The following is a 56373-nucleotide window of genomic DNA, read 5'->3' as shown; positions in this document are numbered from 1 at the left end:
TGCGCCTGCGAGTGCTCCAGGTTGCGGACCAGCAGCGGGATGCAGTCCAGCAACTCGTTGACGCCCGCGCGCACCGCGGCGTACTGCGCCGCCAGCGACGGCGAGCCGGACAGCTCCGCCAGCGTCAGGTGCAGCAGCGTGTCCCGCCGCCGGTAGTCCGCCAGCGGCGCGTCGTGGGTCGCCGCCAGCGCCTCGCGCAGCCGCCGCGCCTGCGCGTCGTCCAGCCCGTGCGCGGCACACAGCCCGGCGGCGCCCGCCTCCAGCACCTCGCGGAACCGCAGCGTGTCCTCGACGTCCACCTTCTCGACGCGGCGCCGCAGTTCCTCCTCGCCCGCGGTCTCCGGGCGCGGTCGTACGAACGTGCCGCCGTACCGGCCGCGCCGGCTCTCCACCAGGCCCTCGTCCTGGAGGACCTTGAGCACCTCGCGCAGCGTCACCCGGCTGATCTGCAGCCGCTCCGCCAACTCGCGCTCCGCGGGCAGCCGTTCGCCGCCCGGCACCAGGCCCAGCCGGACGATCTGGAGTATCTGCTCCAGCGCCTCCTCGAAGCCGTTGCCCGCCCGCACCGGCCGCAGCACGGGCGCCAGCCGGTCGGCGCCGCCCGCCCCCCGGCCGTCCGTCACGCCATCCCTCGTACCGTCCACCGAGCCCCCTTCCCAACCAATGGTTCGCGGCCCTACCTTATGACCTCCGGATGCAGCGACAGGAGGCACCACCGTGGCAGACCGCACGCCCCCGCTCTCCGTCGAGGAGCTGAGACGGCTCGTCGACGCCGGGAAGATCGACACTGTCGTCCTGGCCTTCACCGACATGCAAGGCCGGCTCACCGGCAAGCGGTTCGCCGCCCGGCACTTCCTCGACGAGGTGCTGGAGCACGGGACCGAGGGCTGCAACTACCTCCTGGCCGTGGACGTCGACGTCAACACCGTGCAGGGCTACGCGATGTCCTCCTGGGAGCGCGGCTACGGCGACTTCGCCCTGCACGGCGACACCGCCACCCTCCGCCGCACTCCGTGGAACCCCGGAACCGCCCTGCTCACCGCCGACCTCGCCTGGCACGACGGCTCGCCGGTCGCCGCCTCCCCGCGCCAGATCCTGCGCCGCCAGCTCGACCGGCTCGCCGAGCGGGGCTGGAGCGCGTACGCGGGCACCGAGCTGGAGTTCATCGTCTTCCGCGACACCTACGAGGACGCCTGGAACCGCGGCTACCGCGGCATGACCCCCGCCAACCAGTACAACACCGACTACTCCGTCCTCGGCACCGGACGCGTCGAGCCGCTGCTGCGCCGCATCCGCAACGAGATGGGCGCCGCCGGGATGACCGTGGAGTCCGCCAAGGGCGAGTGCAATCTCGGCCAGCACGAGATCGCCTTCCGCTACGACGAGGCGCTGACCACCTGCGACCAGCACTCCGTCTACAAGACCGGCGCCAAGGAGATCGCCGCCCAGGAGGGCATGGCGCTGACCTTCATGGCCAAGTACGACGAGCGCGAGGGCAACTCCTGCCACATCCACCTCTCGCTGCGCGACGAGGCCGGGCAGCCCGTGCTGGCCGACGACTCGGGCCCGTACGGCATGTCGCAGGTCATGCGCCACTTCCTGGCCGGACAGCTCGCCGCGCTGCGCGACTTCACGCTCTTCTACGCCCCCAACATCAACTCCTACAAGCGCTTCCGGGCCGGCTCCTTCGCCCCCACCGCCGTCGCCTGGGGGCCGGACAACCGCACCTGCGCGCTCCGCGTCATCGGCCACGGCCCCGGCCACCGCCTGGAGAACCGCCTGCCCGGCGGCGACGTCAACCCGTACCTCGCGGTCGCCGCCATGGTCGCCGCGGGCCTGTACGGCATCGAACACGAACTCGAACTCCCCGAGGCGTGTACGGGCAACGCCTACACCGGCGACGCCACCCACGTACCCGCCACCCTGCGCGAGGCCGCCGCCGCCTGGGAGGCGAGCCCCATCGCCCGCGAGGCGTTCGGCGACGAGGTCGTCGAGCACTACCTCCACATGGCCCGCGTCGAACAGGACGCGTACGACGCCGCCGTCACGGACTGGGAGCGCTTCCGCTCCTTCGAGCGCATGTAAGGAAAGCTGCGACGTGTTGCAAGAGCTGCGCATCATCAACCCGGCGACCGAGGAACTGGAAGCCGTCGTCCCCGTCACCACCCCCGCCGAGGTGGACGCCGCGGTCCGGCGGGCCGCCGCGGCGCAGGAGAAGTGGGCCGCGCTGCCGCCCGGCGACCGGGCGCGCGTACTGCGGCGGTTCGCCGAGGCCGTACGGGACAACGTCCCCGCGCTCGCCCGGCTCGAACTGGCCGAGGCCGGGCACCCCCTGGGCAACGCCGAGTGGGAGGCGAACAACGTCGCCGACCTGCTGCACTACGCCGCCGGGGGAGTGGAACGGCTGACCGGCCGGCAGATCCCCGTAGCCGGAGGCCTGAACATCACCCTTCAGGAGCCGCTGGGCGTCGTCGCCGTCATCGCGCCCTGGAACTTCCCGATGCCGATCGCCGCCTGGGGCACCGCCCCCGCGCTCGCCGCCGGCAACGCCGTCCTCCTCAAACCCGCCGAGACCACCCCGCTCACCGCCCTGCGCCTCGCCGGATACGCGCTGGAGGCGGGCCTGCCCGAGGGCCTGTTCCAGGTACTGCCCGGCGAGGGCGCGGTCACCGGCAACGCCCTGGTCGAGCACCCCGGCGTCGCCAAGGTCGTCTTCACCGGCTCCACCGCCACCGGCCGCGGCATCGCCGCCAAGTGCGCCGCGCAGACCAAGCGGCTCACCCTCGAACTCGGCGGCAAGAGCCCCAACATCGTCTTCGCCGACGCCGACATCGAACGCGCGGCGGCCGCGGCCCCCGGCTCCTTCCTCGACAACACCGGCCAGGACTGCTGCGCCCGCAGCCGCATCCTCGTCCAGCGCCCGGTCTACGACCGCTTCATGGAGCTGCTGGAGCCCGCCGTGAAGGCGTTCGTCGCGGGCGACCCGGCCGACCCGGCGACGCGGATGGGCCCGCTGATCTCCGCGGCCCAGCGCGAGCGCGTACGGTCCTACGTCTCCGAAGACGCGCCCGCCGCCATCCGCGGCGAGGCTCCCAAGGGCAAGGGCTTCTGGTACCCGGCCACCGTCCTGGAAGGCCGCCCGGACGACCGCACCGCCGTCGAGGAGATCTTCGGCCCGGTCGCCGTCGCGATCCCCTTCGAGGACGAGGCCGACGCGGTCCGCCTCGCCAACGCCACCGACTACGGCCTGTCCGGCTCCCTCTGGACCCGCGACGTGGGCCGCGCGCTGCGCGTGTCCGGCGCGGTCGCGGCAGGCAACCTCTCCGTCAACTCCCACAGCAGCGTCCGCTACTGGACCCCGTTCGGCGGCTACAAGCAGTCCGGCCTCGGCCGGGAGCTGGGCCCGGACGCGCTGGCCGCCTTCACCGAGACCAAGAACGTCTTCATCAGCACCGAGGAGAGCTAAGTGACCGACCAGACCCCCGCGGCCACCGGCGCCGGCGCGTCCCCCGTGTGCCGCCGCCTCGTCGGCCGCACCGCCGTCATCACCGGCGCCGGCAGCGGCATCGGCCTGGCCACCGCCCGCCGCCTGGCCTCCGAGGGCGCCGACGTGGTCTGCGCCGACATCGACGAGACGTCGGGCAAGGCCGCCGCCGAAGAGGTCGGCGGCACCTTCGTCCAGGTGGACGTGACCGACTCCGACCAGGTCGCGGCGCTGTTCAAGACCGCGTACGACACGTACGGATCGGTCGACGTGGCCTTCAACAACGCCGGTATCTCGCCCGCCGACGACGACTCGATCCTCACCACGGGGCTGGACGCCTGGAAGCGCGTCCAGGAGGTCAACCTCACCTCCGTCTACCTGTGCTGCAAGCACGCGCTGCCCTACATGCGGCGCCAGGGCAAGGGCTCGATCATCAACACGGCGTCCTTCGTGGCCGTGCTGGGTGCCGCCACCTCGCAGATCAGTTACACCGCGTCCAAGGGCGGCGTGCTGTCGATGTCCCGCGAGCTGGGCGTGCAGTTCGCCCGCGAGGGCATCCGGGTGAACGCGCTGTGCCCGGGTCCGGTGAACACCCCCCTGTTGAAGGAACTGTTCGCCAAGGACCCGGAGCGGGCCGCGCGCCGCCTGGTGCACGTTCCGGTCGGCCGGTTCGCCGAGCCGGAGGAGATCGCGGCCGCGGTCGCCTTCCTCGCCAGCGACGACTCCTCCTTCGTGAACGCTGCCGAGTTCCTGGTGGACGGAGGGATCGCAGGGGCGTACGTCACACCCGTGTAGGCCGCAGCCTTCTTCGCGGATACAGTCCGAAGATCACCCCGGGACCGGTGCCCCGGCGCGCCGGTCCCGGGGTTTTTCTGCCCGCAGGAACGTCACTGCCGACATTCCGCCCCAATCACCGGAGAACCATGCGCACCAGACACGCCCTCGCCCTGGGACTCGCCACCGCCGCGACCGTCACCACCCTCGCGGCCACCGGCCCCGCGGTCGCCGCGCCCGCGCACCCCGCGAAGGCCCCGGAGCGTACGAGCTGTCCGCAGCTCTCCAAGAACATCAAGTGGTACGGAGACAACCGCGCCAAGATCCAGCGCATGATCGACGAGCGCGGCAGCTGCTCACACCCGAAGCCGGGCCCCGAGGGCCGCCCCGTCGCCGCCTTCGACTGGGACAACACCGTCGTCAAGAACGACATCTCCGACGCCACCCTCGCCTGGTCGCTCCGGCACGACAAGATCCTGCGGCCCAAGAGCTGGAAGTCCACCAGCCCCTGGATGACCACCGCCGCCGACCGCGCCCTGACCAAGGCGTGCGGCACCTCCGTACCCGCCGGCCGACCGCTGCGCACCTCGAAGAACGCCGCCTGCGCCGACGAGATCATGGAGATCCGCGGCAAGGCCCGCACCATGGACGGCCAGGCCGCCTTCGCGGGCGAGTGGAACCACCGCCGCACCAAGCCCGAGTACGCCTGGATCCCGCAGCTGTTCGCCGGCCTGACCCCGGCCCAGGTCTCCTCGTACGCCCAGCAGGCCCGCACCGAGAACCTCGCCGCGCCCATCGGCGCGAAGCAGACCGTCGGCACCCACCAGCTGGCCGGCTACATCCGCTACTACGACCAGCAGAAGGACCTGATCCGCACCCTCAAGGCGGCCGGCTTCCAGGTCTACATCGTCTCCGCGTCCTCGGAGACCATCGCCGAGGCCTGGTCCGGCGGCGTCGGCGTCGACCGCGCGCACACCATCGGCGTCCGCAGCCTGGTGAAGAACGGCCGGTTCACCACCGGCATCCGCGGCTGCGGCGACGTCAAGGACGGCCACGGCGAGGTGCTGCCGTACATGGACGGCAAGCGCTGCCTGATCAACCAGGAGATCTTCAAGATCAAGGGCGCCGAGGCGTGGCGCTTCCAGGACCCCGCGCACCGCATCGCGCTCGGCGGCGGCGACGCCAACACCGACGTCACCTTCGTCAACGACGCGACCGGCGTGCACCTGGCCGTCAACCGCAACCAGCCGGAACTGATGTGCCGCGGCTACGACAACGCCGACGGCCGCTGGGTGGTCAACCCGATGTTCATCGAGCCGCTGCCGCAGAAGTCCGGTACGTACCCCTGCGCCACCACCGGCTACACCAACACCGACGGCGGCACCGGCCCGGTCCGCCGCCCCGACGGCACGGTCGTCCCCGACCAGCGGGACCGCGTCCACGCCTGACCGGCACGCGGGGAGGGCGGCCTACAGGAAGGTGCGGCCCTCCCCGCGGTACGTCGGCACCGTCGCCACCACCCGGTCGCCCTCGACCAGCTGCAGCTCCGCGAACCGCTCGCACATCTCACCGGCCTTCGCGTGCCGGAACCACACCTTGTCGCCCAGCCGCAGCCCGTCAGCGGCCGCCCCCAGCAGCGGCGTCTGCACCTCGCCCGCCTCCTCCTGCGGGTCGTACCGCAGCCCCTCGGGCAGATACGGCACCGGCGACCGATCCCGTCCCGCCACGCCCGATGCCGGATAGCCACCGCCCAGCACCGTCACCACTCCACCCCCCGGCCGCCGCACCGCCGGCTGCGCGAACACCGCCGCCGGGCGGCCCGTGAACGACCGGTAGTTGTCGAACAGCCGCGGCACGTACAGCCCCGACCCGGCCGCCACCTCCGTCACCGCCGCCTCCGCGACCGTGTACTGCACGCTGCCCGTGCCGCCGCCGTTGACGAACTCCAGGTCCGGCGCCTCGGCCCGCACGGCCCGCACCACTTCCCACCGCCGCCGCGCCAGCTCCCGGCGCGCCGCGGCCTGTACCGCCCGTACGGCCCGCGACCGCAGCGGATGCCCGGCGACCGCGTCGCCCACACCCGCCACATGCCCCTCGTACGCCATCAGGCCCACCACCCGGAACCCCGGACGGCGCGTCACCGCGCGGGCCAGCGCGGCCACCTGCTCCGGCCGGCTCAGCGGCGACCGCCGCGCGCCGACCCGCACCCGCCCGCCCAGCGGCCGGAAGGCGGTGTCCCACTCCAGGCACACCCGCACCTCCTCGCCGCCCCCCGCCGGACGTGCCGCGTCGATCAGCTCCAACTGCGCCACGTCGTCGACCACGACGGCCACCGCCGCCGCCAGCTTCGGATCGGCGGCCAGCTCCGCGAAGCCCGCCCGGTCCGCCGACGGATAGGCCAGCAGCACGTCCTCGAACCCCGACCGGGCCAGCCACAGCGACTCGGCCAGCGTGTAGCTCATCACCCCGGCGAAGCCGTCCCGCGCCAGCGCCCGCTCCAGCAAGGCCCGGCACCTGACCGACTTGCTCGCCACCCGCACCGGCTTGCCCTGCGCCCGCCGCACCAGATCGGCGGCGTTGGCGTCGAACGCCCCGAGGTCCACGACGGCCAGCGGCGCGTCGAGATGGGCGGTGGCCCGGTCGAAACGGGCCCGGTCACCGGCTGCGTCGCACGAGTACGGGGACATGGCCGCAGCCTGCCAGAAGGCCCTACAGGTGGGTAGGGGGTGAGAACGCGACAGACCGGACGCGGGGCGGCCCCGGTACGGCGGCGAGTTGGAGCACCGGCGGCGGCAGCCCGTAGAGTGGCGGACGCCGCAACCAGCAGGTCAGCGGCGTGATGTCCGGATACGAACCACCCTGCCCCGATTGCTGGTCGGGCCGGGGAACACAGGCGCGAGGGGGAGCGCGGGTGAGCACCGAAGCCGATTACGCCGACGCGCATCGCCTTCCTCCCGTCCCGCCCCAGCCGCCCGTGCCGGCGCCCCCCGCCGAGGACCCGCACACCGCCGTCCTGCGCCCCGTGCCGCCGGAACGCCCCGCGAAGCCGGGCCTCGGACCGTTGCCGCCCGCGACACCGCCCGCCCCGCGCGCGGCAGGCAACCCGTCCCCGGCGAACATCCCGCCCCGCCCCGCCCACACACCGGGCACCATCCCGGCAGCGCCCCCCGCCGCCCCGCCGCGTACGGACCAGGCGCCCACGCCCCCGTCCGTCCCGCCCCGGGCCCCGGCGGACCGTTCCGCCACGCCCCGCGACACCGCGGCCTTCCACCTCGCCAACAGCGAAGCGCTCTGGAACGGCCCCGGCGACGCGCGTACGGGCAGTGCCGCCGCCGCGCCACCGCGCCCCACCCGGCCGCCGGCGGCGCCGCCCGCCGACACCCTCCGGCCGCTCACCGGCCCGCCCGTACCGCCGGCCGCTGCTTCGCACCGCCCCGTGCGGCGCGGCGTGCTCGCCGCCGCCGGGCTGGTGCTCGGCCTCGGCCTCGTCGTGGGCGCCGCCGCCGGCAGCTGGCTCGCCGGCGACGCCGACGGCAGCCCCGCCGCCGAGGCCGTCTTCGCCCAGGGCCGCGAGGTGTGGCACAGCACCCCCGTCGACACCCTCTTCCCCCGTACCCTCAACGGCCTCGGCACCGGCCCCGGCGGCGCGGACCGCACCTGGACCCGCATCGCCGTCGCGCCCGACAGCGGCTGCGCCGGCGCGTTCGACCCCCTGCTGGCCAAGGCACTCGCCCCGGTGGGCTGTGAACGCCTCGTACGCGCCACCTACGTCGACGCCACCCGCACCAACGTCGTCACCGCCGGCGCCGTCACCACCAAGGCCGACCACTCCGCGATGCAGGACCTCCGCCGCCGCTTCGCCGCCGAGCACCTCGACACCCGTACGGACCTGATGCCCCGCCCGCACGCCGCCAAGGACACCCCCGCCGCGAAGTTCGGCCCCGCGCAACGCGCCAGCTGGAGCATCAAGGTCCTCGGTGACCTGCCCGTCGTCGTCTACGCGGTCTCCGGCTTCGCCGACGGCCGCCCCGTCACCGACCCGCAGCCCGCCGCCGAGGCCACCCGCGGCGGCGCCACCACCGCCCCCGCCGAATCCGGGCTCGGCCACGACGCCAAGGCCGTCACCGACCGGACCGAGCAGGCCTTCCGCAAGCAGGCCGCCAAGGCCACCACGGAGCCGAAATGACCAGGCCCCTGCTGCGCGCCGCGGGCGTCGCGCTGTCCGCAGCCGCGCTGACCGTGCTGCCCGCCCTGCCCGCCCACGCCGACGGCATACGTGCCCAGGAATGGGCGCTGAAGGCCCTGCACGCCCAGGACGCCTGGGAGACGACCAAGGGCGACGGCATCACCGTCGCCGTCCTGGACACCGGCGTCGACGCCGACCACCCCGACCTCCAGGGCCAGGTACTGCCCGACAACGACCTGGTCGGTTTCGGAGCGAGCCCGGGCGACAGCGCGTGGGCGGAGCACGGCACCGCCATGTCCGGCATCATCGCGGGCCACGGCCACGGCGCCGACCGGGCCGACGGCGTCGTCGGCGTGGCCCCCGAAGCCAAGATCCTCCCGGTCCGCGTCATCCTCGAAGACAGCGACCCGCAGCGCCGGCGCGCCCGTACGGAACGCGCCGGTGCCCTCGCGGACGGCATCCGCTGGGCCGCCGACCACGGCGCCGACGTGATCAACCTGTCCCTCGGCGACGACAGCAGCTCCGCGCACCCCGAGCCGCGCGAGGACGCCGCCATCCAGTACGCCCTGGGCAAGGGCATTCCCGTCATAGCCTCGGCCGGCAACGGCGGCAAGGACGGCGACCACGTCTCCTACCCCGCCGCCTACCCCGGCGTGATCGCCGTGACCGCCGTCGACCAGTGGGGCTCCCGCGCCAACTTCTCCACCCGCCGCTGGTACGCCACGGTCTGCGCGCCCGGCGTCGGCGTCGTCATCGCCAACCCGGACCGCAAGTACTACGAGGGCTGGGGCACCAGCGCCGCGTCCGCCTTCGTCTCCGGCGCGGTGGCACTCGTCCGCTCCGCCCACCCGGACCTCAGCCCCGCCCAGATCAAGAAGCTCCTCACCGACACCGCGCAGGACGCCCCGGAAGGCGGCCGCAACGACGAGCTGGGCGCCGGCATGGTCGACCCGGCCGCCGCGATCAAAGAGGGCGGCGCCCTGAAACCGACCCCCCAGAAGCCCGAAGCGGCCGCCTACGCAAAGCCCTACTTCGGCCAGGGCCCGACCGCCGCCACATCCGACGGCGACGACACCTGGCTCCCCTGGACGGCCACGGCAGCGGGCCTGGCCCTGATAGCCGCATCAGCAGCCTTCTGGCGCACCCGCCACCACTGACCACCAGCAAAGCGGCCCGGCACTCACCCTCGCACCCAGACCACCCATCCACCCGCCCTCCCCCCACCCGCGGAAGGTGGCGGGCCGGAGCGGCTTGCCGCGCAGGCCCGTCCCCGAACCCGACAGCCCCGCGCAGCGGCCACCGCCCGCCGCAGGCGCAACGGCGTCCGGCCCTACTCCGGGGCCCAAAGGGCCCTGCCGCTAGGCTCGAACCGTGCAGCCCAAGAACATCCCCACCTCCGATTTCTCCGACGACGACGGCTCCGCCGATCCCGAACTGGCGGCTGCCCTGGCGGCGTACGCCCAGGACCGCTCGGCGGAAGCCGAGACCCGGCTCCTGCCTCTGCTGAGCCGGGCCCGGCTCCTCGTCCCGGTCGTCGCCGTCCTCGGCGAGGTGGAGACCGGGCCGGACGGCCTGAAGCGGGAGAAGACCAGCGATATGGCGGTGCCGACGCTGCAGGCCCCCGACGGCCGCCGCGCGCTGCCCGCGTTCACGTCGATGGAGACGCTGCACCGCTGGCGCCCGGACGCCCGCCCGGTGGCCGTACCGCTCCGGCAGGCGCTGCTGGCCGCCGCGCACGAGAAGGCGGACACGGTCGTCATCGACCTGGCGGGCCCGGCCACGTACCAGCTCACCGGCGCCGCGCTGCGCGCCCTCGCCGAGGGCCGGGAGAGCGCCGACCCGCGCGACGACCGGACCGTCACCGACGCGCTGCGCGCCCTGCTGGCCGCCGAGCCGGCCGTGCTGACCGCCCGCCTGGACCCCTCGGCCGAGGCCGACGCGACCTTGGCCCTCGGGCTCGCCCCGGATGCCACGGCTGCCGCCGTCGCGCAGCGCCTCGCCCCGGCCCTGGCGGCCGACGAGACGCTGCGTTCCCGGCTCGTACGCGGCCTCGACCTGGCTCTGCTGCCGCCCGGCGCCGAATCCGGGGGAGAACCCTTCTACAAGCGCTGACCCCGGCGCCGGCCGCAAGCGGGCCCCCGCCGACAGGCGGAACCCCGTGACGGGGCTCACAATGCGAGGAGAGAGCAAGATCCGCGCGAGGAGGCCCCATGGAGACGACAACGGAGACCCGCACGGTCGTATCCGAATTCCTCGGCACGCTGCTCCTGGTGTTCTTCGCCGTCGGCTCCGCTGTGCTGGCCGGCGAGTACATCGGAACGTTCGGCATCGCCCTGGCATTCGGCTTCACCCTGTTGGCCCTGGCATACGCGCTCGGCCCGATCTCGGGCAGTCATCTCAACCCGGCGGTGACGCTCGGCATGCTGCTGGCCCGCCGCATCACCCCGCGGGCGGCGGCCGAGTACTGGATCGCCCAGTTGCTGGGCGGCATCGTCGGCGCCGCGCTGCTGTTCCTGGTCGCCAAGCAGGTGCCGGGCCTGAAGACGAGCGAGGCCTTCGGGTCGAACGGGTGGGGTGACCGGTCCGCCGTGCACATCAACCTGGGCGGCGCGTTCGTGGCCGAGATCGTGCTGACGTTCCTGCTGGTGTTCGTGGTGCTCGCCGTCACGCACAAGGTGGCGGTGGTCGGCTTCGACGGCCTGCCGATCGGCATGGCGCTGGCGGTCGTGCACCTCGTGGGCATTCCGCTCACGGGCACGTCGGTGAACCCGGCCCGCAGCATCGGCCCGGCCCTGTTCGCGGGCGGCGGCGCGCTGTCGCAGCTGTGGCTGTTCATCGTGGCGCCGCTGATCGGCGGCGCGCTGGCCGCGGTGGTGCACCAGATCACCCACCCGCCGCAGGAGCCCAAGCTGGTCGCGGACGAACGCGCCGCGACGTAGCCCCCGGGCCCGGCGGTGTACGGAAGGCCGTACGCCGCCGGGCCCGGCACGGGCTATCCGTACACCGGCCCCGTGAACTTCTCGCCCGGCCCCTGCCCCGGCTCGTCGGGGACGAGCGAGGCCTCGCGGAAGGCGAGCTGGAGGGACTTCAGCCCGTCCCGCAGCGGTGCCGCGTGGTAGGAGCCGATCTCGGTGGCGCTCGCCGTGACCAGCCCGGCCAGCGCCTGGATGAGCTTGCGCGCCTCGTCCAGGTCCTTGTGCTGGGCGCCCTCCTCGGCGAGCCCGAGGTTGACCGCCGCCGAGCTCATCAGGTGCACCGCGACCGTCGTGATCACCTCGACCGCCGGCACGTCCGCGATGTCGCGGGTCATGGCGTCGAAGTCGGGGCCGGCGGGGTTCGCGGGGCCTGCCGGGGACGCCGGTCCGGGCTGCTGCGGGGTCTGGTCACTCATCGTTGCGTACTTCACTTCCTGCTCAGGGGGACGGCTCAACCTTATGGCCGGGCCGCCGACGAGTGGGGCCCGCCCCTTGACTCGTGTATTCTGGGTATCCGACCGGCTGAGCATTCCTGTGCCCAGCCCACAAGTGGAGGCTCCGATCTCCCACCCGAACCGACCTCGCGGTCGGCGGGTCAACGGTCAGGCTGCGCCCCGCGATGACATCGCGGCGGTGCTCCCGATCCATTGAGGAGCCCCGCCTGTGTCCCGTCCGGGGCGTTTTTTGTGTTCCGGCGCGGTTGGTCACATCGAAACAGACGTTACGCGGCAGTCCGCCAGGCCGTCGCGTGGTGCTACCGAGGAGGATCCATCAGCGCCGAGCCCCGCATCAACGACCGGATTCGCGTCCCTGAGGTGCGACTCGTCGGTCCCAGTGGCGAGCAGGTCGGCATTGTGCCGCTTGCCAAAGCCCTGGAGCTTGCGCAGGAGTACGACCTCGACCTGGTCGAGGTGGCGGCGAACGCCCGTCCGCCGGTCTGCAAGCTCATGGACTACGGAAAGTTCAAGTACGAGTCGGCCATGAAGGCCCGTGAGGCGCGCAAGAACCAGGCGCACACGGTCATCAAGGAGATGAAGCTCCGGCCGAAGATCGACCCGCACGACTACGACACCAAAAAGGGTCACGTCGTCCGGTTCCTCAAGCAGGGTGACAAGGTCAAGATCACGATCATGTTCCGTGGTCGCGAGCAGTCCCGCCCCGAGCTGGGCTTCCGACTGCTGCAGCGCCTCGCGGAGGATGTCCAGGACCTGGGGTTCATCGAGTCGAACCCCAAGCAGGACGGCCGCAACATGATCATGGTCCTCGGTCCGCACAAGAAGAAGACCGAGGCGATGGCCGAGGCCCGCGAGGCGCAGGCCGCCCGCAAGGCGGAGCGCCAGGGTTCTGCTCCCGAGCAGGACGTCGAGGAGCCCGCCGAGGCGTGATCCAGGGCGCGAGCCCCGGAGCACGCCGGGGTGATCGCCCCGGATTCCAACCGATACATCTGACGCCCCCGGGCGCCGGCCCCCGGGCCGGTGGGGGCGCCATCCAAGAGGAGAGAACGGCGCATGCCGAAGAACAAGACGCACAGCGGTGCCAGCAAGCGCTTCAAGGTCACCGGCTCCGGCAAGGTGATGCGCGAGCGCGCCGGCAAGCGCCACCTGCTCGAGCACAAGTCGTCCCGCGTGACGCGTCGCCTCACCGGCAACGCCGAGATGGCCCCGGGCGACGCCGCGAAGATCAAGAAGCTTCTCGGCAAGTAAGTCCTGGCCGCCGCGCCCCGCGGCGCGGCACAGGACCTGGACCGGGACCCAATCGATTCGGGCCGTGTGACGACAACCACGGCCCCGCTACAAGGAGTTAACAAGTGGCACGCGTCAAGCGGGCAGTCAACGCCCACAAGAAGCGCCGGGCGATCCTCGAGCAGGCCAGCGGCTACCGCGGCCAGCGTTCTCGCCTCTACCGCAAGGCGAAGGAGCAGGTCACCCACTCCCTCGTCTACAACTACAACGACCGCAAGAAGCGCAAGGGCGACTTCCGTCAGCTGTGGATCCAGCGCATCAACGCCGCTGCCCGCGCCAACGGCATGACGTACAACCGCCTCATCCAGGGTCTGAAGGCCGCCAACATCGAGGTGGACCGCAAGATGCTGGCCGAGCTGGCGGTCAACGACTCCAACGCGTTCGCCGCGCTGGTCGAGGTGGCCCAGAAGGCGCTGCCGAGCGACGTCAACGCCCCGAAGGCCGCCTGAAGCACGGCCTGAGGCACGTTTGTCACGGACCCGCAGGCCCCGGCCTGCGGGTCCGCCGCTGTTTGCACGACCGTCGAGACCCGAAGAAGCGAGCCGCCGCCCATGGGCACCCCCGAGTTGATCTCCCCGCGTTCCGCGCGCGTCGCCGCCGCCCGGCGGCTGGCCCGCCGCAACTTCCGCGGCAAGGAACGCCGGTTCATCGCCGAGGGCCCGCAGGCCGTACGCGAAGCCGTCGAGCACCGCCGCGGCGGCGAGCGCACCCTCGTCGAGCTGTTCGCCACTCCCGAGGCCGCCGAGCGGCACGCCCAGATCGTCGACGCGGTACGGGCGGCCGGCGTGCCGGTCCACCTCGCCGCCGACACGACCATCGCCGACCTCTCCCAGACCGTCACCCCGCAGGGCCTGGTCGGCGTCTGCCGGTTCCTGGACTCGCCCTTCGAGGAGATCCTGGCCGCCCGACCGAAGCTGGTCGCGGTGCTCGCCAACGTCCGCGACCCCGGCAACGCCGGTACGGTGCTGCGCTGCGCGGACGCCGCGGGCGCCGACGCGGTCGTGCTCACCGACGCCTCCGTGGACCTCTACAACCCCAAGTCGGTACGCGCCTCGGTCGGCTCGCTCTTCCACCTCCCGGTCGCCGTCGGCGTACCGGTCGAGCAGGTGGTCGGCGGGCTGCGCGGCGCCGGGGTGCGCATCCTGGCGGCGGACGGCGCGGGCGCCGACGACCTGGACGCGGAGCTGGACGCGGGCAGCATGAGCGGCCCGACGGCCTGGGTGTTCGGCAACGAGGCATGGGGACTCCCCGAGGAGACCCGCGCGCTGGCCGACGCGGTGGTGCGCGTCCCCATCCACGGCAAGGCCGAGAGCCTCAACCTGGCCACCGCGGCGGCCGTCTGCCTGTACGCCTCGGCCCGCGCCCAGCGCACCGCCGGAGGGTGCCGCTCCGCCTGCCGCGACTAGTAGGGTTGCGTGCCCGGGGGCCGGAAGGGGGTAGCGGGGATGGGTACGAGGACGTCCGGTACGGCGGTCGCCGCCGAGACCTGCCCGGACGGAGGTTCCACGCCCCCCGGAGCCGGCTTCGCGGGCGCCGGGCTCGACCCGGACGACCTGCCCGACGGCCTGGTCGTGGCCGACGAGAACGGCCGGGTCGTCTGCTTCAACGCCGCCGCCGCCCGCATCACCGCCATCGACCCGCGCGACGCGCTGGGCCGCCCGCTGGAGAAGGCGCTGCCGCTCCAGGACATCGAGGGCCGCCGCTGGTGGCAGCTGACCGACCCGTACGGCGGGCTGGCGATCCGCAACGGCCAGCCGGAGCGCAACCTGCTGCTCGGCGGCCGCGAGGTGCTGGTCTCCGCGCGCTACGTCCGCACCTGCCCCACCGGCCCCGTACGGCGCCTGGTCGTCGCGCTGCGCGGCACCGAGGCGCGCCGCCGCACCGAGCTGAGCCACGCCGAGCTGATCGCCACCGTCGCCCACGAGCTGCGCTCGCCGCTCACGTCGGTGAAGGGCTTCACCGCCACCCTGCTGCAGAAGTGGGAGCGCTTCACCGACGACCAGAAGCGGCTGATGCTGGAGACCGTGGACGCGGACGCCAACCGCGTCACCCGGCTCATCGCCGAACTGCTGGACATCTCCCGGATCGACTCGGGGCGCCTGGAGGTGCGCCGGCAGCGGGTGGACATGGTCTCCGCCGTACGCCGGCACGTACAGGCGCAGACGACGGCGGGGCAGCAGCCCGACCGCTTCCTGATCCGGATGGTGGAGCCGCTGCCCGACCTGTGGGCCGATCCGGACAAGGTCGACCAGGTTCTGGGCAACCTCCTGGAAAATGCGGTGCGGCACGGTGAGGGAACCGTCACCATCGAAGTGGGGCCGGCATCGGTCTCCGCAGCGGAAGGGACGAGCGTCACCGTGAGCGACGAGGGCCCCGGCATCCCGGAGGAGTCGATGAGCCGCGTCTTCACCCGCTTCTGGCGGGGCAGCAAGCGCGGCGGCACCGGCCTGGGCCTGTACATCGTCAAGGGCATCGTCGAGGCCCACGGCGGCACCATCACGGTCGGCCGCGCGCCCGCCGGCGGCGCCCGTTTCCGATTTAGCCTGCCCGTCGGGACGCCGGCCTTCATGGCCTGAGCGGCGCCCGGCGGGCTCCTCCCTCCCGGGGCTCGGATGAGGCGCGGCCGCCGTGCCCCGTAGACTGCGTCTTTGGCACCTTTGGCACTTTCAGACGTCGGGGGCACGCCGCGCGCCAAGCCCATCGGAAGCACGGGAAGAGATGTCCGCACCCAATAAGTCGTACGACCCGGTCGAGGTCGAGGCCCTGAAACCGGAAGAGATCGCCCGCATGCGGGACGAGGCGCTCGCCGCCATCGCCGCCGCCGGCGATCTCCAGGCGCTCCACGAGGTGAAGGTCGCGCAGACCGGCGGCACGTCGCCGCTGGCGCTGGCCAACCGCGAGATCGGCGCGCTGCCGCCGCAGGCCAAGGCCGAGGCGGGCAAGCGCGTCGGCCAGGCCCGCGGCCAGGTGAGCCAGGCGCTCAAGGCCCGCCAGGAAGAGCTGGAGGCGGAGCGGGACGCCCGGGTGCTGGTCGAGGAGGCGGTGGACGTCACGCTGCCGCACGACCGCGCCCTGGCCGGTGCCCGGCACCCGCTCACCACCCTGTCCGAGCGGATCGAGGACGTCTTCGTGGCCATGGGCTACGAGGTGGCCGAGGGCCCCGAGGTCGAGTCGGAGTGGCTGAACTTCGACGCCCTGAACCTCTCGCCCGACCACCCGGCCCGCACCACGCACGACACGTTCTTCGTCGAGAACGCCGCGACGGAGTCGGACCAGTCCGGCGTGGTGCTGCGCACCCACACCTCGCCCGTGCAGATCCGCTCCATGCTCGACCGCGAGCCGCCGCTGTACGTGATCTGCCCCGGCCGCGTCTACCGCACCGACGAGCTGGACGCCACCCACACCCCGGTGTTCACGCAGGTCGAGCTGCTGGCCATCGACGAGGGCCTGACCATGGCGGACCTCAAGGGCACCCTGGACCACATGGTCAAGGCGCTCTTCGGCGAGGGCATGCAGACCCGGCTGCGGCCGAACTACTTCCCGTTCACCGAGCCGTCCGCCGAGATGGACATGGTCTGCTACGTCTGCCGCGGCGCCTCCGTCGGCGACCCGGACCGCCCGTGCCGCACCTGCTCCAGCGAGGGCTGGATCGAGCTGGGCGGCTGCGGCATGGTCAACCCGCGGGTGCTGACGGCCTGCGGCGTCGACCCGGAGAAGTACAGCGGCTTCGCCTTCGGGTTCGGCATCGAGCGGATGCTGATGTTCCGCCACAACGTCGAGGACATGCGAGACATGGTCGAGGGTGACGTCCGGTTCACCCGGCCTTTCGGGATGGAGATCTGATGCGGGTCCCGCTTTCTTGGCTGCGGGAATACGTCGACCTGCCGGACGGCGAGTCCGGCCGGGACGTACAGGCCAAACTCGTCGCCACCGGTCTGGAGGTCGAGACCGTCGAGCAGCTGGGCGCCGGTCTCAAGGGCCCCCTGGTCGTCGGCAAGGTCCTGACCATCGAGGAGTTGGAGGGCTTCAAGAAGCCGATCCGCTTCTGCACGGTCGACGTCGGCCAGGCCAACGGCACCGGCGAGCCGCAGGAGATCGTCTGCGGCGCGCACAACTTCGCGGTCGGCGACAAGGTGGTCGTGGTGCTCCCGGGCGCCACCCTGCCCGGCGACTTCAAGATCGCCGCGCGGAAGACGTACGGCAAGGTCTCGCACGGCATGATCTGCTCGGGCGACGAGCTGGGCATGGGCGACGACGGGAGCGGCGGCATCATCGTGCTGCCGCCGGAGTACGAGCCCGGCACCGACGCCATCGAGCTGCTCCAGCTCGTCGACGAGGTCCTGGACATCGCCGTCACCGCCAACCGCGGCGACTGCCTGTCCCTGCGCGGCATCGCCCGCGAGGCCGCCATCGCCTACGGCCTGCCGCTGCGCGACCCCGCGCTGCTGGACGTGCCGCCGCCGAACTCCTTCGGCTACCCGGTCAAGGTCGCCGACCCGATGGGCTGCGACCGCTTCACGGCCCGTACGGTCGTCGGTCTCGACCCGGAGGCGCGCTCCCCGATCTGGCTCCAGCGCCGCCTGCAGAAGGCCGGGATGCGCCCGATCTCGCTCGCCGTGGACGTCACCAACTACGTGATGCTGGAGCTCGGCCAGCCGCTGCACGCCTACGACCGCACCCGCGTGGACGGCACGATCGGCGTGCGCCGCGCGGAGCCCGGCGAGAAGCTGACGACCCTGGACGGCACCCAGCGCGTCCTGGACGCCGGCGACCTGGTCATCACCGACAACCGCGGCCCCATCGGCCTCGCGGGTGTGATGGGCGGCGCCAACACCGAGATCGCGGACGCGGTGGCGGACCCGGAGACCGGCGTGGTCAACGGCACCACCGAGGTCGTGATCGAGGCCGCGCACTTCGACGCGGTGGCCATCGCCCGCACCGCCCGCCGCCACCGGCTGACCTCCGAGGCGTCCAAGCGCTTCGAGCGCGGCGTGGACCCGCAGGCCGCGTCCGCCGCGGCGCAGCGCACCGTCGACCTGCTGGTGCTGCTCGCGGGCGGCACCGCCGAGGCGGGCGTCACCGAGGTCGTCTCGCCCAGCGGGCCGCGCACGATCACCGTGCGCGCGGACCACCCGGACCGCGTCGCGGGCGTCACGTACGGCCGCGAGACCGTCGTACGCCGCCTCCAGCAGGTGGGCTGCGATGTGTACGGGCAGGACGAACTGGTCGTCACCGTGCCGTCCTGGCGGCCCGACCTGACCGACCCGAACGACCTCGCCGAAGAGGTCATCCGCCTGGAGGGCTACGAGAACCTGCCCTCCACGCTGCCCAAGCCGCCCGCCGGGCGGGGCCTGACGGAGCGCCAGCGGCTGCACCGCAGGGCGGGCCGCGCGCTGGCCGGCGCGGGCTACGTCGAGGCGCTGAACTACCCGTTCATCGGCGAGGCGGTGCTCGACCAGCTCGGCATCGAGGACGACGACCCCCGCCGGCGGACCGTGCGGCTGGTCAACCCGCTCTCGGACGAGGAGCCGCTGCTCCGTACGACGCTGATCCCGGGCCTGCTCACCGCGCTGCGCCGCAACGACGGCCGCGGCTCGCACGACCTCGCGCTCTTCGAGACCGGCCTGGTCTTCCGGCCGACCGGCGACGAGCGGCCGGCCCCCCGGCTGCCCGTCGACCGCCGGCCGACGGACGAGGAGATCGCCGCGCTGAACGCGGCGCTGCCCGAGCAGCCGCGGCGCGCCGCCGTGGTGCTCGCCGGCGCCCGCGAGCAGGCCGGCTGGTGGGGCAAGGGCCGCCCGGCCACCTGGGCGGACGCCATCGAGGCGGGCCGCGTCGTGGCGCGCGAGGCCGGTGTCGAGCTGATCGTGCGCCAGGACCAGCACGCGCCCTTCCACCCGGGCCGCTGCGCGGCGCTGCTCGCGCTGACCGACGGCGAGGAGGTGCTCGTCGGCAACGCCGGTGAGCTGCACCCGCGCGTCACCAAGGCGCTGGGCCTGCCGGAGCGCACCTGCGCGATGGAGATCGACCTGGACCGCGTCGAGCGGGCCGGTCAGGGCGTGGTCCAGGCGCCGCGCATCTCCGCCTTCCCGGTCGCCACCCAGGACGTCGCGCTGATCGTGGACGCGTCGGTCCCGGCGGCGGACGTGGTGGCGGCGCTGCGCTGCGGCGCGGGCGACCTGCTCGAATCGCTGCGGCTGTTCGACGTGTTCACCGGCGAGCAGGTGGGCGAGGGCAAGAAGTCCCTGGCCTACGCGCTGCGCTTCCGCGCGCCCGACCGCACGCTGACCGCCGACGAGGCGTCCGCGGCCCGCGACGCGGCGGTCGCCGCGGCGATGGAGCGCACGGGCGCGGTACTGCGCGGCGCGTAGCCGCACGCGGCGTTCCCGTACCGCGGGAGCACCACCGGCGGGGCCCGGTCACGGATCCACGGATCCATGACCGGGCCCCGTCCGTGTTGCGCCCACCGCGCCCTCGGCTGTCACTCGATCGGGTGAGATCGGAGCGCAAAGTGTTCGCTTGACCACGCGCGGTCGCAAGAATCGTCCCGGTCGACGCGGCCCACCCGGACAGGCTCCTGGCCGCGGGAAGGGCCGGACCGGCCGCCGCGATGGTTGCTGGGGGGAACATCGGCATGATCCGAACCTGGGCGCGACGTGGCGGGGCGCGCAGGCATGCCGCGCGGGCCCGGCGGGCGTTCGTCCTCGTGCTGCCCGGCCTGTGGGTGCTCGGCGTGCTGCTCTGGGACCTGCGCTCCGCCGCCGAGGGGCAGTTCCTCCAGCTTCTCGCCGCGGCGCCGGCCATCGCCTGCGCCGGCACGGGGCGGCGTCAGTGCGTCGTGCTCGGCGGCCTGTGCGCGCTGCTCGCGCTCGTCCCCCTGGGGCCGGTGGACCGCGACGCCCACGTCCTGACCCGCGTCGGCACGTGCTGTGCCGTGCTGGTCGTCGTCGGCGCCAGCTACCTCACCGCCGGCCGGCGGCTGCGCCTGCTGCGGGAGCTGGAGCGTACGAAGGAAGTGGCCACCGCCGCGCAGCGGGTGCTGCTGCGTGAGCTGCCCGCGCGGGTGGACGGCATCGTCGTCGCCGCCGACCACCTCGCGGCGGACGAGGCCGCGACGGTCGGCGGCGACCTGTACGAGGTCATGGCCACGCGCCACGGCGTACGGGTCGTCATCGGGGACGTGCGCGGGCACGGACTCGGCGCGCTGGGCACGGTCGCCGCGGTGCTCGGCAGCTTCCGCGAGGCGGCCCACGACGAGCCGGACCTGGGCGGCGTGCTCCGGCGCCTGGAGCGCGCGTTGCAGCGGCACCTGCGGGAGCGGGCGCGCGCCGAGCACCCGTCGTCGGGCGGTGCGGAGCCGGAGAACCCGCTGTCCGAGGAGTTCGTGACGGTGCTGCTCGTGGAGATCGCCAGGGACGGCTCCGTACGGACCCTGAACTGCGGCCACCCGTGGCCGTACCGGCTCAGCCGCGCGGGCGCGCTGCCGGACGCGCCCGGCGAGCCGATGCCGCCGCTGGGCCTGTTCCCGCTGCCCGCCGAGTTGCCGGTGGTGGACTGCCCGCCGCTGCCGCCCGGCCAGGCGATCTTCCTGCACACCGACGGGGCGACGGACGCGCGCGATGCCCGCGGCGCGTTCTTCCCGCTGCCCGAGGCCCTGGACGACAGCGTCAGGGCGGCCCGGGACTGCCGCCCCGAAGGCGTCGTGGAAGGCGTACGGGCCGCGCTGCTGCGGCACGCCGGCGGGCGGCTTTCCGACGACGTCGCGCTGCTGGTGCTGTGCAACGACCGGCTGCGGGTACCCGCCGAGGCGGCCGCTACGCCGGCGATGCGCGGGCGTGTCCGGGCGGGGCGGCCGGAGTGAAGGAGGGCGCGGCCGGTTCACACCCCGTGTGAAGGCCGCTTCATTACGCTGATCTCAAGGGGATGTTGAGTCGACAAGTCTACGAGCGGCCGCGCCGGCCGGGGGGACGGCGCGCGCTCATCAGGAGGGCACCATGGAGCCCAACAGCCTGCTCGACGCGATTCTCGACGAGGCAGGCATCTCGCACGCGGGGCTGGCCGTGCACATCAACCAGCTCGGCCGCCAGCGCGGACTGGCACTGCGCTACGAACACACCGCCGTGGCCCGCTGGCTGAAGGGGCAGCGGCCGCGGGGCCAGGTGCCGGACCTGATCTGCGAGGTCCTCAGCGAACGGCTGCACCGCGCCGTCGGCCTCGACGACATCGGACTGAGCCGGCCGGGAGTGCGCCGCGTCCCGGACACCCCGCTCTCCGGCTTCGTGGAGCGGGCCACCGCGCTGTGGCGGTCCGACGAACAGCAGCGGCCGCACGTGCTGTCCGCTCCCGCCCTCACCGGCACCTCGGCGGTCATCCCCGTATGGGAGTGGGAGAACCCGCCCGAGGACTCCGACGTGTCCCGGGACGGCCTGACCAGGGTCTCCATGGCGGACATCGAAATGCTCCGCGCGGCGCGTACGCACTACGAGCTGATGTACCGGAAGGCGGGTGGTATCGCGACGAGAACGCGGGTCGTCGGATTCCTCAACACCGAGGCGGCGCCGCTGCTGCGGGGCAGCTACACCGACGCGACGGGACGACAGCTCCACCGGGCCACCGGCGGACTGGTCGCCGTCGCGGGAATCTGTGCGTACGACTCGGACGCCCTGGGACTGGCCCAGCGCTACTTCCATCAGGCGCTGCGGCTGGCCAAGGCCAGCGGGGACCGGGGGCTCGGCGCGTACGTCATCGCGCTGCTGGTCAACCAGTCCCTGTTCGTACGGGAGTACCGTCAGGCGGTCGCCTTCGCGGAGGCGGCCCTGCGCACGGCGGGGCCGCAGATCACCCCGGCGCTCGCGGCGGATCTCTACGCGATGCAGGCCAAGGCGTACGCACGCCTCGGGGACGGCGCCAGCGCGCTCTCCTGCATCCGGCGTGCGGAGGCGGCGGCCGAGCGTATACGCCCTGGTCAGGAACCCGACGAAACGGATTACGTCCAGCCGGGCCTGGTGAACGTCCAAGTAGCGGAGGCGCTGCTGAGCCTGGGGGACCTCAGAGCCGCCAGGGAACACGCCGACGCCGCCGTCGACACCCCCGCGCACGACCGGGGCCGGGTCCACCGGCTGGCCATGCTCACCCATATCGAGCTGCGCCAAGGGGACGCGGACCAGGCTGTGGCCAACGCCGCGCAGATGACCGAACAGGCGCGGGGAATGGAGTCGCAGCGGTTACGGGACCGGCTGCGGGCGGTGCGCGAGCACCTGGCCGAGACCGGAGGTTCCGCCACCGACGAAGCTGCCGATCTGATCGACGAGGCGCTGCGCGTTCCACTGTGAGGCCGGCCCGTGTCACCTTGCCGGCTCAACGGCGGAAGGTGGCACTTACGTGCGATGGAAGAATCTCAGTGAGCAGACCGTGTACGAGAACCGCTGGTTCCGGGTCAACCTCGCCGATGTCGAACTCCCCGACGGCCGCCACCTGGATCACTTCCTGATCCGGTTGCGTCCCGTCGCCGTGGCCACAGTGGTCAACGAGGCCAACGAGGTGCTGCTGCTGTGGCGGCACCGCTTCATCACCGACACCTGGGGATGGGAGCTTGCCGCGGGGGTGGTCGAGGACGGCGAGGACATCGCCGCCGCGGCCGCCCGGGAGATGGAGGAGGAGACCGGGTGGCGCCCCGGCCCCCTCAAACACCTCCTCTCGGTCGAGCCGTCCAACGGCCTCACCGACGCCCGGCACCACATCTACTGGTCCGACCGGGGCGCGTTCACGGGCCATCCCGAGGACGACTTCGAATCCGACAAACGGGAATGGGTCCCCCTCAAACTGGTACCCGACATGATCGCCAGAGGGGAGGTGCCGGCCGCCAACATGGCGGCCGCCCTGCTGTTGCTGCATCACATCCGGCTGGGGTGACCCGGGCCGCGGCACGATAAGAACGCCGCCGGCCCGCCGGCCTCAGCGCCCCATCGCCTGCCATACGGCGATCGCCAGCGCCGCGAGCCCCGTGAGTGCGGCGATGGAGGGCAGCGGCCAGCGGCCGTGCTCCAACCGCGTGACGCGGGCCTGCAAATCGCCCGCGTCACGCTCGTTCTGTTCCGAACGTTGCGCGAGCAACGCCAGCTGTCCGTCGACACGGGCCGTCCGCACATCGAGGCAGCGTCTCAACTCCGCCATGTCGGTGGCAACCAGGTCGGGTTCGGGGTGGGCGGTCACGGTCCGCTCCTCTTTCCTCTCTCGGGCGGGACTTCGTTGTCCATACGCGCACCAGTCAACTACCTCGGCACGTACGGCGGGAGCGTGTGCGGGACGAATATGCGGGTCTGCCGCGCACACCCCGTGTGAAGTGACACCCCGTGACGGCCCCCGAGGGAGCGCGGACTTCACACGGGGTGTGAACCCCGCGCCCCAACCGGCCGCGTTCACACGGTCCCGACCAAGCCCGCGAACACCGATGCTGTTTACCAACGGGGGCCGCTGCCGGTGGACGGGCGCCCATCGGCCGGTTGTCCGCCCGCCGTCTTTCCCCCGAGCGGCGGGCGGACCCAACGGGGGACGCCACTCAGGGGGCACGGGGACGGCGGGCGGCACACACGGCCGCGGGCGACGCGCCGGCAACGCGAAAAGGGCGGGCCCGGGACACCGGGCCCGCCCTACTCGGCTGCGTGTGGCGGGTGCCGGGGCGACGGCCGGGCGCGGGGCACGGCGGTGACGGTGCGAGCGCTGCCGTGGCACAACACGCGAGGGCCGCTCCCGGGTGGGGGAGGGGCCCTCGCGTCGGGTGGTGCGGGCTTCGGTCAGTACGTGTAGAAGCCGGAGCCGGTCTTGCGGCCGAGGCGGCCGGCGTCGACCATGCGCTGGAGCAGCGGCGGGGCGGCGTAGAGGGCTTCCTTGTACTCCTCGTACATGGAGTCGGCGACCGAGGCGACCGTGTCCAGGCCGATCAGGTCGGACAGCTTCAGGGGGCCCATCGGGTGGGCGCAGCCCATCTCCATGCCGTTGTCGATGTCCTCGCGGCTGGCGATGCCGGACTCGAACATCCGGATCGCCGACAGCAGGTACGGGATCAGCAGCGCGTTGACGACGAAGCCGGAGCGGTCCTGGGCGCGGATGGCGTGCTTGCCCAGGACGTTCTGGACCAGCGCCTCGGCCCGCTTGATCGTCTCCTCGCCGGTGGTCAGCGCGGGGATCAGCTCGACCAGCTTCTGCACCGGCGCCGGGTTGAAGAAGTGGATGCCGATGACCTGGTCGGGGCGGGAGGTGGCGACGGCCAGCTTCACCAGCGGGATGGAGGAGGTGTTGGAGGCCAGGATCGCGTCCGGGCGGGTGACCACCTGGTCGAGGACCTGGAAGATCTCCGTCTTGACCTGCTCGTTCTCCACGACCGCCTCGATGACCAGGTCGCGGTCGGCGAACTCGCCGAGATCGGTGGTGAAGCTGAGCCGGCCGAGCGTCGAGTCGCGCTCCGCGACGGTGATCTTGCCGCGCTCGGCTGCCTTGCCGAGGGAGTTGGTCAGACGCGTCCGGCCCAGCTCCAGCGCCTCGCCGGTGGTCTCAGCGACCATCACGTCCAGGCCGGAGCGGGCGCACACCTCGGCGATACCGGCGCCCATCTGGCCGCAGCCCACCACTCCGACGCGTTCGATGTCGGTCACATCGTGCCTTTCGCTGATCTCGGGGACCGGCGGGGCGCGCGGGGCCGTCCGTGCCTGTGGCAGGGACCCCGGCGTCCGCCTCGGCCCCGACGTTACTCCGCGGGGTGCTGTGCGGCGGGGGCAGGGGCGGGCATTCTGTTGTCCTGAGACGGACGTTCCGGACACTTTGGGGGCGCGGCATGAGACGGATCACACGCAGAGCGTTCGCGATGGCGGCCCTCACGGCGGCCGCCGCGGTTCCGGGCGGCGGCAGCGCGGCGGCCGGCGGCCGGGGCGCGGACACCGGCCGACGCGAGTTCCGCGGCATGTGGCTGGCCACGGTCGCCAACCGGGACTGGCCTTCCAAGCCCGGTCTGCCGGCCGCCCGGCAGCAGGCCGAGCTGCTGGGCCACCTGGACGCCGCGGTGGCGCGCCGCCTGAACACGGTGGTCTTCCAGGTGCGGCCCACGGCGGACGCGCTGTGGCCGTCCCCGTACGAGCCCTGGTCGGAGTACCTGACCGGCGTGCAGGGCCGCGACCCCGGCTGGGACCCGCTCGGCTTCGCGGTGCGCGAGGCCCACCGGCGCGGACTGGAACTGCACGCCTGGTTCAACCCGTACCGCATCGCCAACCACACCGACCCGGCCCGGCTGGTGCCCACCCACCCGGCGCGGCTGCACCCGGAGTGGGCCGTGCCGTACGGCGGCAAGCTGTACTACAACCCCGGGCTGCCGGAGGTACGCGCCTTCGTACAGGACGCGATCCTCGACGCGGTGGAGCGGTACGACATCGACGGCGTCCACTTCGACGACTACTTCTACCCCTATCCGGTGGCGGGCCAGACCTTCGACGACGACGCCGCGTACGAGGAGTACGGCGGCGACTTCGAGGACCGGGCGGCCTGGCGGCGCGACAACATCGACCTGCTGGTGCGCGAGACGGGAGAGCGGGTGCGCGACGCGCGGGGCCCCGGCGGCGGCCGGCGCGTGGGCCGGTGGCGCAGGCGGGACCGCAAGCACCACCGGCCCGTGCGGTTCGGCATCAGCCCGTTCGCGATATGGCGCAATCGTGCCACCGACGCGTCCGGATCCGACACGCAGGCGGGCGTGCAGACCTACGACGACCTCTACGCCGACACCCGTAAGTGGGTGCGCGAGGAGTGGATCGACTACATCGTGCCGCAGGTGTACTGGAACATCGGCTTCCCCGCCGCGGACTACGCCAAGCTGCTGCCCTGGTGGTCGGAGACGGTCACCGGCACACGCGTGCACCTGTGTATCGGCGAGGCCCTGTACAAGGCGGGCGCGCCCGGTCAGCCGCCCGCCTGGCAGGACCCCGCCGAACTCTCCCGCCACCTCACGCTGGCCCGTGGCTTCCCGCGGGTGCGCGGCCACGTCTTCTTCTCGGCGAAGGAGGTGGCGGAGGACCGCACCGGGGCGATGGCCCGGGTCGTGGCCGACCACTACCACGGGCCGGCGCTGCCGCCCCGTCCCGTGTGAAGGGCCCCGCGGGAAGAGCCCTGCGCGAGGGGCCCTGCCCGAGAGGTCCTAGTCCTGGGCCTCCGCCGCCGGGAAACTCCGCACGACCGTGTCGGGGCCGGGGGACATCACGGTCTCGTGGCCGTCCTCGAACCGGACGCGGTAGGGCGGGGAGCCGTTGGGCCCCAGGACTTCGATGACTTCGGCGGTCCGGTCGTGCTGCCCCACGATCCTGCCGTGCACCAGCAGCCGGTCTCCCACACTCGCTTGCATCGGCTACGGCCTCCTCGTCAGTCGGTCGGAGGGTGTGTGTTGCGTGGCGGCAAGTCTACGACCGGTCACCGCCGATGCACCCGTGGAAGGCGGTACCCGCGCGTGGCGCAGACCGGTGTCCGGCCACGTACGGGTGACGGTACGGACTCTCAGCCGGCCGTGCGCTGGGTGACCGCGATGCACACCAGTACGGCGACGGCGGCGACCGGAGCGGCCAGCGGCAGTTGCTCGCCCAGCAGCAGCACGGACCAGACCAGGGTCATCAGCGGCTGGGCCAGCTGGAGCTGGCTGGCCTTGGACACGCCGATCACCGCCATGCCGCGGTACCAGACCACCAGCCCGAGGAACTGCGAGCCGAACGACAGCCACAGCAGGCCCGCCACCGCGTGCCCCGTCAGGTGCGGCGGTTCGGCGAGCAGCGCCAGGGCCGCGCCGGGCACGGTGACCGGCAGCGCCAGCAGCAGGGCCCAGCCGGTCACCTGCCAGCCGGGCAGGTGCCGGGCGAGCCGGCCGCCCTCGGTGTAGCCGGCCGCGCACACCAGGAGCGCGGCGAAGAGGTAGAGGTCGCCGGTGCTCGGCGTGCCGCCGCTCTGCTGCACCGCGAAGCCGATGACCACGACGGCGCCGGCCAGCGCGGCGGCCCAGAAGGTGCGGGACGGCCGGGCGCCGGTCCGTACGGCCGAGAAGGCCGCCGTGGTCAGCGGCAGCAGGCCGACGACCACCGCCGCGTGCGAGGTGGTGGAGGTCTCCAGGGCGAGGGTGGTGAGCAGGGGGAAGCCGAGTACGACGCCGGCCGTCACGACGGCCAGGCCGGCCCAGTGGCGGCGCTCCGGCGGCCGCACCCGGAACGCGGCCAGGCAGCAGCCGGCGAGGGCGGCGGCCAGCACGCTGCGCAGGGTCACCACCGTCCAGGCGCCCATGCCTTCCAGGCCCCAGGCGGTGGCGGGGAAGGTGAGGGAGAAGGCGGCGACGCCGAGGGCGGCGAGCAGGGTGCCGCGGGCGGGACCGGGAGTGCCCGCCGCTTCGAGGGCTGTGGCGCTGCCCGTACCGGGCGCCGGGGCCGCACTGGCCGGCTCGCTGACTGCTATCGCACTCGTCGCAGTAGCGCTATCGTGATCTCTCATGCACGAGCGTAGCAGCGTGACCGAGCTGGCCGGTATCCTCCGCGACGACCTGAACCGCTACTCCCCGGGTGAGAAGCTGCCGTCGAGCCGGGCCCTGGTCGAGCGGCACCGGGTGAGCCCGGTGACGGTGTCCAGGGCCCTGGCCGAGCTGGTGGCCGAGGGGCTGGTGGTCACCCGGCCCGGCGCCGGGGCCTTCCGTGCGGAGGCGCGGCCGCAGGCGCGCGCCGTGGACACGTCGTGGCAGGAGATCGCCCTCAGCGCGGAGGCCGCCGACGACCACGCGCCGCGCGGGGTGGACGCCTCCGGCGTGCTGGCCACACTGACCACCCCGGCCCCCGGCGTCATCGAGTTGAACGGCGGCTACCTGCACCCCGCCCTGCAACCGGAACGCGCGCTCGCCGCCGCCCTCGCCCGCGCCGGGCGCCGGCCCGGAGCCTGGGGCCGCCCGCCGATGGAGGGCGTCACCGAACTGCGGACCTGGTTCGCGCGCGAGATCGGCGGGCCCGGCGGAGCGCTCGCCGCCTCGGACGTCCTGGTGACGGCGGGCGGGCAGAGCGCGCTGACGGCGGCGCTGCGGGCACTGGCCCCGCCCGGCGCGCCCGTGCTCGTCGAGTCGCCGACGTACCCGGGCATGCTGTCGGCGGCCCGCGCGTCCGGGCTGCGACCCGTACCCGTGCCGATGGACGCGGACGGGGTACGGACCGATCTGCTGGCCGAGGCGTTCCGGGCCAGCGGGGCCCGGCTGTTCGTCTGCCAGCCGCTCTTCCAGAACCCGACCGGTACCGTGCTGGCCGCCGGGCGCCGGACGGAGGTGCTGCGGATCGCCCGCGCGGCCGGGGCTTTCGTGATCGAGGACGACTTCGCGCGCCGGCTCGTGCACCAGGACGCGCCCGCGCCGCCGCCCACCCTGATCGCCGACGACCCGTGCGGCACGGTCGTACACGTCTGCTCGCTCACCAAGGCCACCGCGCCGAGCCTGCGGGTGGGCGCGCTCGCCGCGCACGGCCCGGTCCTCGACCGGCTGCGCGCCATCCAGGTCGTGGACAGCTTCTTCGTCGCCAGGCCGCTTCAGGAAGCGGCCCTGGAACTGGTGGGCTCCCCGGCGTGGAGCCGCCATCTGCGGGCGGTGTCCGGGCAGTTGGCGGCGCGCAGGGACGCGCTGGTCGCGGCGCTGCGGCTGCATTTCGCGGACGGGGCGGCGGCCGGTCCCGGCCCCGGTGTGCAGGTCGTGCCCTCGGGCGGCTGCCACCTGTGGCTGCGGCTGCCCGACGGTACGGACGAGTCGGCGCTCGCCGGCGCGGCGCTCCGCGCGGGCGTCGCGGTCGCCCCCGGCCGCCCGTACTTCGCCGCCGAGCCCCCGGCCGCGCACCTGCGGCTCACCTACGGTTCGGCCGCCGGCACGGCCGAACTGGCCGAAGGGGTGCGCCGCTTGCGCACCGCGTACGAGGAGCTGCGCGGAGGAGGGCGGGGGTAGGGAGGGCTGAGGGGCGTCCGTGCCGGCTCGTGCGGTTCCCGGGCCGGTTCGTGCCGGCCCCGCTCAATCCGCTTCAGGTGTGCCGTTCGGTCGCCGGGCCGCCGCTCCGCGCCGCGGCTCCGCGGGTGTCAGCAGTGCGGCGAGCCGGTGGGTGTCCGCGAGATAGCGGTCGTAGGGGAAGCCGGACTCCAGGAGGGCGGTGCGGAGTTCTTCCTCCAGGGGCTTGCCCTCGGCCAGGAAGGTGGCCTGGCCCGTCGGGGTGAGGGCGACCAGGCGCCGGCGCCGGTGGGCGGGGTCGACGCTGATGGTCACGTACCCCTCCGCCTCCAGTGGGCGCAGGGCGCGGCTGATGGCGGGGTCGGACAGGCTCAGGGCTTCGGCGAGCTGGTGCTGGGTGGCGGGTTGGATCTCCTCAAGGGTGCCCAGCAGCCGCAGTTGGCTGGGGGAGAGGCGCTGGTCCGGACCGGAGCGGCGCCGGGCCGCCTCGCCCATCAGCATGACCACGCGATACAGGAGCTCTGCCAGTCCTTCGTCCATGGGTCCAGCCTACCGGACTCTTGCAAAGTTAATATTAACCGTGCAACACTCAGGTTCATGGACCATCTCCCGTACGCCGTTCAGACCACGTTCCCGCTTCTCTTCATGCTGGTGCCCGCCCTCGGAGCGCTGCTGAGCTGCCGCCGCCGCGGCCCGGACCGGCCGGCGGCGGAGATCTGGCAGCGCTGGTGGGCCGTCGGCGCCCTCGGCGTCGGCAGCCTGTGGATCACGCTCGCGTTCCTGGCGGTCCCGGAGGGCATGGCCGAGGCGATCGGCTTCGCCCCCTCGCCGTTCCAGTTCGAGATCGCCTTCGCCAACCTCGGCCTCGCCGTGCTGGGCTTCCGTGCCGCGTCCGCGTCACCCCGCGAGCGCCTCACGAGCGGGCTGGCGGCCGCCGCGTTCCTGTGGGGAGCCGCGATCGGCCACGTCTACCAGTGGTTCGCCAACGGCGATCACGCCGCCGGAAACACGGGCGGCATCCTGGCCAACGACATTCTCATTCCCGCCGTCGTGATCGCCCTGGCCGCCCGCGACATCCGCCGCGCCGGCTCCGGCAACCACCACACAGTCCGCCCGGCCGCCTGACCGCTCGGCGCGCGATCCGACGCGCATGTTCCTCAGCCGCCGTAAACCGTTCGACTCCGGCCGGCTCCTCTGCGAGCCTCCCGCCATGAACGACTGCACCTCCGACGGCATCCCGGCCGGCTACGAAGTGTCCACCGACCCGGCCCGCCTCGACCTGGGCCTGATCCACCACTGGCTCTCCACCGACGCCTACTGGGCGCTCGGGCGCCCGCGCGAGCGCCAGGACCGCGCGGTGGCGGGCTCGCTCAACTTCGGCCTGTACGAGACGGATTCCGGCGGGGCGGCCGCCGGGACCGGCGGAGGGCGGCAGATCGGGTACGCCCGCGTCGTCACCGACCACACCACCTTCGCCTGGCTCTGCGACGTCTACATCGCCCCCGCCGCACGGGGCAAGGGCCTGGGCACCGCCCTCGTCACCCGCGTCCGCGACCACCTGGCGCCCTGCGGGCTGCGCCGCATCCTGCTGGCGACGGGCGACGCCCACGAGGTCTACGCCCGCGTCGGCTTCGAGCCGCTGGCCGAGCCCGGCAAGTGGATGGCGCTCGGCCTCCAGTAGCCCGCGGGTCCCCGCCTCAGTGCCCCAGCACGGCGCGCAGTTCCGGTTGGAGCAGGCCGGCGTGGGCGCGTACGAGGTCGTCGCACAGGTCCCAGATGCGTTCGACCGGGAGTGCGGCGGCGGTGGCGGGGTCCGTCATCGCCGCGTGCCTGATGTGGCGCGGCTCGCCCTCCACCGCGGCCCGTACGACCAGTTCGTTGGCGCTCGCGTAGGCCCGGTTCAGGGCCGCGCACTGCGGGGGCAGGGCGCCGACCCGGGTGGGCTGGACGCCCAGCGAGTCCACCAGGCACGGCACTTCCACCACGGCGGCGGCGGGCAGGTTGTCCACCAGGCCGTGGTTGGGGACGTTGCCGTAGACCGTGCGCGGGGTGCCGGAGACGATGCTGTGGATGATCTGCGGCGCGTACTCCATGGTGCCCTCCACCGGCAGCGGTGAGCCGGTGGCGAGCGCGTCCCGGGTCTTCTCGTACTCGGCGGTGTTCTCCTCGACGATGTCCAGGTACGTGCCGATCGGCAGCCGCAGCCGCTCCACCTCGCTGTCGTGGTGGAGGTACCAGGGCACGTACTCGGAGGAGTGCTCGCTGGTCTCGGTCGGGTAGTAGCCGAGCCTGCGGTACATGTCCACGCGCACCCGGCGCAGCAGCTGCGGGTCCTTGGCGATCACCTCGTCGAGCAGCGGGTACAGGTTCTGCCCGTCCCGTTCGAAGCGCAGCACCCACGCCTGGTGGTTGACGCCGGCGGCCAGGTAGGAGATCTCCTCGTAAGGCACGCGCAGCAGCTCCGCGAGGTCCCGTACGGTCCAGTAGACCGAGTGGCACAGGCCGACGACCCGGCGCAGCGGGGTGGCCTGTGCCAGGTACATCACGTTCATCGCCATCGGGTTGGTGTAGTTCAGCAGCCAGGCGTCCGGGCAGAGTTCGGCGATGTCGTCGGCGAGGGCGCGCAGCAGCGGGAAGGTGCGCAGGGCGCGGAAGATGCCGCCGATGCCGAGGGTGTCCCCGATGGTCTGGCGCAGCCCGTAGCGCGCCGGGATGTCGAAGTCCGTGCGGGTGGCCTCGTTCATGCCGACCTGGACGGTGTTGATGACGAAGTCCGCGTCCCGGAGCGCGGCCCGCCGGTCGAGGTGCGCGGTGACGACCGGCTCGGCGCCGCGGCTGCCGGCGATGTGGCGGGCCGCGCCCTCGGCGGTGGCGAGGCGTTCGGCGTCGATGTCGTGCAGGGCGACGTGGACGCGCCGCAGTTCGGGGAAGGCGAGCAGGTCGGCGAGGAGGCCCTGGGTGAAGACGACGCTGCCGGCGCCGATGAAGGCGATCTTCACGGTGCCGGTGCCGGTGCGGCCGGCCGGGCTGGTGCTGGTCATGCGTGGCTCCCTGGTCGGATCGTGAGGGCGGCGGCGCGGGCCTCGTCCCAGGTGGGCTGGGCCGCCGTACCGCCGTGGGCGCGGGTGGAGAGGGCGCCGCAGGCCGCGGCGAAGGCGAGCGCCGCGGACGGGTCCATGCCGTGCAGGACCGCGGCGACGAAGCCGGCGTCGAAGCTGTCGCCGGCGCCGACGCTGTCCACCGGGTCGGCGGGGACGGCGCCGGTACGGGTGAGCGTGGTGCCGTCGTGGGCGAGCGCGCCGGCCGCGCCGTCCTTGACGACGACCAGCGGCCCGAGCCGGGCGAGGGCGGCGGCGGGGAGGTCACCTGCGGGTGCCCCGGGCGCCAGCGTCGCGGCCAGCGCCCGTGCTTCCGCCGCGTTCGGCAGCAGGATGTCGGTGGACTTCAGGACGGGGCCGAGGAGTTCCGGGTCCCAGCGCCGCGCGGGGTCGTCGTTCGTGTCGAGCGAGGTGGCCGCGCCGTGTCCGCGGGCCCGCGTGAAGATGCCGCCGAGCGACCGGGCCAAGCGCGGCATCAGGAAGAACGATCCGGCGTGTACGTGCCGGGCGGCGGCCAGCAGCCCGTCCGGCACGTCCTGCGGCCCGGTGGCGGCCAGGCAGCCGGGGGCGGTCAGGATCGCCCGGTCGTCGCCGCGCGTGAGGACGGTGGTGAGCGGGGTGGGCAGCTCCGGGTCGGTGGCCAGCGCCGTCACGTCCACGCCGCGCCCGGCCAGTGCCGTACGGACGAAGGCGCCCGCGGCGTCGTCACCGACCCGCCCGGCGAACGCCACGCGCAGGCCCAGCCGGGCGGCGCCGCAGGCCGTGATCGCGGCCGAGCCGCCCAGCAGCAGGCCGCCGCCGGCGACGAGGTGTTCGCGCTGCCCGTACTCCAAGGGGTGCGGGACCGGGCCGACCACCACATCGGGGTTGGCGTCGCCGATCACGAGGAGATCGAAGGGGCGGGACACGGACACCTCCGGGACGGGACGGGGTGGGGCGGGACCAGGTGACGGAACCGGTCGTGCGAAGGCCGGCGCTACCCCTTCAGACCGCTCGACGTCAGGGACTGGACGAAGGTCTTCTGGGCGAACAGGAACGCCACCAGCACCGGCAGCACGGTGATCACATTGCCCGCCATGATCGCCGACCACCGGTTGTGGTGCTGCCCCTGGAAGGTCGTCAGGCCCAGCTGGAGCGTGTACTGGGTGTCGTGGTTGATCGCGATGAGTGGCCAGGTGAGATCGTTCCAGGTGGTCAGGAAGGTCAGTACGGCGACGGTGGCCAGCGCGGGACGGGCCAGCGGCAGCACCACGGAGTACAGCACCCGCAGCCGCGAACACCCGTCGATCCAGGCCGCCTCCTCCAGCTCCCTGGGCAGCGCGAGGAAGAACTGCCGGAAGAGGAAGACCGCGAACGGCGTGACCAGGGACGGCACGATCAGCGCCCCCAGCGTGTCGATCAGCCCCAGCCCCTTCATCACCAGGAACGTCGGGATCATGGTCAGCTGGAACGGGACGACCATCGTCGCCAGCATCAGCCCGAGCAGCAGCCGGGACCCGGCGAACCGCATCCGGGCGAAGGCGTAGCCGCCCAGCGAGCCGAGGACGAGGTTGGAGAGCACCGCGGTCACCGCGACGACCGAGGAGTTGGCGAACCAGCGCGGGAACATCGCGTTGCCCAGCACGTAGTCGTACCCGCCCAGGTCGATGCCGGCCGGCCACAGCGCGGGCGGGAACCGGTTGATCTCCGCGTTGGTCATCACCGAGCTGAGCACCAGCCACACCAGCGGCAGCGCGAACCCCAGCGACAGCGGCGCGAGCAGCAGGTGCCAGGCGCTGAAAGGCAGGAGTCTCCGCCGCCGGGCCGGTCCCTGCCGCGCGGTCAACGGACCGCCCCTCGCGGCGTGGCGCCCGGCCGGCGCCGCCGGTACAGGCGCAGGGCGGTGCCCGCGAGGAGCAGGGCGACCGCGAGGACGTACGCGGCGGCGGCCCCGTATCCGGCGGTGAACATCCGGAACGCCTGCTCCCATACGAAGTAGACGATGACGGTGGTCGACCCGAGCGGGCCGCCCTTCGTGGTCACGTAGATCAGGTCGAACACCTGGAGTGCGGTGATCAGCTGCCACAGCGCCAGGAAGACGGTCACCGGCGTCAGGGCCGGCAGCTTGACGTGCCACAGCACCCGCAGCCTGTTCGCGCCGTCCAGCCGCGCGGACTCGACCAGCTCCGGCGGCACGTCCTGGAGCGCGGCGAGGTAGACGACGACGCAGAACCCGACGCCGCTCCACAGCGAGATGAGCACCAGCAGGTACAGCGCCTGGCCGGGGTCGGAGAGGAAGCCCTGCGGGGAGACCCCCAGGTGGTACAGCAGGGAGTTGGCGACGCCGAACTGCGGGTCGAGGATGAAGAAGAACAGCACGCCCTGCGCGGCGGCCGAGATCACGAACGGGACGAAGACCAGCGTCCGGTAGAGGCCGATCAGCCGGATGCGGCGGTTGAGCGCCAGCGCGAGCGCCAGCCCGCCCACCAGGCTGAGCGGCACGTACAGGCCCGCGTACACCAGTGTGTTCTCCACCGCCGTACGGAAGCCGGGGTCCTGCGCGAGCGCCTCGTAGTTGGCCAGGCCCACCCAGCGCCCCGGCGTGACCAGGTCGTCCGCCCGGAAGGAGAGCAGCAGCGACCAGACGACCGGGACGATGCCCAGCCCGAGGATGACCACGACGGCCGGGCCGATGAAGGCCCAGGCGGTGGCGGTCTCCCGGCGGGTGCGGCCCGCGAGCGTACGGGCCCGCCGGCCGGACGGGGCGCCCGGCCGCCGCCCGGTGCCGTGGCGGCGCGGGTCCAGGGTGACGGCGCGCGGCGTCGTGCGGCGGGCCGTGCGGGGCACTGGCGGCATGGCACCCTCTCTCGTCCGGCCGCTGCCGGCCGCCGCCTCACGGGCGTCGTCCGGTCTCATCGGGGGATCAGCAGGGCCGCGTCGGCCTTCTCGGCGCAGGTGCGCAGCGCGTCGGCGGGGGAGCTGCGGCCGAGCAGTACGGCGACGACCGCCTCGCCGACCGCCTGCGATATCTGCGGGTACGCCGGGTGGACGGGCCGTACCCTGGCGGTTTCCAGCGCCTTGGTGAACACCGGCAGCCCGGTGGTACGCGCCGAGTACCGCCGCCACCCGGGGCTCCCGGCGGACGCCTTGCTCAGCGGCAGGCTGCCGCCGCCCACCGCCCACCGCACGTCCTGCGCCGGGTCGCCCAGCCAGCGCAGGAACTCGACCGCCGCCCGCGACCGCTCCGGGCCGTTGTCGAAGACGGTCCAGGTGTCGGGGCCGGAGATCGTGCAGGGCCGACCGCTGTAGGTGGGCGGCGCCACCACGTCGTAGTCGACCCCGCCGGCCACGATGTCCGGCAGCTCCCAGGGGCCGGTGGCCATCATGCCCATCCGGCCGCCGATGAAGACCTGGTGCATCTGCTCGCTGCCCGGCTTGGGGTCGACGTAGACGCTCCGGTCCGCGGCGAGCCGCGCCAGGGTGCCCAGCGCCTGTTCCCCGACGTCCTTGAAGCCGATGCTGTGCCCGTCCGGGGCGATGACCTCGCCGCCGAGGTCCCACACCAGCGGCCACAGCCGCCAGACGGTGTCCTCGTCGCCGGTGCCGGGCCAGCTCGTACGGAAGGTGCCGCGGCGGGGGTCGGTCAGCAGGCGTGCCGTACGGACGAAGTCGTCCCACGTCCAGCCCGCCTCGGGGTAGGGCACCCCGGCCTGGCGGAACAGCTTCCTGTTGTAGACGACGCACAGCGAGTCCAGCACGGCGGGCGCGGCCCGCACCCGGCCGTTGAGCTGGACCGCGTCGCGGACCGGTCCCCAGAACTGCGGCCAGTACGCGGTGGCGCGCAGCTCGCCGGTGAGGTCGACGACGCGGGGGCTGCGGGCCACCCGGGCCAGGTCGGCGCCGAAGACGTACGCGATGTCCGGGTACGAGCCCGCGGCCAGCGCCGCCGTCACCTTCTGGAGCATGGCGTCGGCCACCACGCCGCCGCCACCGGCGTCGACCCGGATGCGCGACTGGCGGCGGTTGAAGTCGTCGACGAGCGCCTGGATGGCCTTGCGGCCGGTGTCGGCCTGGCCGTGCCACAGCTCGACGGTGATCCGGCCGTCGGAGCCGACGCTCCCGGCGTCCGGTGCCAGACAGCCGCCGAGGAGGGGCGCGCCGACCGCGCCTGCCGCGAGCGCGGCGCCGGTGTGCAGGAGGCGGCGCCGTGTCGGCCCGCCCGGAGGCCGCGCGTCCGGCCCGGCGTTCTCGTTGGGTAATCCCGCCGTGCCCGTGTCCCCGCCCGGTGTGTCGCGCACCACCGGCCACCCCCTCGACGAACCGGTCCAAGGCTCCGAAGAACCGTTTGCGCCCGCTCCCGGGCCCCCGAACCGGACGGTCGGGAGCCCTCAAGAGCTAACCAGCAGGCACCGATCGGTGCAATGGTGCTGCCGCGACGGGTGAGGCGCCGCGCGGCACCGCGCCTAGCCGCCCGCGAGGCCCGTGCCCAGGACGTACACCGACGTCCCGCCCCGCGCCGGGCCGCCGCGCACGTTCAGCCCGGTGACCACCGGAGCGGCGGGCGGGGCGGGCGGCGGTCCGGTGTACGTGAACTCCTCCGGGGCGTCGGCGGCGCCGCCCGGTGTGACGACGGTGACGGGCACGCTGCCGGAGCCGCCCGGCGTGGTGGCGGTGCACTGCGTGTCCGTACAACTCGCCTTCGCGGACCGGTCGTTGCCGAACAGGACGAAACCGTCGTCCAGGCCGGTGCCGGTGAGCGTCACGGCGGTGCCGCCGGTGCCGGGCCCGGTGGCCGTGCCGATGGCGGTCACCGCCGGCCGGTCCGGCGTCCCGGCGGGCCGCTGCGGGCCGTTGACCGTGTACGTGGACACGTTGTTGGCCGGGTTGACGTCGTCGCGGTTGGCGACGGTGGCCCTGATCACCCCGGACGGCGTCGCCGCGCCCGAACTGACCTGCACCTTCATGAAGTCGCCGCGGCCGGGCACGCGGGTGCCGCGGAACGTCGCTTCCAGGTGGCGCCCGTCCGGCGACACGGTCTGGCTGAACGTGTAGTCGTAGGGCGTCGAGTACATCAGCGCGCCGCCGGTCCTCAGGCCGGGCGGCAGGTCCACGGTCAGGTGGGTGACCCCGGTGGTGTCGGCCGTGCCGACCGAGGTCCAGCTGACGGAGAAGTTGCCGTAACTGTTGGGCCGCGCCGGGTAGTTGCCCGCCTGTGAGACGGCCACGTCGGGGCCGGAGGCGGAGACGGCGGTGGCGGCGAGGGCGGGGCCCGCCGCGAACAGGGCGGCCGCGGCGAGGAGGAAGGCCGGCCAGGCCGCTGCTAATCGAGTGGTCATGCCCTCCCTCATCGCCCGCACGACTGTTCCCGTTACGCCCCTTCCGTCCACCCCACGCGCAGCGGTCCGCCGGGCGTGCCCGCCATGTCCCGGGCCGGTGCGCCGGTCCGTGGCGCAGCGGGGGCCGGGGCCCCGGCCGGACGGTGGATCCACTCCTGCGCTCAGGGCTCCAGCAACTCCAGCAGCGTGCCGTGCAGGCCGCGTGGCGCGGCGAGGAAACCGGGCGCTCCGGCGCGCCACGGGCGGCCCGTCGTGTCGGTGACGACGACGCCCGCCTCGCGTGCCACCAGGGCGCCGGGCAGCAGGTTGGCGTCGTCCCTGCCGTACTCCCAGAAGGCGTCCAGCCGTCCCGCGGCCGTGTCGGCGATCTGCCAGGAGGTGGGGCCGAGGTTGCGGACCGCGCCCACCGCGGGCAGCACGGCGGCGAGTGCGCGCCCGGCCGCCGCCGCGACCCCGGGCTGCCCGCCCAGAAAGGACGGCTGACTGGTGCCCACGAGCGCCGCCTCCGGCCGGACACCGGCCGACGGGGCGATCGCCCTGCCGTTGCGGGTGGCGCCCCGGCCCGCCGCGGCGAGGTACGTCTCGCCCGGCAGCGGCGCGTGCAGCGCGGCGGCCACCGGCTCGCCGTCCCGTACCAGCGCGAGGCTGACGCAGAAGTTCGGCAGGCCCCGCAGGAACTGCACCGCGCCGTCGATCACGTCCACCACCCACACGTCTCCCGCCGGCAGCCCGGCGTCCGCGGAGGCGTCCCAGGGGACGCCGGGGAGCAGCGCGTCCAGGTGCCGGCGCACGATGGCGACGGCCGGTTCCTCCACGGCGCGGTGGACCGCGGCCAGTTCCTCCAAGGTGGCGGCGGCCGGTGCGGTGGGGCGCGGCACCCCGGCCAGGTACTCGCCGACTTCGTGTGCGGCGGCTGCCATCGGCGCGAGCAGGGACGTGTACGTCATGTTCGTCTCCGGTGTCGGTGAACGGCTGATGCGCCGATCCTGCGCCGGGAGCGTCGTGATCGGCCTCATCGGGGCTGTGGAGTGGGCGAAACTGTCCTTCATGCCGAAGAACATGAGCAATTCCGCTCCCGGAGCCGCCACGCCCGGTGCTGCCGCCCCTCCCGCCGTCCTCGGCCTCCGCGACCAGCGGCTGGTCGCGGCGCTCCAGTGCGACGGGCGGCTGAGCGCCGAGCGGGCCGCCGAGGTGCTGGGCGAGAACCCCCGTACCGTGCACCGGCGTTGGCGGGCGCTGACCGGCGACGGCACGGTCAAGGTCCTCGCCCTGCCCGCCCGCCCCGACTCGGTCGGCGCGCTGCTGCTGCGCATCAAGGTGCTCAAGGGCAAGCTGGACGCCCTCACCGCCGCCCTGGCCGCCCGACCCGACATCCCGTTCATCGACCTGTCGGCCACGGGCGACGAGATCACCGCCGTGTCCCTGACCGACCCGGGCTCCCGCGACCACCTGGTCTTCCGGCAGCTGCCCGCCACGCCGGCGGTGGCGTCGGTGTCCGCCGCCACCGTGCTCCACGTGTTCTCCGAGGCGTCCGACTGGCGCCACGACGTGCTGACCGAGGCGGAACGCGCCGCCCTGACCCCGGCGCCGCGCACCCGCGCGCCGGCCCCCGCCGGGCCCGCCCCGGACGCCGTCGACAGCGACATCCTGGCCGCGCTGCGCGACGACGCCCGTACGCCGGCCGCGGCGATCGCCGCCCGCACCGGGCACCCCGCCTCCACCGTCCGGCGCCGCCTCGCCCGCATGACGTCCGACGGCCGGCTGGTCGTCCAGGTGGCCGTGGACCCCAAGCGCCTGGGCCTGCGGATCGACGCCAACGTGATGATGCAGGTGCCGCCGGACCACCTGGACGCCGTCGGGCGCACGCTGGCCCGGCACCCCGCGGTGCACGGCGCGTTCGCCACCACCGGCGCCGCCAACCTGCACGCCGCGGTCTGGGTGCGGGACCTGGCGGCCCTCTACCGTCTGATCTCACAAGACCTGTCGGGCCTGGGCATCGGCGGCGTCGAGACCGTCATCGTCGGCCACGCGGTCAAACGGCCGGGCGGCTGATACGCCGCCGGGCCGCCGGAACACCACTCGACGGAACCGGTGACGCCGCCTACTATCTGCCGCGACGGCATCGCGTGTCGGTCACCGGCCGGGTGAGACATGGAGGTGTCCGTGAGTTTGCCTTACGGAGGCATTCCACCGTGTCAGTGCAGTTGAACCACACCATCGTCCACTCCCGGGACAACCGGGAATCCGCCGCATTCCTGGCGCATATCCTCGGGCTCGAAACCGGTGCGGAATGGGGCCCGTTCATTCCGGTGGACACCAGTAACGGAGTCACCCTGGACTTCGCCACCATCCCCGCCGAGTCGATCGTCACGCAGCATTACGCGTTCCTCGTCTCGGAAGAGGAATTCGACGCGGCCTTCGCGCGGATCGAGCAGGCGGGACTGACGTACTACGCCGATCCGCACGGGAAGCAGCCGGGCGAGATCAACCACAACGACGGCGGGCGCGGGGTCTACTTCCACGATCCGTCCGGCCACGGCCTGGAGATCATCACCCGCCCGTACGGCGGGTTCCCGGACGAGACGGCCCGGGCATCCTCGTGAGGCCGTGACGGGGGCGGGGGGCCCGGGGGGGCCCGGCCCCCCCCGGGCCCCCCCCCCCCCCCCCCCCCCCACGCCATCGTTGGGGTGCGTGAACCGGTTGTGGTGTCGAGGGGGCGCCGGGGATCCCCCCCCGGGGGGGTGGGGGGGGGCCCGGGCGGCCCGGGGCGGGGGGTGGTTGGGGGGGGGGGGGGGGGGGGGGGGGGGGGGCCCCCCCCCCCCCCGCGGCCCCCCCCACGACCGCGCCCCGCCTCACGCCTTCTTGAGCGTGCTGGACCCGTTGGTGGTGACGAGGTCGAGCCGGTGCTCGCCGGCCGGGTCGTCGGGCACGCCGAGGGTCTTGTGGCCGTTGTCGGTGTCGGCCGAAACCCGGTAGCGGTTGCCCTGACCACCCGGCACGACCAGCGTGACGGCGCCGTTCGACGTCTTCGCCCGGACGTCCTGCGCGGTGTCCGTGACGAGGTCGACCGCGCCGTTCGAGGCCGCGCCGGTCACCGGCAGGCCCGCGGGCACGTCGACGGTGTAGCCCAGTGCTCGGCGGCTGCGGGGACGGCTGTTCGGCGCCGTTCTCCATCCGGTGCGTGGCTTTCTCCGGCCGGTCGCCCCGGTATTCCGGTTTGCGGTGCACGGACACCTTGCCGGGGGAATTCCTGCCGCGCACGGTGACCGAGCCGTTGCCGCCGTCCAGCCGTACGGACGTGACCCGCGCCGTGAGCGTGGCGTCGTCCTCGTACGCGGATGGACCCTATGGGACCCGCCGCGGCGGCCACCATGGGGACAACCCCCGCTTCCGTCTGCGGCTCACCCCAAGACCCTCAGACCCGGCTCCCCGCCCCCAGCCCCCGCAGCCGCTCCGGATCGGCGAGGATGTCGATCGCGACGATCTTGCCGCCCGTGATCGTCATGCCCATCACCGACACCGGCACCCCGTTCGCGACCGCGACGACGCCCATCGCCCCGTTCACGAGCGCGGGACGGGCGAACCGCGCCCGCCTCCGGAAGGTGAAGGCCTGCCCGGCCACCGCCCGCGCCCCGACGACCACCTTGGGCGCGCCCGCGAACCTGGCGCCGGTGTCGGCCCTGAGCACCACGTCCGGATCGAGCAGGGCGACCAGCGCCTCGAAGTCGCCGCCGCGCGAGGCGGCGAGGAAGGCGTCGACCACCTCCCGCTGCCGGGCCAGGTCGGCGTCGGGCGTGGTGGCCGCGCCCCGCACCCGGCGGCGCGCCCGGCTGGCGAGCTGCCGCGCCGCGCCCGCGCTGCGCCCGACCACCGGGCCGATCTCCTCGAACGGCACGGCGAACATGTCGTGCAGGACGAACGCGAGGCGTTCGGCGGGCGCCAGCGTCTCCAGCACCACCAGCAGGGCGAGCCCGACCGAGTCGGCCAGCAGGGCCTGGTGCTCCGGGTCCGTCCCGTCCGTACCGCTGCCGACGACGGGATCGGGCACGCGGACACCGGCGGACTCCCCTGCGTCGAGGGACTCCTCGCCCCGTGCCGTACGGGCCCGCAGCATGTCCAGGCACACCCGGCCGACGACGGTCGTCAGCCACCCGCCGAGATTGCCGACCCCGCCCGCATCCGCACGGCTGAGCCGCAGCCAGGCCTCCTGCACGGCGTCGTCCGCCTCGCTCAGCGAACCGAGCATGCGGTACGACACCGCCCGCAGACGCGCCCGGTGCTCCTCGAAGCGCTCCGCCAGAAAGTCCTTCTCGTCCACTGGTCACATTCTCCTGTCGCGTTCCGTCAGTAACCTGACGGATCCGCTCGCCCCGATGTGACAGGCCGGGGCGCCGTGCGGGGCGGGCGCCTGCCACGGCCGCCCGTCCCGCACGGTTTTCTCCGGATGCACGGCACGCTGGTCCCCGAGCGTCCTGGTGGCGGTAGCCGACCCGTGCTCCCGGCGTCTGCCCGGCGCGCGGCGGGGCAGGCTCGGCCGAACGGCTGAACCGCGTCAGTCGAGGCGGATGTGCTTGATGCCCGTCCACGCGCGGCGCAGCCGCCCGAGCACCGTGCGCCGGTCGGCGAGCAGCGCGAAGTGGCGTACGGCGTGCCCGCGTTCCCGGCGTCCGGTGCCCGGCGGTGCCCCGGCGCTTCACGGGGCGGGTGTGAAGACGAGTGACGCGTTGTGGCCGCCGAAGCCGAAGGAGTTCGTCAGGGCCGCGGACAGGGCTTGGCGGCGGGGTCCGCCCGTGACGACGTCGAGTTTCACCGCCGGGTCGAGGGTGTCGAGGTTCCGGGTCGCCGGAATGACGCCGTCGCGGACGGCCAGGATCGCGGCGAGGGCGCCGAGCGAACCGGCCGCGCCGAAGAGGTGGCCGGTCATCGACTTGGTCGCGGTGACGGCGGGGTGGGTGCCGATGGCCTCGGTGATCGACTCGGCCTCCGTGAGGTCGCCCTGGTGCGTGGACGTGGCGTGCGCGTGGACGTGGCCGACCGCGAGCGGGGACAGTCCCGCCGCGGACAGCGCCAGCCGCATCGCCCGCACCTGTCCCTCGGGGTGCGCGGCCGTGATGTGGTGGGCGTCCGAGGTGACGCCGGCGCCGGCGAGCGTCGCGTGGGCGCGGGCCGCCCGCGCGGCGGCGAATCCGGCGCGCTCCAGGACGACCACCGCCGAGCCCTCGCCGATGACGAAGCCGTCCCGGTCGGCGTCGAACGGACGCGAGGCCCGCTGCGGCTCGTCGTTACGCGTCGAATGCGCCCTGGCCTGCGCGAACCCGGCCAGCGGCAGCGGGTGGAGGCACGCCTCGGCGCCCCCTGCCACGACGACGTCCGCCCGGCCGAGGCGGATCAGGTCCAGGCCCGTGGCGATCGCCTCGGCCCCGGAGGCGCAGGCGCTGACCGGGGTGTGGGCGCCGCCCTTGGCGCCGAGTTCGATGCTGACCCAGGCGGCCGGGCCGTTCGCCATCAGCATCGGGACGGTGTGCGGGGACACCCGCCGCACGCCGGACGTTTCGAGGACGTCGTCCTGGCCGAGCAGGGTGAGCGCGCCCCCGGTCCCGGTACCGATCACGACGGCCAGCCGCTCCGGATCGACCTCGGGCGCGCCCGCGTCGGCCCACGCCTCGCGGGCCGCGACGAGCGCCACCTGCTCGCAGCGGTCCATGCGCCGGGCCTGCACCCGGTCCAGGACCTCGCCCGGCTCGGTCTTGAGCCGGCCCGCGATCCGTACCGGCAGCCCGGCCGCCCAGTCCTCCTCGATGGCGCTGATCCCGGACTGCCCGGCCAGCATGCCCGCCCAGGTCGTGGCGGCGTCTCCGCCCAGCGGGGTGGTGGCTCCGAGCCCGGTGACGAGGACTTCTTCGGTGACAGTACGCACTGGATGAACCCCCATTGTCGTATGGATACAACTCCCCGGGCCGGGTGAGGCGGGGGGAGTGATCAACTGCCGCCCACTCTTCCAGTGTTTTCGTGGCGTGCCGGGTGGGGAACCTCACGGAGACCTGTCGCTTGTTTTTGTGGGGTTCCTGCAAGCGAAAGGTGCCAGGGTGCTCGATGAGTACGAAGGGGCCAAGACGTGATGCAGGGCCCTGGCGGTAAGACGCCGATCACGAGATATCTTGATGTCGAGCAATGTTGCAGACGTGGAGCGGAGCACCCGGTGACTGACTCGACCATCATCTACACACACACTGACGAGGCCCCGGCCCTGGCGACGTATTCGTTCCTGCCGGTGGTCGAGGCCTACGCCTCGACGGCCGGGGTCACGGTGGAGAGCCGCGACATCTCCCTGGCGGGCCGGATCATCGCCGGCTTCCCGGAGTGGCTCCAGGAGGAACAGCGCATCGACGACGCCCTCGCCGAGCTCGGCGAGCTGGCGAAGACGCCCGAGGCCAACATCATCAAGCTGCCGAACATCTCGGCCTCCATCCCGCAGCTGAAGGCGGCCGTCGCCGAGCTGCAGGAGCAGGGTTACGCGCTGCCGGACTACCCGGACGACCCGAAGACCGACGAAGAGCGCGACATCCGCGCCCGCTACGACAAGGTCAAGGGCAGCGCCGTCAACCCCGTGCTGCGCGAGGGCAACTCCGACCGCCGCGCCCCCGCCTCGGTGAAGAACTACGCCAAGGCCAACCCGCACCGGATGGGCGCCTGGTCGGCCGACTCGAAGACCGAGGTCGCGCACATGACCGGCGACGACTTCCGCTCCACCGAGAAGTCCGCGGTCGTCGCCGAGGACGGCACCCTGCGCATCGAGCTGACCGGTGACGACGGCTCCACCACCGTGCTGCGCGAGTCGGTACCGGTGCTCGCGGGCGAGGTCGTGGACGCCTCCGTCATGCGCGTCGCCGTGCTGCGCGAGTTCCTCAAGGAGCAGGTCGCGCGCGCCAAGGCCGAGGGCGTGCTGTTCTCGGTGCACCTGAAGGCCACGATGATGAAGGTCTCCGACCCGATCATCTTCGGTCACGTGGTGCGCGCCTTCTTCCCGAAGACCTTCGCCGCGTACGGTGACGTGCTCGCCAAGGCCGGCCTGACCCCGAACGACGGTCTGGGCGGCATCTGGAAGGGCCTGGAGTCGCTGCCCCAGGGCGAGGAGATCAAGGCCTCCTTCGACGCGGAGCTGGCCGAGGGACCGGACCTGGCCATGGTCGACTCCCACCGGGGCATCACCAACCTGCACGTACCGAGCGACGTCATCGTCGACGCCTCCATGCCGGCCATGATCCGCACCTCCGGCCACATGTGGAACAAGGACGACCAGGAGCAGGACGCCCTCGCCGTCATCCCGGACAGCAGCTACGCCGGCGTCTACCAGGCCGTCATCGAGGACTGCAAGGCGAACGGCGCGTACGACCCGTCGACCATGGGCTCGGTGCCGAACGTCGGCCTGATGGCGCAGAAGGCCGAGGAGTACGGCAGCCACGACAAGACCTTCGAGATCGCCACCACCGGCACGGTGCGGGTCCTCGACCAGGACGGCAACGCCGTCCTGGAGCAGACGGTCGCCGCCGGCGACATCTTCCGCATGTGCCAGACCAAGGACGTGCCGATCCGCGACTGGGTCAAGCTGGCCGTCACCCGCGCCCGCGCGACCGGCGACCCGGCCGTGTTCTGGCTGGACGAGGGCCGCGCCCACGACGCGAACCTGATCGCCAAGGTCAAGCAGTACCTCCCGGAGCACGACACCGAGGGCCTGCGGATCGAGATCATGTCCCCGGTCGAGGCGACGAAGTTCTCGGTCGAGCGCATCCGCCGCGGCGAGAACACCATCTCCGTCACCGGCAACGTGCTGCGCGACTACCTCACCGACCTGTTCCCGATCCTGGAGCTGGGCACCAGCGCCAAGATGCTCTCGGTGGTGCCGCTCATCAACGGCGGCGGCCTGTTCGAGACCGGCGCCGGCGGCTCCGCGCCCAAGCACGTCCAGCAGCTGGTCAAGGAGAACTACCTGCGCTGGGACAGCCTGGGCGAGTTCCTCGCGCTCGCGGTGAGCTTCGAGCACCTCGCGCAGAAGACGGGCAACGCGCGCGCCCAGGTGCTCGCCGACACCCTCGACCGCGCGACCGGCACGTTCCTCGCCGAGAACAAGTCGCCCAGCCGCAAGCTGGGCGGCATCGACAACCGCGGCAGCCACTTCTACCTGGCCCTGTACTGGGCCCAGGAGCTGGCGCGCCAGACCGAGGACACGCAGCTGGCGGAGTCCTTCGCGGCGCTCGCGGCGACGCTGGCCGAGCAGGAGCAGACCATCGTCGACGAGCTGATCGCCGTACAGGGCTCGCCCGCCGACATCGGCGGCTACTACCAGCCCTCGGTGGCCAAGGCCGCGGCCGTCATGCGCCCGTCGGCCACGCTCAACCAGGCGCTGGCGACCCTCGGCAGCTGATCCACGACGGGTCCGCCCCGGCCGGCACTCCCGCCCGGCCGGGGCGGACCCGTGTTCGTACGGCTCTTCCTGGCGGCCCCTACCCGTAGTACTTCGGAGCTAGGCGGCAGATGCCCTCTCCGGCAGGACGCCGACCACGTGACGCGATCCGTAACTTCCTTGGTGAAGCGCGCGCTTCGCTCAGAACGGAAGGCCCCTCCCGGGAGGAGACCGTGCACGGTGCTTGAGGTCCAGCATGTGGGGGACAACGGAGCGGGCGTCCGGACAGGGCGGACGGCGCTCAAGAAGCGGCTGTCGACGGCCGTACGGACGGTGTCACGCGCGTTCTGTGACGACCTGGTGAAGGGAGCCGTCCGGCCGCTGCCAACGGGGGAGCGGCCGGGCTGGCTGGCCTGGCAGCCGCTCATCGTGGTCCTGCTGCTGTTCTGCGCGGTGATCGTCAGTGTGTTCAGCATCAACCACCTCGCCTTCGCCCCGGAATACCGTTTCGCCATGGGGTACGCCGTACTCCTCGGCGGCGGCCAGTCGCTGGCCCTCGTTCTGGCGGCATTCCGGCCGGTGGCGGCCTGGTGGGCGGCGACCGCCGTCACGATCGTCATCGCCGTGTCGGTGCGGGTCCCGTCCCCGGGGGACGTGGCGTACCCCTGGTCCTTCACCCGGGACGGGCCGTACCCCTGGACGGGACCCGGGCTCGCCGTACAGGCCGGGGTGCTGTTCCTGCTCGCGTTGCGGCACCGGCTCCGCGCGGCAGCCGGAGCGCTGATCCTCACGGTCCTGACGGTGCTGGCGTGCAGCATCGGCGCCGGCCCGCTCCAGCCCTTTCCCCTCGGCGGTGCCATGGCCGTTCTCGTCGGTGTCGTCCTCGTCGGCGCCGCCCTCCGCGGCCGCCAGGTGGCCCGTACCGAACTCGTCGTACAGGAGGAGATCACCAGCGAGGAGCGGGCCCGCCGCACGCTCCTGGAGGAGCGCAACCGGATCGCCCGTGAGCTGCACGACGTGGTCGCCCATCACATGTCGGTGATCTCCATCCAGGCGCAGGTCGCCCCGCACCTGGCCGAGAACCCGTCCGCCGAGTTGCGGGAGAACCTCGCGGGCATCCGTACGAACGCGGTGGAGGCGCTGACCGAACTGCGCCGCGTGCTGGGTGTGTTGCGGTCCGAGGATGCCCCGGACGGCGGGACCACTGCCGTACCGCATGCCCCGCAGCCCACTCTGGACCGTCTCGACGAACTGGTCGCCAACGTCCGCAGCGCAGGGTTGACGGTCACCACCACACACACCGGGGAGCGGCGCCCGCTGTCACCAGGTGTCGAACTGTCCGCGTTCCGCATCGTGCAGGAAGCACTCAGCAACGCGATGCGTCACGCCCCCGGCGCGCGCGTCGCGGTGACGATCGCCTACCGCCCAGCCGCACTCACCGTACGCGTCACCAACTCCGCGCCGGATCGTCCTGTCGCCGCCTCTCCGGGCGCCGGCCACGGGCTGCTCGGCATGCGCGAACGCACCGCCATGCTGGGCGGCGACCTCGCCGCCGGGCCGACTCCCGACGGCGGCTACGAAGTCACCGCCGTCCTGCCCGTGGACACCGACGCCCGGCCCGACGGCCCCGCCCGGTCCACCCATTCCACCGAGGACGCCCCATGACACCCATCCGCGTGCTCATCGCCGACGACCAGGTCATGGTCCGCCAGGGATTCACGGTGCTGCTCAACGCCGAGCCCGGCATCGAGGTCGCGGGCCAGGCCGTGGACGGCCTCGACGCCCTCGCCAAGGTTGCCGAACTCGCGCCCGACGTCGTGCTGATGGACATCCGGATGCCCGGCCTGGACGGCATCGAGGCCACCCGCCGCCTCACCGAGACCGCCGGAGCCGACGTCAAGATCCTCGTCCTGACCACCTTCGACCTGGACGAGTACGTCTACGAGGCGCTGCGCGCCGGCGCGTCCGGATTCCTGCTCAAGGACGCGTCGGCCGCCGACCTCGCCCAGGCCGTACGGGTGGTCGCGGCCGGCGACGCGCTGCTCGCCCCCAACATCACCAAGCGCCTGATCGCCGAGTTCTCCCGGATGGCGGGGCAGCCCCGCGCGCCCCTCAAGGACCGCGTCGGCGACCTGACGGAACGTGAGACCGAGGTCCTCTCCCTGGTCGCCCAAGGTCTGTCGAACGCGGAGATCGCCGCCCGTCTGGTACTGGCCGAGCAGACCGTGAAGACCCATGTGAGCCGCATCCTGGTGAAGCTGGGCGTCCGCGACCGCACCCAGGCGGCGGTCTTCGCGTACGAGACGGGCCTGGTCCGCCCGTCCGGCTACTGACCGTCCGCCGTCACGGGCGGTATCAGGTGGTCGAGCCCCTCCGCGCACCTCTTGGCCAGTTCGGACGACCGCGGCAGCATCATCTCCTCGTAGGAGCGCACGGCGTCGTCCGTGTACGCCTGGGCGACCAGTGCCTGGGCCAGGTCGGTGCCGTCGAGCAGCGCGTGGTTGACGCCCACGCCGAGCGGCGGCATCAGGTGCGCGGCGTCCCCCAGCAAGGTCACACCCGGGACGTGGTCCCAGACGTGCGGGACGGGCAGCGCGAAAAGGGGCCGGTGGGCGAAGTCGCTGTCGGCGCCGAGCAGCGCGTAGCGCAGCCTCTCGTCCCACCCGTCGAGCATCTCCGAGAGGTACGCACGCGTCGCCGCCTTGTCGCCCAGGTCGAGCCCGGCGGCCGTGTGCCAGTCCTGCGGAGCCCGGAACGCCAGGTAGACGCGGATATGGCCGTTGCTGTTCCGCTGGGCGAACAGGCCCGTGGACCCGGTCTTCGCGACCATGGTGCCGGGGCCGACCAGCCGCGCCAGGCCGGGATGGCGTACGTCGGAGTCGTCGAAGCCGACCTCGACGAAGGTGACGCCGGTGTACCGGGGGAGGGCGTCCGAGACGGCCGGGCGGACCCGCGACCAGGCGCCGTCGGCGCCGACGACCAGGTCGAAGTCCTCGGTGGTGCCGTCCGCGAACACCAGGCGGCAGGTGCCGTCGTCGAGCGGCAGGGCGCTGCTGACGGCGCGCCCCCAGTGGACCGTCCCCGGCACGAGCGAGTCCAGCAGCAGCCCCCGCAGGTGTCCGCGGTCGATCTCCGGCCGGTCCTCCACGCCCGCGCCCTCGTCCCCGGGCGGCCACTGCTGTTCCAGCGCGGCCGCGGTGGCGTGGTCCAGGGCCCGCCACTCCTGGCCCTCGGGGCGGGCCAGCTCGTGGAACCGGTCGAGCACGCCCGCCGCGCGCAGGGCGGCCTGGCCCGTATCAGGGTGGAGGTCGAGGGAGCCGCCCTGCGAACGGGCCTCCGGGGACGTCTCGCGCTCGAAGACGGTGACGGAGCGGCCGTGGAGCTGCAGGACGCGGGCACAGGCCAGGCCGCCGGGGCCGGCTCCGACGATCGCGACGCGGGCGTCTCGGGTGAGGTTCATGGGTCCCCCTCCAGGGGTGCATGGAACGCCGGACCGGACGTCCTGGCGCTGACCCAAAAAAAGCACATCCAATAAATAAGTGCAATCGCTAAACCTTCGAAGTCGATACACCCCGAGGTAGGCTGTACCCGTGACCGAACCCGCTCCCCGCCTCGAACCGCCCCCGCCTTCCGGGAGCGGCGCCCCCGCCGGCCGCCGCGAGCGAAAGAAGGCCCGGACCCGACAGGCCCTGGCCGATGCCGCCCTGCGGCTCTTCCTGGAGCGCGGTTACGAACAGGTCGGCGTCAAGGAGATCGCCGACGCCGCCGACGTGTCGGTGACGACCCTGTTCAAGCACTTCGCCGGCAAGGAAGCGCTCGTCTTCGACCAGGACGACGACATCGAGGCCGCCCTCGTCGCCGCGGTACGCGACCGGGCCCCCGGCCAGTCGGTCCTGCAAGCCCTGCGCGCGTACGTGCTGCGCACCGAGAAGGACGTCACGCACCCCGAGATCGCCGCGTTCATCCGCCTGGTGTCCGAGACCCCGGCGCTGCGCGACTACGCCCAGCGCATGTGGATGCGCCACGAATCGGCCCTGGCCCGTGCCATCGCCGAGGAGGTCGGCGCCCCCGAGGGCGACGCCACCTGCGCCGCCCTGGCCCACTTCGCCCTCGCCTCCCGCACCCTCACCGACCGGCACCCCGCGCCGCGCCGGGCCACCGAAGAGATCTTCGACCTGCTGGAGCGGGGGTGGGAGGCGGTTCGCCCGGGAAGCTGACCGTCAGCGGCGGGGCTTGCCCCGCCGGGCGCCCTTCGGGGCGCCGGAGCCGCCGCGCGGGCCGCGTGAGCCCTTGCCGGCGGGCTTGCCCGCGGCGGGCTTGCGGGCGCCCGCCTTGCCGGGCTGCTTGGCCTTCGGCTGGGCCGCGGCCTGCGGCTGGGTGCGGCCGCGGGTGCTGTTGACGGTCCGGCCGCGGACGATGCCGATGAAGTCCTCGACCTGGTCGGTGGTCCGCTCCTGCGGCCAGGCCAGCGCGATCCGGGACTGGGGGGCGTCCGTCAGCGTCCGGTACTTGAGGTCCTTGCGGTGGTACAGCCGGGCCAGCGACTGCGGGACGACGAGCAGGCCGATGCCCGCCGCCACCAGCTCGATGGCGTCCGCCGTCGTCGCGGGGCGCTCGAAGGCGGGCTGCCCCGGCGGGCGCTCCCAGCCGAGGGTGTCGTCGAGGGGGTGCAGCACGATCTCGTCGGCCAGGTCCTCGGTGGCGACCTCGTCGGCGGCGGTGAAGAGGTGGTCCTTGGGGACCACGACCACCGTCGTCTCCTCGTAGAGGGGGATCGCGCTGAAGTACGTCAGGTCGGCGGGCAGCCGCACGAAACCCGCGTCGGCGCCGCCGTCCCGCAGCACGCCGTACGCCTCGGCGGCGGGCGTCGCGATGAGCTCCAGCGGAACGCCGGGCAGCCGCTCGTTCCAGATACGCACCCACTTGGTGGGCGTCACCCCCGGGACGTACGCGAGCCGGAACGAGAGGGTTTCTTCCGAGCCTGTCACTCCGCCAGGTTACCGGTCGTGGTCAGCGGTAGCGCACACGATCGATACCCTTGACGGCATGACGTCGCACCAGAACACCCAGACGATGAAGCCCGCGACCGCGGCGAAGAAGCTGGGTGTGTACCTCGAAGCCACCCCCGCCGAGTTCCAGGAGGGTGTCGTCTCGCGCGCCGAACTGAACGCGCTGCAGACCGACCCGCCCGAGTGGCTGCGGGACCTGCGACGGGACGGCCCGCACCCCCGGCCCGTGGTCGCGGCGAAGCTGGGCGTCTCCATTTCCGGGCTCGCGCGCGGCGGGGTCACCGAAGCGCTCACCACGGAGCAGATCGAAGCGCTGAAGGCCGAGTCTCCCGAGTGGCTCCAGAAGGAGCGCGCCACCCAGGCCGAGGTCCGCAAGGAAACCGTGCGGATCAAGGAGAAGAACAAGGAGAAGCAGGCGAAGCAGGAGCAGCGCGACAAGTAGCGGACCACGCGGGAGCCGCTCGGCGAACGCTCCCGGAGCAGAACCGGCCGACCGGGCCCCGGCGTGTTACGCCGGGCCGGCCGGCCGATGTGTTCTTCGGCACCGGGCCTTGCGCCCGCCGCGTGGTGCCCCGTTTACGCTTCCGACCACCAGTCGACCCACAGCTCGGAGTCGTCGGTGACGACGAACGCGTAGGGCCGCTGCTTCGCGTTCGGAGTGTCCTGGAGTGTGACGGCTTCGCCGGGCCGCTCGATAATGCGGCCGGGCGGTGTGTCCTGCGCGGCCCAGTGCCACGCTTTGCCGTCCCACCAGTTCACGTACAGCTTCGAGTCGTCACCGATGACGAAGGCGTACGGGCGGGTGAAGGCGTTGGGGTCGTTCTGCCTCATGACCACGCCCACGGAGTCGAGGACGAGCCGCCCGGACGGCGCGCCCTGTGCGCTCCAGTTCCACTTGCCGCCGTCCCACCAGTTCACGTACAGCTTCGAGTCGTAGCCCTGCACGAAGGCGTAGGGCCGCTCCGCGGCGTTCGGATCGTTCTGGACGCTGATGACGCCCGCGCCCTTCTTGACCGGTTGCCCGGACGGCGCGCCCTGGTCGCTCCAGTTCCACTTGTTGCCGTCCCACCAGTTGACCCAGACGCGGGAGTCGTCGGTGATGACGAAGGCGTACGGGCGGGTGAAGGCGTTCGGGTTGTCGCGCACGGTGGTGACGCCCAGGGGGCGGGAGATGGTGCGGCTCGGCGGCGCGCCCTGGTCGCTCCAGTTCCACTTGCTGCCGTCCCACCAGTTGACCCACATCCGGAAGTCGTCGGTGAGGACGAACACGTACGGGCGCTGCGCCGCGTTCGGGTCGTTCCGCACGGAGACGACCCCGACGCCCTCACGGACCAGACGCCCGCTGGGCGCGCCCTGGTCGCTCCAGTTCCACTTGTTGCCGTCCCACCAGTTCACGTACAGCTTCGAGTCGTCACCGATGACGAAGACGTACGGGCGCTGCGCGGCGCTCGCACTGTCCTGGACCGTGACCGCGCCGATCTTCTCAAGGACGGTACGGCCGGGCGGAGTCCCCTGGTCACTCCAGTGCCAGGTCTTGCCGTCCCACCAGTTGACGTGCAGCCGTGAGTCGTAGCCGCGGACGAAGACGTAGGGCCGCTGTGCGGCCTGCGGGTCGTCCTTCATGGTGACGGCGCCGGCGGTGGCCCGGACCCCGATGGTGCTGGTGGGTTTCTGCTGGTCGCTCCAGTGCCATGAACCCATGCCATTCCTCTCCGGCCCCCCAGCCCGGTACGTCGCGGGCAGGGCATGCCGAGGTGAGATGTGCTCCGAGCGGCCCGGCACCGCACGAGGCGGATGCCGGGACAGGGGGACGAGGTCCGGCCGGAGTCCCGCCAGGTGCTGCGGCGCACACTCTGGCACCGCACCTGCTGCCTGTCACCGGCGTGGTGGGGAGGGCGGCGTTCCGGGGGCGCGATCCGGACGCCGTCGGCGAGGCAAGGCGGAACGCCACAACCATGGCGCTCAGCCACACCCCCCTCCCTGTCAACCATGAAACCACCATTGCATAAACCTGCTGCCCTACGTATATTCATTCCTTCAAGGAGGAGGGTCCATGGCAGTACGAGCAGCAGTGGCCGGAGCGAGCGGGTACGCCGGGGGTGAGGTTCTCCGGCTGCTCCTGGGGCACCCGGACGTGGAGATCGGGGCGCTGACCGCGCACGCCAACGCGGGGCAGCGGCTCGGTGCCGTGCAGCCGCACCTGGTGCCGCTGGCCGGGCGGGAGCTGGTCGCCACCACGGCCGAGGCGCTGGCCGGGCACGACGTCGTCTTCCTGGCGCTGCCGCACGGGCAGTCCGCGGCGGTGGCCGAGGCGCTGAAGCCCGAGGTGCTCGTGGTGGACTGCGGCGCCGACTTCCGGCTCGCCGACGCCGCCGACTGGGAGAAGTTCTACGGCTCGCCGCACGCCGGCACCTGGCCGTACGGGCTGCCCGAGCTGCCCGGCGCGCGGGAGGCGCTGCGCGCGTCCCGGCGGATCGCGGTGCCGGGCTGCTACCCGACCGCGGTGACGCTGGCCCTCTTCCCCGCGTACGCGGCGGGGCTCGCCGAGCCCGAGGCCGTGATCGTCGCGGCCACCGGCACCTCCGGCGCCGGCAAGGCACTCAAGCCGCACCTGCTGGGCAGCGAGGTGATGGGCTCGATGAGCCCGTACGGCGTGGGCGGGGCGCACCGGCACACGCCGGAGATGGCGCAGAACCTGAGCGCCGCGGCGGGGGAGCCGGTCACCGTCTCCTTCACGCCCACGCTCGCGCCCATGTCCCGCGGCATCCTGGCCACCTGCTCGGCCAAGGCCAGGCCCGGCGTGGACGGCGCGGACCTGCGGGCGGCGTACGAGAAGGCGCTGGGCGGCGAGCCGTTCGCCCACCTGCTCCCGGAGGGGCAGTGGCCGTCCACCGCGGCCGTGTACGGGTCCAACACCGCGCTGGTGCAGGTGGCCCACGACGCGGCGGCCGGCCGGATCGTCGTGGTCGCCGCCATCGACAACCTGACGAAGGGCACCGCGGGCGGCGCGGTGCAGAGCATGAACATCGCCCTCGGCCTCGACGAGGCCACCGGGCTCTCTACGATCGGAGTCGCACCGTGAGCGTCACGGCAGCCAAGGGGTTCTCGGCGGCGGGCATCGCCGCCGGGATCAAGGAGAACGGGAGCCCGGACCTCGCCCTGGTGGTGAACAACGGTCCGCGACTGGCCGCCGCAGGCGTCTTCACCGCCAACCGCGTCAAGGCCGCGCCGGTGCTCTGGTCGGAGCAGGTGCTCAAGGGCGGCCGGGTCTCGGCCGTGGTACTCAACTCGGGCGGCGCCAACGCCTGCACGGGCCCCGAGGGCTTCCAGGACACCCACGCCACCGCGGAGAAGGCCGCCGAGGTGCTCCCCGGGCACAGCGCCGGTGAGGTCGCCGTCGCCTCGACGGGGCTCATCGGCGTACGGCTGCCGATGGACCGGCTGCTGCCGGGCATCGAGAAGGCCGCCGCCGACCTCAGCGTGCTCGGCGGCCAGAAGGCCGCGATCGCGATCAAGACCACCGACAGCGTGCACAAGACCGCCGCGTTGAGCGGGGACGGCTGGACGGTCGGCGGCATGGCCAAGGGCGCCGGCATGCTCGCACCGGGACTGGCCACCATGCTCGTCGTGCTGACCACCGACGCCGACCTGGAAGCGCCGGTCCTGGACCGGGCGCTGCGCGACGCGACCCGGACCACCTTCGACCGGGTCGACTCCGACGGCTGCATGTCCACGAACGACACGGTGCTGCTGCTGGCCTCCGGGGCGTCCGGAGCGGTGCCGGAGTACGACGCGTTCGCGGACGCGGTCCGCACGGTCTGCGACGACCTGGCGCGGCAGCTCATCGGCGACGCGGAGGGCGCGAGCAAGGACATCCGGATCGAGGTGGTGGGCGCGGCCAGCGAGGACGACGCCGTCGAGGTGGGCCGGTCCATCGCCCGTAACAACCTGCTGAAGTGCGCCATCCACGGCGAGGACCCGAACTGGGGGCGGGTGCTGTCCGCCATCGGCACCACGTCGGCCGTCTTCGACCCGGACCGGCTGAACGTCGCCATCAACGACGTGTGGGTCTGCAAGAACGGTTCGGTGGGCGAGGACCGGGACCTGGTGGACATGCGCTACCGGGAGGTGCGGATCACCGCCGATCTCAGCGCCGGCACCGAGTCCGCGGTGATCTGGGCGAACGACCTCACCGCCGACTACGTCCACGAGAACAGCGCGTACGCGTCATGAGCACCCGCAAGCACACCGCGCTGCCCAAGGCCCGCACGCTCATCGAGGCGCTGCCCTGGCTGACCCGGCACCACGGCAAGACCGTCGTGATCAAGTTCGGTGGCAACGCCATGGTCGACGAGGAGCTGAAGGCCGCCTTCGCGCAGGACGTGGTCTTCCTGCGGCACGCCGGGCTGCGGCCGGTCGTGGTGCACGGCGGCGGCCCGCAGATCAGTGCCCAGCTCGACAAGGTCGGCCTGAAATCGGAGTTCAAGGCGGGCCTGCGGGTCACCACGCCCGAGGCGATGGACGTCGTACGGATGGTGCTCGCCGGGCAGGTGCAGCGGGAACTGGTCGGGCTGCTCAACCAGCACGGCCCGCTCGCCGTCGGCATGACCGGCGAGGACGCCCGGCTGATGTCGGCCACGCGGCACTACGCCGAGGTGGACGGCGAGCGGGTGGACATCGGACGGGTCGGCGAGGTCACCGGGGTCGACCCGGGCGCCGTGCTGGCGCTGCTGGACGACGGCCGTATCCCGGTCATCTCCTCCGTCGCCCGCAGCGCCGACGAGGGCGACGAAACCGGCGTCTTCAACGTCAACGCCGACACCGCGGCAGCGGCCCTGGCCGCGGCCCTCGGCGCCGAGACGCTGATGGTCCTCACCGACGTGGAGGGCCTGTACGAGGACTGGCCGCTCAGCGACGAGGTGATCTCCCGGCTCACCGCCACCGAGCTGGAGAAGCTGCTGCCCGAACTGGCCAGCGGCATGGTGCCCAAGATGCGGGGCTGCCTGCACGCCGTACGCAACGGTGTGCGCACCGCCAGGGTGATCGACGGACGGGTCCAGCACGCGATCCTGCTGGAGATCTTCACGGACGAGGGAATCGGCACGATGGTCGTGCCGGACACGCAGACGGACGAAGCAGGGGGAACGGCATGAGCGGCGGCCCGGCGAGCGGCACGGCCCCACACGCGGCAACCGGCACGGCGGCGCCCGGCACGGCGGCCAACTCGGCCCTCACCGAGCGCTGGCAGGGCTCGATGATGGACAACTTCGGCACACCGCGCGTGCCCCTGGTACGCGGCGAGGGCGTACGGGTCTGGGACGCCGACGGCAACGACTACCTCGACTTCCTCGGCGGCATCGCCGTCAACGCCCTCGGCCACGCGCACCCCGCCGTCGTCCGCGCGGTCTCCCGG

The 56373-nt window shown here is 73.1% G+C and carries 54 protein-coding genes (2 of these 54 cut by a window edge); 33 read left to right on the top strand and 21 right to left on the bottom strand.

What is annotated here, in order from left to right:
- Nucleotides 1–623, bottom strand: the 5' portion of a protein-coding gene (locus tag ACH4K4_RS15740) for a FadR/GntR family transcriptional regulator (RefSeq protein WP_398167704.1). 124 nt of this gene lie to the left of the window's left edge; the window shows 623 of its 747 coding nt (coding positions 1–623); its start codon is at nt 621–623; its stop codon lies off the left edge, out of view.
- 94 nt (nt 624–717) lie between these two features.
- On the opposite strand from ACH4K4_RS15740, the gene ACH4K4_RS15735 reads away from it, so the two are divergent.
- From ACH4K4_RS15735 to ACH4K4_RS15720, 4 genes are all read left to right on the top strand, one after another.
- A complete protein-coding gene (locus ACH4K4_RS15735) occupies nt 718–2085 on the top strand; it encodes a glutamine synthetase family protein (protein ID WP_398167702.1) in 1368 nt (455 codons plus the stop codon).
- Nucleotides 2086–2098: 13 nt separating this feature from the next.
- On the top strand, nt 2099–3466 hold the full coding sequence (locus ACH4K4_RS15730; RefSeq protein WP_398167701.1) for an aldehyde dehydrogenase family protein: 1368 nt from the start codon (nt 2099–2101) through the stop codon (nt 3464–3466).
- Nucleotides 3467–4279, top strand: coding sequence for a 3-oxoacyl-ACP reductase (locus ACH4K4_RS15725; protein ID WP_398167699.1), 813 nt, complete (start codon nt 3467–3469; stop codon nt 4277–4279).
- 128 nt (nt 4280–4407) lie between these two features.
- Nucleotides 4408–5706, top strand: a complete 1299-nt coding sequence (locus ACH4K4_RS15720) for a haloacid dehalogenase-like hydrolase (protein ID WP_398167698.1) — start codon at nt 4408–4410, stop codon at nt 5704–5706.
- A 21-nt stretch (nt 5707–5727) separates the two neighbouring features.
- On the opposite strand, the gene ACH4K4_RS15715 is transcribed toward ACH4K4_RS15720, so the two are convergent.
- The gene (locus ACH4K4_RS15715; protein WP_398167696.1) at nt 5728–6945 is read right to left on the bottom strand and encodes an alanine racemase; all 1218 of its coding nucleotides are present in this window, start codon (nt 6943–6945) and stop codon (nt 5728–5730) included.
- A 224-nt stretch (nt 6946–7169) separates the two neighbouring features.
- Between ACH4K4_RS15715 and ACH4K4_RS15710 the strand changes: the two genes are divergently transcribed.
- From ACH4K4_RS15710 to ACH4K4_RS15695, 4 genes are all read left to right on the top strand, one after another.
- Nucleotides 7170–8444 carry a hypothetical protein gene (locus tag ACH4K4_RS15710; protein WP_398167695.1) on the top strand — a complete coding sequence of 425 codons (1275 nt, stop codon included), beginning with the start codon at nt 7170–7172 and terminating at the stop codon, nt 8442–8444.
- Entirely contained in the window at nt 8441–9601 is a 1161-nt protein-coding gene (mycP, locus tag ACH4K4_RS15705) for a type VII secretion-associated serine protease mycosin (RefSeq protein WP_398167694.1), read from the top strand. The genes ACH4K4_RS15710 and mycP overlap by 4 nt, the downstream gene beginning before the upstream one ends.
- A 214-nt stretch (nt 9602–9815) precedes the next feature.
- Entirely contained in the window at nt 9816–10556 is a 741-nt protein-coding gene (locus ACH4K4_RS15700; RefSeq protein WP_398167693.1) for an SseB family protein, read from the top strand.
- 98 nt (nt 10557–10654) lie between these two features.
- Nucleotides 10655–11383, top strand: coding sequence for an MIP family channel protein (locus ACH4K4_RS15695; RefSeq protein WP_398167691.1), 729 nt, complete (start codon nt 10655–10657; stop codon nt 11381–11383).
- Nucleotides 11384–11436: 53 nt separating this feature from the next.
- Here the strand turns inward: ACH4K4_RS15695 and ACH4K4_RS15690 are convergent, their stop codons facing one another.
- Nucleotides 11437–11835, bottom strand: a complete 399-nt coding sequence (locus ACH4K4_RS15690) for a DUF1844 domain-containing protein (protein WP_398167690.1) — start codon at nt 11833–11835, stop codon at nt 11437–11439.
- A gap of 354 nt (nt 11836–12189) precedes the next feature.
- On the opposite strand from ACH4K4_RS15690, the gene infC reads away from it, so the two are divergent.
- The 10 genes from infC to ACH4K4_RS15640 all read left to right on the top strand — a co-directional run bounded on the left by infC (nt 12190) and on the right by ACH4K4_RS15640 (nt 23073).
- Complete coding sequence (gene infC / locus ACH4K4_RS15685; protein WP_360135417.1) at nt 12190–12804, top strand: translation initiation factor IF-3; 615 nt, start codon at nt 12190–12192, stop codon at nt 12802–12804.
- Between the two features lie 123 nt (nt 12805–12927).
- Nucleotides 12928–13122: a 50S ribosomal protein L35 gene (gene rpmI, locus ACH4K4_RS15680; RefSeq protein WP_030017691.1), complete on the top strand. Its 195-nt coding sequence runs from the start codon at nt 12928–12930 to the stop codon at nt 13120–13122.
- Nucleotides 13123–13226: 104 nt separating this feature from the next.
- On the top strand, nt 13227–13610 hold the full coding sequence (gene rplT / locus ACH4K4_RS15675; RefSeq protein ID WP_360135368.1) for a 50S ribosomal protein L20: 384 nt from the start codon (nt 13227–13229) through the stop codon (nt 13608–13610).
- 102 nt (nt 13611–13712) lie between these two features.
- Nucleotides 13713–14567: a TrmH family RNA methyltransferase gene (locus ACH4K4_RS15670; protein WP_398167689.1), complete on the top strand. Its 855-nt coding sequence runs from the start codon at nt 13713–13715 to the stop codon at nt 14565–14567.
- Nucleotides 14568–14606: 39 nt separating this feature from the next.
- Nucleotides 14607–15737 carry an ATP-binding protein gene (locus ACH4K4_RS15665; protein ID WP_398167688.1) on the top strand — a complete coding sequence of 377 codons (1131 nt, stop codon included), beginning with the start codon at nt 14607–14609 and terminating at the stop codon, nt 15735–15737.
- 142 nt (nt 15738–15879) lie between these two features.
- Nucleotides 15880–17004: a phenylalanine--tRNA ligase subunit alpha gene (gene pheS, locus ACH4K4_RS15660; protein ID WP_398167686.1), complete on the top strand. Its 1125-nt coding sequence runs from the start codon at nt 15880–15882 to the stop codon at nt 17002–17004.
- Complete coding sequence (gene pheT / locus ACH4K4_RS15655) at nt 17004–19532, top strand: phenylalanine--tRNA ligase subunit beta (RefSeq protein WP_398167685.1); 2529 nt, start codon at nt 17004–17006, stop codon at nt 19530–19532. The genes pheS and pheT overlap by 1 nt, the downstream gene beginning before the upstream one ends.
- A 263-nt stretch (nt 19533–19795) precedes the next feature.
- A complete protein-coding gene (locus tag ACH4K4_RS15650) occupies nt 19796–21022 on the top strand; it encodes a PP2C family protein-serine/threonine phosphatase (RefSeq protein WP_398167684.1) in 1227 nt (408 codons plus the stop codon).
- Nucleotides 21023–21155: 133 nt separating this feature from the next.
- Nucleotides 21156–22493 (top strand): tetratricopeptide repeat protein, encoded by a 1338-nt coding sequence (locus ACH4K4_RS15645; protein WP_398167682.1) that lies wholly within the window; start codon nt 21156–21158, stop codon nt 22491–22493.
- 49 nt (nt 22494–22542) lie between these two features.
- Entirely contained in the window at nt 22543–23073 is a 531-nt protein-coding gene (locus ACH4K4_RS15640; RefSeq protein ID WP_398167681.1) for an NUDIX domain-containing protein, read from the top strand.
- A 42-nt stretch (nt 23074–23115) separates the two neighbouring features.
- On the opposite strand, the gene ACH4K4_RS15635 is transcribed toward ACH4K4_RS15640, so the two are convergent.
- Nucleotides 23116–23373, bottom strand: coding sequence for a hypothetical protein (locus ACH4K4_RS15635; protein WP_360135353.1), 258 nt, complete (start codon nt 23371–23373; stop codon nt 23116–23118).
- 581 nt (nt 23374–23954) lie between these two features.
- Nucleotides 23955–24812, bottom strand: a complete 858-nt coding sequence (locus tag ACH4K4_RS15630; RefSeq protein ID WP_360135351.1) for a 3-hydroxybutyryl-CoA dehydrogenase — start codon at nt 24810–24812, stop codon at nt 23955–23957.
- Between the two features lie 179 nt (nt 24813–24991).
- On the opposite strand from ACH4K4_RS15630, the gene ACH4K4_RS15625 reads away from it, so the two are divergent.
- Complete coding sequence (locus tag ACH4K4_RS15625; protein WP_398167680.1) at nt 24992–26290, top strand: glycoside hydrolase family 10 protein; 1299 nt, start codon at nt 24992–24994, stop codon at nt 26288–26290.
- A gap of 48 nt (nt 26291–26338) precedes the next feature.
- On the opposite strand, the gene ACH4K4_RS15620 is transcribed toward ACH4K4_RS15625, so the two are convergent.
- The gene (locus tag ACH4K4_RS15620) at nt 26339–26542 is read right to left on the bottom strand and encodes a DUF1918 domain-containing protein (protein ID WP_398167678.1); all 204 of its coding nucleotides are present in this window, start codon (nt 26540–26542) and stop codon (nt 26339–26341) included.
- A 149-nt stretch (nt 26543–26691) separates the two neighbouring features.
- A complete protein-coding gene (locus tag ACH4K4_RS15615; RefSeq protein ID WP_398167677.1) occupies nt 26692–27666 on the bottom strand; it encodes a DMT family transporter in 975 nt (324 codons plus the stop codon).
- Here ACH4K4_RS15615 and ACH4K4_RS15610 point away from each other — a divergent pair.
- The gene (locus ACH4K4_RS15610; RefSeq protein WP_398167676.1) at nt 27665–29140 is read left to right on the top strand and encodes a PLP-dependent aminotransferase family protein; all 1476 of its coding nucleotides are present in this window, start codon (nt 27665–27667) and stop codon (nt 29138–29140) included. The two genes, ACH4K4_RS15615 and ACH4K4_RS15610, sit on opposite strands and share 2 nt — an antisense overlap.
- A 63-nt stretch (nt 29141–29203) precedes the next feature.
- Here ACH4K4_RS15610 and ACH4K4_RS15605 read toward each other — a convergent pair whose 3' ends face one another.
- Nucleotides 29204–29677 carry a MarR family winged helix-turn-helix transcriptional regulator gene (locus ACH4K4_RS15605; protein ID WP_398167675.1) on the bottom strand — a complete coding sequence of 158 codons (474 nt, stop codon included), beginning with the start codon at nt 29675–29677 and terminating at the stop codon, nt 29204–29206.
- Between the two features lie 57 nt (nt 29678–29734).
- On the opposite strand from ACH4K4_RS15605, the gene ACH4K4_RS15600 reads away from it, so the two are divergent.
- Together ACH4K4_RS15600 and ACH4K4_RS15595 are read left to right on the top strand one after the other, a co-directional pair.
- On the top strand, nt 29735–30262 hold the full coding sequence (locus ACH4K4_RS15600) for a DUF6790 family protein (RefSeq protein ID WP_398167673.1): 528 nt from the start codon (nt 29735–29737) through the stop codon (nt 30260–30262).
- Between the two features lie 85 nt (nt 30263–30347).
- The gene (locus tag ACH4K4_RS15595) at nt 30348–30818 is read left to right on the top strand and encodes a GNAT family N-acetyltransferase (RefSeq protein ID WP_398167672.1); all 471 of its coding nucleotides are present in this window, start codon (nt 30348–30350) and stop codon (nt 30816–30818) included.
- Nucleotides 30819–30834: 16 nt separating this feature from the next.
- Here the strand turns inward: ACH4K4_RS15595 and ACH4K4_RS15590 are convergent, their stop codons facing one another.
- From ACH4K4_RS15590 to ACH4K4_RS15560, 7 genes are all read right to left on the bottom strand, one after another.
- On the bottom strand, nt 30835–32178 hold the full coding sequence (locus ACH4K4_RS15590) for an alpha-glucosidase/alpha-galactosidase (protein WP_398167670.1): 1344 nt from the start codon (nt 32176–32178) through the stop codon (nt 30835–30837).
- Nucleotides 32175–33143, bottom strand: a complete 969-nt coding sequence (locus tag ACH4K4_RS15585) for a carbohydrate kinase family protein (protein ID WP_398167669.1) — start codon at nt 33141–33143, stop codon at nt 32175–32177. Before ACH4K4_RS15585 ends, ACH4K4_RS15590 begins: the two co-directional genes overlap by 4 nt.
- 68 nt (nt 33144–33211) lie before the next feature.
- Complete coding sequence (locus tag ACH4K4_RS15580) at nt 33212–34060, bottom strand: carbohydrate ABC transporter permease (protein WP_398167668.1); 849 nt, start codon at nt 34058–34060, stop codon at nt 33212–33214.
- Nucleotides 34057–35070, bottom strand: coding sequence for a carbohydrate ABC transporter permease (locus ACH4K4_RS15575; protein ID WP_398167666.1), 1014 nt, complete (start codon nt 35068–35070; stop codon nt 34057–34059). The genes ACH4K4_RS15580 and ACH4K4_RS15575 overlap by 4 nt, the downstream gene beginning before the upstream one ends.
- A 56-nt stretch (nt 35071–35126) precedes the next feature.
- On the bottom strand, nt 35127–36410 hold the full coding sequence (locus ACH4K4_RS15570; RefSeq protein ID WP_398168021.1) for an extracellular solute-binding protein: 1284 nt from the start codon (nt 36408–36410) through the stop codon (nt 35127–35129).
- A 267-nt stretch (nt 36411–36677) separates the two neighbouring features.
- The gene (locus ACH4K4_RS15565; protein WP_398167665.1) at nt 36678–37550 is read right to left on the bottom strand and encodes an IPT/TIG domain-containing protein; all 873 of its coding nucleotides are present in this window, start codon (nt 37548–37550) and stop codon (nt 36678–36680) included.
- A 161-nt stretch (nt 37551–37711) separates the two neighbouring features.
- Nucleotides 37712–38497, bottom strand: coding sequence for an inositol monophosphatase family protein (locus ACH4K4_RS15560; protein WP_398167664.1), 786 nt, complete (start codon nt 38495–38497; stop codon nt 37712–37714).
- Between ACH4K4_RS15560 and ACH4K4_RS15555 the strand changes: the two genes are divergently transcribed.
- Both ACH4K4_RS15555 and ACH4K4_RS15550 read left to right on the top strand, forming a co-directional pair.
- Nucleotides 38496–39602, top strand: coding sequence for an AsnC family transcriptional regulator (locus ACH4K4_RS15555; RefSeq protein ID WP_398167663.1), 1107 nt, complete (start codon nt 38496–38498; stop codon nt 39600–39602). The genes ACH4K4_RS15560 and ACH4K4_RS15555 overlap by 2 nt on opposite strands.
- 140 nt (nt 39603–39742) lie before the next feature.
- Nucleotides 39743–40153, top strand: coding sequence for a VOC family protein (locus tag ACH4K4_RS15550; protein WP_398167661.1), 411 nt, complete (start codon nt 39743–39745; stop codon nt 40151–40153).
- Between the two features lie 249 nt (nt 40154–40402).
- On the opposite strand, the gene ACH4K4_RS15545 is transcribed toward ACH4K4_RS15550, so the two are convergent.
- From ACH4K4_RS15545 to ACH4K4_RS15535, 3 genes are all read right to left on the bottom strand, one after another.
- Entirely contained in the window at nt 40403–40663 is a 261-nt protein-coding gene (locus tag ACH4K4_RS15545; RefSeq protein WP_398167659.1) for a hypothetical protein, read from the bottom strand.
- A 302-nt stretch (nt 40664–40965) separates the two neighbouring features.
- Nucleotides 40966–41868 carry a sigma-70 family RNA polymerase sigma factor gene (locus tag ACH4K4_RS15540; protein WP_398167658.1) on the bottom strand — a complete coding sequence of 301 codons (903 nt, stop codon included), beginning with the start codon at nt 41866–41868 and terminating at the stop codon, nt 40966–40968.
- Between the two features lie 375 nt (nt 41869–42243).
- Nucleotides 42244–43467 (bottom strand): beta-ketoacyl-[acyl-carrier-protein] synthase family protein, encoded by a 1224-nt coding sequence (locus ACH4K4_RS15535; protein WP_398167656.1) that lies wholly within the window; start codon nt 43465–43467, stop codon nt 42244–42246.
- A 282-nt stretch (nt 43468–43749) separates the two neighbouring features.
- On the opposite strand from ACH4K4_RS15535, the gene ACH4K4_RS15530 reads away from it, so the two are divergent.
- The 3 genes from ACH4K4_RS15530 (at nt 43750) to ACH4K4_RS15520 (ending at nt 48284) form a co-directional block, all read left to right on the top strand.
- Nucleotides 43750–45972: an NADP-dependent isocitrate dehydrogenase gene (locus ACH4K4_RS15530; protein WP_398167655.1), complete on the top strand. Its 2223-nt coding sequence runs from the start codon at nt 43750–43752 to the stop codon at nt 45970–45972.
- A gap of 219 nt (nt 45973–46191) precedes the next feature.
- The gene (locus ACH4K4_RS15525) at nt 46192–47616 is read left to right on the top strand and encodes a sensor histidine kinase (RefSeq protein ID WP_398167653.1); all 1425 of its coding nucleotides are present in this window, start codon (nt 46192–46194) and stop codon (nt 47614–47616) included.
- Nucleotides 47613–48284 (top strand): response regulator, encoded by a 672-nt coding sequence (locus tag ACH4K4_RS15520; RefSeq protein ID WP_398167651.1) that lies wholly within the window; start codon nt 47613–47615, stop codon nt 48282–48284. The genes ACH4K4_RS15525 and ACH4K4_RS15520 overlap by 4 nt, the downstream gene beginning before the upstream one ends.
- Here the strand turns inward: ACH4K4_RS15520 and ACH4K4_RS15515 are convergent.
- Nucleotides 48278–49411 (bottom strand): FAD-dependent oxidoreductase, encoded by a 1134-nt coding sequence (locus tag ACH4K4_RS15515; RefSeq protein ID WP_398167649.1) that lies wholly within the window; start codon nt 49409–49411, stop codon nt 48278–48280. The genes ACH4K4_RS15520 and ACH4K4_RS15515 overlap by 7 nt on opposite strands.
- Nucleotides 49412–49541: 130 nt before the next feature.
- On the opposite strand from ACH4K4_RS15515, the gene ACH4K4_RS15510 reads away from it, so the two are divergent.
- Nucleotides 49542–50168, top strand: a complete 627-nt coding sequence (locus ACH4K4_RS15510) for a TetR/AcrR family transcriptional regulator (protein ID WP_398167648.1) — start codon at nt 49542–49544, stop codon at nt 50166–50168.
- Between the two features lie 3 nt (nt 50169–50171).
- Here ACH4K4_RS15510 and ACH4K4_RS15505 read toward each other — a convergent pair whose 3' ends face one another.
- Nucleotides 50172–50939, bottom strand: coding sequence for a LysR family transcriptional regulator substrate-binding protein (locus ACH4K4_RS15505; protein WP_398167646.1), 768 nt, complete (start codon nt 50937–50939; stop codon nt 50172–50174).
- A 58-nt stretch (nt 50940–50997) separates the two neighbouring features.
- Between ACH4K4_RS15505 and ACH4K4_RS15500 the strand changes: the two genes are divergently transcribed.
- A complete protein-coding gene (locus tag ACH4K4_RS15500; protein ID WP_398167644.1) occupies nt 50998–51402 on the top strand; it encodes a DUF5997 family protein in 405 nt (134 codons plus the stop codon).
- 134 nt (nt 51403–51536) lie between these two features.
- On the opposite strand, the gene ACH4K4_RS15495 is transcribed toward ACH4K4_RS15500, so the two are convergent.
- Entirely contained in the window at nt 51537–52661 is a 1125-nt protein-coding gene (locus tag ACH4K4_RS15495; RefSeq protein WP_398167642.1) for a hypothetical protein, read from the bottom strand.
- Nucleotides 52662–53013: 352 nt separating this feature from the next.
- Here ACH4K4_RS15495 and argC point away from each other — a divergent pair, with 352 nt between their 5' ends.
- The 4 genes in view from argC to ACH4K4_RS15475 are tightly spaced (each overlapping or abutting the next) and all read left to right on the top strand, a layout consistent with a single transcriptional unit that may run on beyond the window.
- Nucleotides 53014–54042, top strand: coding sequence for an N-acetyl-gamma-glutamyl-phosphate reductase (gene argC / locus ACH4K4_RS15490; RefSeq protein ID WP_398167641.1), 1029 nt, complete (start codon nt 53014–53016; stop codon nt 54040–54042).
- A complete protein-coding gene (argJ, locus tag ACH4K4_RS15485; RefSeq protein WP_398167640.1) occupies nt 54039–55193 on the top strand; it encodes a bifunctional glutamate N-acetyltransferase/amino-acid acetyltransferase ArgJ in 1155 nt (384 codons plus the stop codon). The genes argC and argJ overlap by 4 nt, the downstream gene beginning before the upstream one ends.
- Nucleotides 55190–56113, top strand: coding sequence for an acetylglutamate kinase (argB, locus tag ACH4K4_RS15480; RefSeq protein ID WP_398167639.1), 924 nt, complete (start codon nt 55190–55192; stop codon nt 56111–56113). The genes argJ and argB overlap by 4 nt, the downstream gene beginning before the upstream one ends.
- Nucleotides 56110–56373, top strand: the 5' portion of a protein-coding gene (locus tag ACH4K4_RS15475) for an acetylornithine transaminase (protein ID WP_398167638.1). 1008 nt of this gene lie beyond the right edge of the window; only the first 264 of its 1272 coding nucleotides appear in the window; its start codon is at nt 56110–56112; its stop codon lies beyond the right edge, outside the window. Before argB ends, ACH4K4_RS15475 begins: the two co-directional genes overlap by 4 nt.

This window comes from Streptomyces sp. NPDC017529 (genome assembly GCF_044329785.1).
Taxonomy (GTDB): domain Bacteria; phylum Actinomycetota; class Actinomycetes; order Streptomycetales; family Streptomycetaceae; genus Streptomyces.
This window is presented reverse-complemented; position numbering and strand designations above follow the sequence as displayed.

Bases quoted from the DNA above. Each gene is read 5' to 3' on its own strand.
- ACH4K4_RS15625 (WP_398167680.1), top strand. From the start codon at position 24,992: ATGAGACGGATCACACGCAGAGCGTTCGCGATGGCGGCCCTCACGGCG.
- ACH4K4_RS15520 (WP_398167651.1), top strand. From the start codon at position 47,613: ATGACACCCATCCGCGTGCTCATCGCCGACGACCAGGTCATGGTCCGC.
- ACH4K4_RS15650 (WP_398167684.1), top strand. From the start codon at position 19,796: ATGATCCGAACCTGGGCGCGACGTGGCGGGGCGCGCAGGCATGCCGCG.
- ACH4K4_RS15565 (WP_398167665.1), bottom strand. From the start codon at position 37,550: ATGACCACTCGATTAGCAGCGGCCTGGCCGGCCTTCCTCCTCGCCGCG.
- ACH4K4_RS15575 (WP_398167666.1), bottom strand. From the start codon at position 35,070: ATGCCGCCAGTGCCCCGCACGGCCCGCCGCACGACGCCGCGCGCCGTC.
- ACH4K4_RS15670 (WP_398167689.1), top strand. From the start codon at position 13,713: ATGGGCACCCCCGAGTTGATCTCCCCGCGTTCCGCGCGCGTCGCCGCC.
- pheS (WP_398167686.1), top strand. From the start codon at position 15,880: ATGTCCGCACCCAATAAGTCGTACGACCCGGTCGAGGTCGAGGCCCTG.
- ACH4K4_RS15720 (WP_398167698.1), top strand. From the start codon at position 4,408: ATGCGCACCAGACACGCCCTCGCCCTGGGACTCGCCACCGCCGCGACC.
- ACH4K4_RS15610 (WP_398167676.1), top strand. From the start codon at position 27,665: ATGCACGAGCGTAGCAGCGTGACCGAGCTGGCCGGTATCCTCCGCGAC.
- ACH4K4_RS15645 (WP_398167682.1), top strand. From the start codon at position 21,156: ATGGAGCCCAACAGCCTGCTCGACGCGATTCTCGACGAGGCAGGCATC.
- pheT (WP_398167685.1), top strand. From the start codon at position 17,004: ATGCGGGTCCCGCTTTCTTGGCTGCGGGAATACGTCGACCTGCCGGAC.
- argB (WP_398167639.1), top strand. From the start codon at position 55,190: ATGAGCACCCGCAAGCACACCGCGCTGCCCAAGGCCCGCACGCTCATC.
- ACH4K4_RS15590 (WP_398167670.1), bottom strand. From the start codon at position 32,178: ATGACCAGCACCAGCCCGGCCGGCCGCACCGGCACCGGCACCGTGAAG.
- ACH4K4_RS15600 (WP_398167673.1), top strand. From the start codon at position 29,735: ATGGACCATCTCCCGTACGCCGTTCAGACCACGTTCCCGCTTCTCTTC.
- ACH4K4_RS15605 (WP_398167675.1), bottom strand. From the start codon at position 29,677: ATGGACGAAGGACTGGCAGAGCTCCTGTATCGCGTGGTCATGCTGATG.
- ACH4K4_RS15690 (WP_398167690.1), bottom strand. From the start codon at position 11,835: ATGAGTGACCAGACCCCGCAGCAGCCCGGACCGGCGTCCCCGGCAGGC.
- ACH4K4_RS15595 (WP_398167672.1), top strand. From the start codon at position 30,348: ATGAACGACTGCACCTCCGACGGCATCCCGGCCGGCTACGAAGTGTCC.
- ACH4K4_RS15515 (WP_398167649.1), bottom strand. From the start codon at position 49,411: ATGAACCTCACCCGAGACGCCCGCGTCGCGATCGTCGGAGCCGGCCCC.
- rpmI (WP_030017691.1), top strand. From the start codon at position 12,928: ATGCCGAAGAACAAGACGCACAGCGGTGCCAGCAAGCGCTTCAAGGTC.
- mycP (WP_398167694.1), top strand. From the start codon at position 8,441: ATGACCAGGCCCCTGCTGCGCGCCGCGGGCGTCGCGCTGTCCGCAGCC.
- ACH4K4_RS15495 (WP_398167642.1), bottom strand. From the start codon at position 52,661: ATGGGTTCATGGCACTGGAGCGACCAGCAGAAACCCACCAGCACCATC.
- ACH4K4_RS15500 (WP_398167644.1), top strand. From the start codon at position 50,998: ATGACGTCGCACCAGAACACCCAGACGATGAAGCCCGCGACCGCGGCG.
- ACH4K4_RS15715 (WP_398167696.1), bottom strand. From the start codon at position 6,945: ATGTCCCCGTACTCGTGCGACGCAGCCGGTGACCGGGCCCGTTTCGAC.
- argC (WP_398167641.1), top strand. From the start codon at position 53,014: ATGGCAGTACGAGCAGCAGTGGCCGGAGCGAGCGGGTACGCCGGGGGT.
- ACH4K4_RS15695 (WP_398167691.1), top strand. From the start codon at position 10,655: ATGGAGACGACAACGGAGACCCGCACGGTCGTATCCGAATTCCTCGGC.
- ACH4K4_RS15560 (WP_398167664.1), bottom strand. From the start codon at position 38,497: ATGACGTACACGTCCCTGCTCGCGCCGATGGCAGCCGCCGCACACGAA.
- ACH4K4_RS15555 (WP_398167663.1), top strand. From the start codon at position 38,496: ATGTTCGTCTCCGGTGTCGGTGAACGGCTGATGCGCCGATCCTGCGCC.
- ACH4K4_RS15615 (WP_398167677.1), bottom strand. From the start codon at position 27,666: ATGAGAGATCACGATAGCGCTACTGCGACGAGTGCGATAGCAGTCAGC.
- ACH4K4_RS15620 (WP_398167678.1), bottom strand. From the start codon at position 26,542: ATGCAAGCGAGTGTGGGAGACCGGCTGCTGGTGCACGGCAGGATCGTG.
- ACH4K4_RS15665 (WP_398167688.1), top strand. From the start codon at position 14,607: ATGGGTACGAGGACGTCCGGTACGGCGGTCGCCGCCGAGACCTGCCCG.